Below are 57671 nucleotides of genomic sequence, written 5' to 3'. Positions count from 1 at the left end.
AAGTCTTGTCAAATAGGATATTGCGGTTTTAGATTAGCAGCCTTCTATTTTATCGGAGATAAAATCTTTGCGTCTTATGGCGTAGAGTATGTAAAAACCTTTGCGTCTTTGCGTTTCCAACATTAAATAAATTTTTCATGTTATAATGTGTTGGAAAAACGCAAAGACGCAAAGAAGTTTCATGGTAAACAGTTTTTAAGGCGCAAGAAAATCAAAGATTTTCAGTAAGTCTTATCAAGTAGGATATTGCAGTTTTAGATTAGCAGCATTCCATTTTATCGGAGATAAAATCTTTGCGTCTTATGGCATAAAGTATGAAAAACCCTTTGCGTCTTTGCGTTTTTCCAATCCTTTATGATCTCAAAAAATAATGCTCCAAAAAGCTTATTAAATAACATTTTTTTAACAAAACCAGTAAAAATGGTAGGTGAAAATTTCAAATTTTTATTGCAAATTTGTTTAATCACTTTATATTAAAAATTAAAACTAAGAGTTTATGCAAAAGAAAACCTACACAGGGCAACCTGTAGTAACCTTACATAATGGGATAGATATTCCTGCTTTAGGATTTGGAGTATGGCAGATGGAAGACCTGAAGGAATGTGAAAATGCAGTCATTAAAGCTATTCAGACAGGGTACAGAATGATTGATACAGCTGCCATTTATCAGAATGAAACTGCGGTGGGAGCTGCTGTGAAAAATAGCGGAATCAACAGAGATGAGCTGTTTATCACTTCAAAGGTTTGGGTTCAGGATCATGGGTATGAAAAAACAAAAAGTGCATTTCAGAGAACCTTAAACCGATTACAGATGGATTACCTTGATATGTATCTTGTGCATTGGCCTTACGGGGACTTTTTAGGAACCTGGAAAGCTTTGGAGGAATTGTATCAGGAAGGAAAGATTAAGGCAATAGGAGTTTGTAATTTTACTATCGAGAAACTGGAAGAACTGAAAGCTCATTCAAGTGTTTTACCGGTGATTAATCAGATTGAACTCCACCCTGTTTTCCAGCAGAAAGAATTACAGGTTTACGACAGAGAAAATAACATCATTACACAGCCATGGAGCCCACTTGGAAACGGAAACGCCAATCTTTTGAACAATGCAGAATTAAAGACTATTGCCGAAAAGTATGGTAAAACTGTAGCTCAGGTTATTTTGAGATGGCATTTACAGGAAGGTTTTGTGGTTATCCCGAAATCTGTAACTCCGTCAAGAATTGAAGAAAACTTTAATGTATTCGACTTTGAACTGACAGAAGATGAAATGAATGTTGTCCGTTCTTTGGATACAGGAAAAAGACTGTTTTTTGATCCGAAAGATCCGGAATGGGAACAGAAGATGCTGAATGCTGTAGCAGATATTTAGTAATAAAAAATTGAAATAATCCCGCAGATTTCACAAATTTTTACAGATCAAAAGGTCTGTATCTCCCGTGAAATCTGTGGGATTATTATTAAAAATCATCTTTGTGAGCAATATCATATTCGTTTAATCATGAGTATTGTCTGCTTATCCGTAACTTCTAATAAAAATAATCCTTATGTTTTGGCCGGATACAATCAGTAAAAAATTAGGGGTAAAATATCCTGTAATTCAGGCTCCAATGTTTGGAGTAAGTACATCACAGATGGTTGCAGCAGCAGCAAAAGCAGATTGTCTGGGCTCTCTGGCGCTGGCTGATCTTTCAGCCGATCAGTCTATAGAGCTGATCAGAGAAACCCGAAAGCTTACTGATAAGCCTTTTGCGGCAAATATTTTTGTACACTCTATTCCAGAAATCACAGCGGATCTAAAAACGAAATTTGTCAAAGCCAAACAGTTTATAGAACAGTTGGCTCTAGAGAATCATATTGAAGTCAGTCTTCCGGATCTTGAAGCTATTCAATTACATACTTATCATGAACAAATAGATGCTATAATAGCTGAAAAATGCAGGATTCTAAGCTTTACTTTTGGAAATTTAGATGATATAAGTATTCAGAAATTAAAAGAAAACGGACTAACCCTTATTGGCACCTGTACTTCTGTAGAAGAAGCTTTGACTCTTGAAAGATCAGGAATTGATATGATCTGTGTGCAGGGGATAGAAGCAGGAGGGCATAGAGGAAGTTTTGATGCAGATGATATTCCCAAGATTGGAGGCTTGTCTCTATTGTCACAGGTTTATGATTATGTGAATGTTCCATTGATTTATGCAGGGGGAATTTATAATGCTAAAACAGTACAGGCAATAAAGGATTTGGGAGCACAGGGTTTCCAGGTAGGTAATCTTTTATTGGCATCTAAAGAAAGTGCTTTGCTCCCTTTTGAAAAAGAAAGGCTTAAAAAGGTGAGAGAAGATGAGATTATTTTAACGAAAAGTTTTTCAGGAAGATATGCCAGAGGGGTTAAAAATAAATACATTGAAGTTCTTGAAAATTCAGAATATATTTTACCTTATCCATATCAAAACAAACTGACCAATCAGCTGCGTAAAGTTGCAAAGTCTTTACAGAATTCAGATTTCCTGGGACTTTGGGTAGGGCAGTCCATTCATAAGTACAGTGAGCTTTCTACAGAAGAAATCCTGAGGAATCTCATTATTCAAACAGAGGTGAAGTAGAAATAAAAGCTTTATCTTCGGGCCTTAAATATAATTGTAGGCTTAATAATGAAAAAAATATTTCTATCATTTACTGTATTTTCAGTAATAGGATCATGCAGTACTGATAATGATAATAATAACGAACAGGAGATATCTCCTATCATTGGAACATGGAATCAGTATAAAGGTGAAGAACATACTTCATTCAACAATAAAGTAAAAGTTCATTATCCGGAAGGTTGTGAGTCGGAAAATACTTTTGAGTTTAATCAGACCCATTTGAATACAGTTGGGTATGCATTAAGTAAAGGAGTATGTGTTCCATCAGAAGCTTATAATACCCAGTATACCTATGATAAAACCAGTAAAAAACTCTGGTATAAAGATAATAACAGCAATGCTGTAATTGTGTCTAAACTGACTCCTACTGAAATGGTGACGGAAGACCGTACAGAAGACCGAGATGATGATGGTGTAAAGGATCTTGTGATAAGATACTTTAGAAAAATCAAATAAAAAATAAAAAACCTTTCAGAACAACTGAAAGGTTTTTTGTTTTTTACAGAAATCTGAAATAAGCATTCTATTTTCAAATGGTCAGATAAGCTTATTTTCAAATTAAAATTATTTTGTCAGATCCAGGCCGCCGAAATTTCCGGAGCTCATCATCAAATAAGCACCATTAGTCTTATCTAAAGTATTCCAGTAGGCATGAAGGTCTTCAGCATTGGTGAAAACCTTTAGATTTTCATTTTTAAACTTTTCTTTAATGAATTCAGGAGAGATAGGTTCCATTCTTTTGATTTTCAATGCATCTTCAGAATAAAATACGATAGCTTCTTCCAATCCATCCATTGCATGGTCATATTGCTCTAAAAAGGCAGGATTTAAGCTGGAATAAGTGTGAAGCTCTAGGAATCCGTATTTCTTTTCATTTTTAAATTGCTCTCTGAAGGCTTTTACCGCTGCTTTCACTTTACTTGGTGCATGGGCAAAGTCTTTATAAAGAGTTCCTTTATCTTCTCTTTCTACTTTTTCAAGACGTTTGGAAGCTCCTTTGAAGCTCATAATTGCATCATAGAAATCCTCATCCATAATTCCGAGTTGTCGGCAAATATGTCTGGCTCCTTCCATGTTTAGCAGGTTGTGTGCTCCAAACACAGAAAGAGGAATGTCTCCCATTTCAGTTTTTAGATAAACCTTTCCGTTATTGATCTCATATTCAGGAGTTTTGTAAGGGATTTTTCTGAAATAGTTTTCAGCATTTTCCACTACTTTTACTACTTCCGGGTCTTCTTCGTTGTAAACCAATACCCCTCCGGCAGTAATGCTTGCCACAAATTTTCTGAACTGATCTATATAGTCGTCAAAAGTTTTGAAAACATTGATATGGTCCCAGGCAATACCACTCATTAAAGCGATATTCGGTTGGTATAATAAAAATTTTGAACGCAGATCGATAGGAGAAGATAGATATTCATCACCTTCCAGTACCATAAAATCATTATCCTGAGTCAGTTTTACCATACAGTCAAAACCTTCCAGCTGTGCTCCTACCATGAAATCTACCTCCTTTTGATGGAAATTCAGAACATGGAGAATCATTGAGGTAATGGTTGTTTTACCATGTGAACCGGCAATCACCACTCTGGTTTTATTTTTTGACTGTTCGTATAAAAATTCCGGATAAGAATATATCTTTAGACCCAATTCTTTTGCTCTTGCCAATTCAGGATTATCCTGATGCGCATGCATTCCCAGGATAACAGCATCAATATCCGAAGTTATTTTTTCCGGAAACCAGCCCATTTCCTGTGGCAGGAGTCCCTTTTTTTCCAATCTGGATTTTGAAGGCTCAAAAATAGCATCATCTGAACCTGTAACCTGATATCCTTTATCTTTTAGCGCAATAGCAAGATTATGCATAGCGCTTCCGCCAATGGCAATGAAGTGGGTTTTCAATTGTATTTACTGTTTTTTAACATTATTATTAATGAGCTCCTGGAAAACCTGAAGGATATTGTTCCAATTGGTTTGATAGTTGGGAACAATCAGACTTGCATCTGTTTTACTGCCTTCATTTGGCCCTTTCTTGATATTGATAGAAGTCGTAATGTTATCATAAAGTTTTTTACGACTTTCCTGAATTCTTCTAAAATTGTTCTGAGAGAGGGTTTGGTCCAGTTTTTTTAAATCTTCATTTGAGATTTTAAAATCCTGTTTGTATTTTTTACCCTGCCCCTCGAAAGAATAGTGTGCATTATTACCTTTTATAAGTAGATTTTCATATACCGGTGCATATCCTCCACTTTTGGAATAACTTATATCAAAATCTGAATATACTTTTTGGCTATTACACGAAACTAATACTATGATGGCGAATAAGATTCCTATTATTCTGTTCATAATTCTTTAATTTACTTTAATTATTAGGGTCCTGTTGTTCTAATTTTTTAGCTTTAAGTTCTTCATCATAAGTGTGTAGTAGGTTAAAATCTTCGGTCTGCTCAATGGCAGTCATAATTTTTAATAAAATTTCTGGTGCCTTTTCGTTATCGTAGTCGATATCCAAAGGGGCTTTAAATTCCATGGTTGGCTTTACACCGGTTACTTTTACACGAAGTCCTTTTTTATCAAAAGCTCTTCTAAACCCATTTATTTTGATAGGAATTACGATGGGACGCTGGTTTTTCACCAGTTTGGCCGTACCTCTTCTTCCTTGTGCAAAAGCTGATGTTGTGCCCTGTGGGAACGTGGCTACCCAACCATTGTCTAAAGCCTTCATGATATTGTCAACTTCACTCATATCTACCATTCTGTTGACATTTTTACCTTCTGCTCTCCAGGTTCTTTTTACGGTTACAGCGCCTGCAATTTTAAAAATTTTTGGAAGAATACCTTTATTCATAGTTTCTTCAGCGGCTACATAGTAAAAATCAATCTTTGGATTCAACAGGTAGATCGGGTTCTTGATGGTGTTTAAATAACCATTATTTACGGCACAGAAAGCATGGTACATTGCTGCCACATCCGCAAAATAGGTTTGATGGTTACACACAAAAAGTACATTAGAGTCCGGAAGATCCACAAGGTGCTCTGTGCCGGTTATCTTCAATTTATTAAAGCCATTGAATCGTCTATAGGATACAATTCCTAAAATAAAAATAACTAACCTTTTTAAAAAATAAGGTGTTCCGAATGCATCGGTGAAAATATTTTTCTTCGCCATCTCTCAATTAAACACGGTTGTGCAAAGTTACATATTTTTCAGCAACTGGCTGAATTCACTTAATATCATCGCTGTAGCGCCCCAGATAATATATCCGTTGAAATTAATCACAGGAACCTCATGCCCTCCCGCACTGGGAAGAGCCATCATTTCCGGGGTGTCAGACAGATTTAGAAAAGAGGTGATAGGAAATTCAATTGTTTCCACAGCTTCGCTTTGCTGAAGAACAAAAAGTGGATTCTTTTTAGTGTATGAAATGTAGGGATACACATAAAAGTTACTTGGTGGAATGTAGATAGGGGACATTTCCCTGATCACTCTCAGATAATGTTTATCTATTCCAATTTCTTCAGAGGTTTCTCTAATGGCTGTTTCCGCAAAATCCTGATCCATTTCCTCACGTTTTCCGCCAGGCAGTGAAATCTGGCCACTATGTCTGTCATGCTCATTAATTGTTCTTTGGATCAGAGGAAAATACCATTCATTGTCTTTTAAATACAATACAATATTTACTGCGGCAAATTTGGGATTCTTTGCCAGCACTTCATCGTAGGTGAAAACAGGACGGTAAGGGGGTGAGAATACCCCGTGTGCATGCTCACCAGGCAGCTCTACATTCGTTATTTTCCTTAATAAATCTTTTCCAAAATTTTCCATAGTCCAAATTTAACAATATATCTCGAAGAATTAAAGGGCTTAACAATAATTAACCTATGTTGATTTTTTTAGTGATAGAACCGTCAAGAGTGAATTTTTTACTTCGCAAAGTGAATGGTGATTAGGGTGTGGGGAAGATTCACAAGCAAAGTGGAGTAATCATGACCAGCTGCCCCATATTGCTACCGTATTTTCCCGTAACTGAAACCAGTGATACAGGGAAAACCATAAATGGTGACTTTCAAAACCGGAAACCATGATTTTTGAAATTTACACTTTGATGGTGGTTTTTCACTTTGGGGCACAGGTTACCTTTGTCTTACTATTAACCAATTAATTTTTACCAAAATGAAAAATTTACTTACAGGTGTCTTTACACTATTGGCCATGAGTTTCGGCTTTGCTCAATCTAATATTGATGTGACTGCACAGATTGGAAACTTAAATACTGCTACCGTGGACCAGACAGGTCTTTTGAACATTAATTCTTTAACACAGAATGGAAACCGTAATACAGCAGACATTGATCAGGTAGGAGTTTTGAATGTGAATACAGCACAAAGTATTGGTAACAGAAACTCTATTGATGTTGATCAGATAGGCTTAGGAAACTCTAATGATGTGCTTCAACAGGGAAACAGAAACTCTGCAGTAACCTGGCAACTTGGAATATTAAATTCTACAGATCAAACTCAGATTGGAAGAAGAAATAGTGTTTCTTCAGTACAGCTTGGCGTGGGTAATGCGGTTGTTCAATATCAGGACGGAAGACGAAATGATGCTTCGATGATCCAGATAGGAACAGGTAATATAGCTGCTCAGACTCAATTAGGAAGAAGAAATAATGCTGATGGTCTTCAGGTAGGAAATGCTAACCTTTTGGTACAATATCAGGATGGTAATGATAACAGTGCTACTCATACTCAGGCAGGTAATAATAATATTGCAGGATCTGTTCAGATGGGAGATGATAACACTTCTATGGGATTACAGGTCGGAAACAGTAATCAATTATACCAATTTCAGTTAGGAGATTCCAACACAGCGATAGATGTTCAGTTGGGTAACGGTAACTTTACCTGGGTGGCTCAAAGCGGTGATTCTCACATTCATGTAGGAACTCAGATAGGAAACAGTAATTCAATGGTAATCACTCAATCAAACTAAGGCCTTTAGTAACAATACTGTAAATCTTAGAAATTGTGAAGGAGAGACTGCAGGGTTTCTCCTTTTTTTATTTCAAGACAAATATACCGGTAAACCGTGATTTTATATCAATACCTACCAGGTGTGTTTTTCCCGATTCTCTATTAATGTACCTTTAATAATAAAAACTAATGTCATGCTTAATTTACAATGGGGAGTATTACTTCTTTTTATGATGTTGCCCCTGCATGCGCAAAATACAGACTGGGATAAGATCAATAGTAATACAATCTTTAATATGATAACCATGCAGAATATGGATCAGGATCTGTCTTATGTCATCCAAATCGGTGATTTCAATAATGCTGAACTTTCTCTTAATGCCAGGACTAGTATAGCAGTAAAACAACTGGGAGACTATAATACACTGTACTTTATCAATTCCTTTACAGATAAGGAAACAAAAACCAGCATTACTACCCAGGGAAATAATAACATTATTGATGTTACAGGGAGTAACAGTATTTCGGAAGGAATGCAGATCAATATGAAAGGAGATAATAAAACTGTTTTCATGAGAAATTATTAAAACACAAATGATGAAAATTTTATACTCCATGAGCCTGAACACTTTTTTTATCCTCCTGTCTGTGATGATTTATGGGCAGGATGATAAAAAAGTAATTGCAAGGCTTGAAAATAGTCTCCTTGAAAATCAGATCAAACTGAAAGCTGTTGTCATGAACAATACAGCGGTCTACAAGGAGCTGAATTATCTTCTGGTATCTATCAAAAAGAACAGTGATGGAAACCTTTCCAATAACAAACAAAGCGGTAAATTTTCTGTTAATCCCAATGAAGTAAAAGTTTTATCTGAAATCAGTGTAAATCTTGAACCAAAAGATGCCCTGAAAGCTTTCCTCTATATCAGGGACGAGGAAAACCAAAATCTAATAGCCAAAGACAGCTTGGAAATTAACAATACTTTTTTTAAAAGAAAAGCGGCTAAAATAGAAGAGGATGCGGTTTTCGAACTTAAAGGACTTACGATTGATGAAACCAAAACTAAAGTAGGAAAGGATTTTTATGACCTTTTCTATATGCAGTACAGCCAGCTTCCGGATAAAAGCAGTGGGGCCGTCACTATTTCAGAGCTTCCTCTTCGGGGAACAAGCGGTCAGATCAATATCCAGATTGAAGATAAGATTGTTTACAGCTTTATGACCAATCCAAGTGAAGACTATTTAAAAGAGCAGCTCGCTGCCAGTTTAAAATATATTAAAGAATTTAATGTAAAGAAAAACCTTATTAAAAATGAATTCATCTACTAAAAACATTCGCCATGAAAACGTGTATCATTATTTTGACCTTTATTGCGGGTATTTTTTACGGAAAATCTCAGCAACTTGTCTATAAACCTGTGAATCCGGCTTTCGGAGGAGATACCTTTAATTATCAGTGGCTTCTAAGCTCCGCCAATGCACAAAATCAATTTGATGAAAAAGATGATTATAAAAGCCTTCTTGATAATTTGAATTCACTGGACAGTTTCAGTCAGAGCCTCAACCGCCAGATACTAAGTGAACTTTCCAGAAAACTGTTTGAAGATCAGTTCGGAGATGGAGGAATAAAGCCCGGAGATTATCTTTTCGGATCACTTTACCTTCAGATTACAACGACCAATCAGGGACTTTTGATTAATATTTTGGATACCAGTACAGGCGATCAGTCCGAGATCGTGATTCCAAAATAGCCATAACTAAAAACCAGACTTATCATGAGAACTTACACTTACACCAGAATTTTTTTCTGTACACTCCTGCTATGTATATTGCAGGCTTGCAGCTCGATCTTTGGTTTGCCATCGGATCCCGAGAAATCAACGATGGGAGAGACCACGACTTCTACTACAGAACTGAAAAACCTTCCTTTGCCTAGTGAAAAAATAGTCATAGGAGTCTACAAATTCAGAGACCAGACCGGTCAGTATAAACCTTCTGAAAATGGGAATAACTGGAGTACGGCAGTACCGCAGGGTACTACAACCATCCTTATTAAAGCATTGGAAGACAGCCGCTGGTTTATCCCTATTGAAAGGGAAAATATTGCAAATCTTCTCAATGAAAGACAGATCATCCGTTCCACCAGACAGGAATATATGAAAGATGCCGATAAAAATAACCAGGCATTACCCCCACTTTTATACGCGGGCATTCTTCTGGAAGGGGGTGTGATTTCCTATGACAGTAATATTATGACGGGAGGGCTTGGTGCGAGATATTTCGGAATCGGGGCTTCTACCCAATACCGTCAGGACAGGATTACCATTTACCTGCGTGCTGTTTCTACCCTTAATGGGGAGATTCTTAAAACAGTCTATACTTCCAAAACGATTCTTTCAACAAGTATAAACGGGAGCTTTTTCAGATATATTGATACGGAAAGGCTTCTTGAAGCTGAAGTAGGACTTACCCAGAACGAACCCGTTCAGCTTGCGGTGACTGAAGCCATTGAAAAAGCGGTGAAATCTCTGATTGTTGAAGGGGTGAGAGATAAAATATGGGGAAAAGCAGCAGAAAATACATCTGCTTACCAATCTTTAATCAATGAATATAACAGAGAACAGGATCAGAACAAAGGAAGGGTAGTGGGCAACAGATTTCCTGAAAATTATAGACAGAAAGTCGCTGTATTTGCAAATATTGAAGCACAAAAGGTTAAAGATGATTATGTGAACCCCAAAATGAATATTGGAGGAAAAGTGGGCTTTAAATATTTTCTCAACCCTAATTTTAATATTGAGGTCAATGGTAGTTATTTTACACTGGAGAATGAGAATATTGTGAAAAGAAACTATTTCGGTCCCGAGGTGAATCTCGAATTTCTGCTTTTTCCCAAATATAAATTCAGTCCATATGTTTACGGAGGCGCAGGAGCGATGTATTCAAAATACAAACCTCAGTATAAAGGGCAGTTTGGTGGCGGACTCGAGTATATGATTGACCATAATATCTCCCTGAGAGCTTCCGCGCAGTACGATCTCGGTTTTAAAGATAACTGGGAAGGGCTTGTAAATGGAAAAAGAAAAGACCAGTCTTTGCGCTTTGCATTGGGAATCAACTTCTATTTTGGAAACAAATAAAAATCTAAACTATGAAAACTTTAATAAAAATACTCAGCATATTTATCCTTGCTTTTTGTCTGTTTTCATGCAATGAAGATCTTGTAGAACAAGCTCAGACGGGAGTCTTAAAAGGAAAAGTAGTAAAAAGGGGAAGTAATGTACCTCTTGCTAACGTGAAAATCTTCACAAACCCTACCACACAGACGGTTTTTAGCGGTACAGACGGCTCTTTTGAAATTAATGCAATGCCCATTGGTAATTATTCTGTAAAAGCAGAACTTTCCGGATACCTGACAAGCTTTCAGGCGGTTAATATACAGAACCAGAATCAGGTGGTAACAGTGGTGTTTGAAATGAATGATGATACATCTCTGAATTCACCACCTACAGCACCGCAATTGCTAAGTCCGATAGACAATGCGGTCAATCAGCCTTTGAGTGTGGAGCTGACCTGGAGTGCCACAGATCCCGATACGGCAGATGTTTTAAAATATAGTTTAACAATTAAAAATAATCTTGACACTAATGTGATTCAGGTTAATGATTTGACGGCTAATCATTATTCGCTGTCAAATCTGAAGTTTGGTGTAAGTTACTTCTGGCAGGTGTCTGTTTCGGACGACATTCACCAGCCAGTTTTAAGCTCAATAGGTAAATTTACGACCAATACAGTTCCTGCCAACAGGTATCATTATGTACAGAAACAGAATGGTAATTTTGTAATCATATCAAGTGATGCACAAGGGAATAATTTTCAGTTTACCAGTGCTTCTTATAACAGCTGGCGGCCAAGGAAAAATAATAACGCCGGTCTCATTGCCTTTCTACGTACGGAAGGTGGAAGTACCCATATTTATACGGCAAATCCTGATGGTTCCAATCCGTTTAAGGTAACAACTGTTGCGGCAGCGGGTTTTAATAATTATGAAATGGATTTTGCCTGGAGTACCAATGGTCAGGAAATTATTTATTCAAACTTTAATAAACTCTACCGGATCAATAAGGACGGAAGTGGATTGAATCTGGTGTATACCACTCCGGATGGAAGTATGATCTCCGAGTGCGACTGGAGCTATGACGGAAGCAAAGTTGCCTTGAAAACCAATGATTACAATGGCTACAATACAAAAATCTACATTATTGACATGACCGGAAATACTCTTAAAACCATTGTTTCAGGATCAGCAGGTGCCAGTGGGGGACTGAATTTTTCAGTAGATGGTCAGCTTCTTCTGTTTACCCGGGATATTTCGGGATATCAGGATGGAAGCGGAAACTACCGTCAGCTTGATTCTCATATTTTTATCTACAACCTCGTCAATGACACGGTGTACGATATTTCTGATGCAAGCGAGAAACCTATGGGAACCAATGATCTTGATCCAAGATTCTCACCGAATAATGCACAGGTGATCTTTATGAATACCTCCAATGATAATATCTCGTTGAAAAATGTAATGGTCATAGATCTGAACAGCAGTATGACTGATCTTTCACGAACCTCTCTCTTTACTAATGGTGAAATGCCGGATTATGAGTAACGAATAGTGATAAAGGGGAAAAACAGGTTTTAAAGTGTATGAGCTAAGATTTTTATTTCCCATCACAGGTCTTAGCTCTAAGTTTTCCAACCTTTATTGCTGAATTTTCATAAGCACGAGTCATTAGAAATTCATGATCGTAAATAAAACTTCCAAACCGAAAGGTTTGGAAGTTTTTGGTTAATGATAATTGGTTATGGCTTAGTCGATGATATGATTTTCTAATGCGTATTTTACAATTCCTACAGAGTTTTTTACGTTCAATTTCAAAAGGATTCTTTTCCGGTGGGTCTCTACTGTATTGATGCTAATGAAGAGTTTTTCAGAAATGTCTTTGCTGCTGTAACCGTCACAAATAAGTTTTAGAATTTCCATTTCACGACGGGTAAGGGGATCTTTCATATGAAGATTCCGCTTTTCCTGTTCATTGCTGATAAAGCTGATCATTCTTTCTTTGGCGTGATCACAGATGTAGATCTCGTTTAGCAGAAGAGCGTTGATGGATTTCAGGAATTCATCATATTTACAGTTTTTGTCGAGATAGCTTTTAATCCCTTTATTGAAAAGCTTTCGGATATCAATTACATCATAGCAGTTTCCTATAATAATGATTTTTATACCATTATATTCATGGGTAATATCTTCTATAGATTTATAAAGTTCAGTAAACATAAGGATGTTGGAACTCATTACCAGAATTTCGGGAGGTTGATCTTTTAAGTGCCTGGAAAGGGTTTCTAAAGAATTACAGATGTCAATCGTGTTAAAAATTTTACTCTGCATAAGCAGTTTTGAGAGTCCTTCCGTATACAGCATGGGCTCATCAAAAATGGTTAATCTGGGTTTCATCATGGTTTTGTTTTATTTATATAAAAATATAAATAAAAAATCACATTTTAAGTAAAATTGATAAATATTTACGCTTTTTAATGAATTTATATGTAAAAAATTTTATTTTTTATTGATTATTTGATAAATAAATCTCTTTTTGATGAATTTTAGTTGTATATTTTAGAGTTATTGTTGTTAAAACTCAGTGTTTATAATGGTTTGTTGAGTGTTTTTTTTAATGATAAAATTATTTAATCAACGTTGTGGGGATATGTTTTACAGGGAAATTAACAGAATTGGCAATAAAGCAATATTCATTGGCTTTATGATGGAGCTGTGCTGCCTTTTCAATCATAGATTCTTCAGCTACAATCACTGTAGGATATAGGGTTACTTCGGTGAAATGTCCGCTACCATTGGATGTTTCTGCCATTATTCCCGTAGCTTCGTCCGTGTAGTCTATGACAATAACGCCTGCTTCGGAACAAAAATGAAGATACCAAAGCATATGACATGAGGAAAGCGAAGACAAAAATATTTCTTCCGGGTTATATTTCTTTTTATCTCCCCGGAAAGAAGGATCGGATGAACCTTCAATATCAGGTTTGTTTTCTGCAGAAATCGTATGACTTCTTTCATAATCTCTGTAGCCGCTGGTTCCGGTTCCTTTATTTCCGGTCCATTGGATGATGGTTTTGTAGTGGTGTTCTTTATTCATACTGTAAATTTATTTTGTTTAAGCTTAAAAAACAAAAAAGTATTTACTTAGCCTGTAAGTAAATACTTTTATCAACCTGTAAAATTTTTAAAAGGGAAATTAATCCTTTATAAGTTTTTTTACAGATGTTTTTCCATTTTCAAAGACAATTTTTGCCATATAAACTCCTTTTGGTACCTCAGAAATACGGGTATTGTTACCTTCTATATTTTTTATAAGCTTACCATCTAAAGTATATATTCTTATCGATTGTACTTTTTCTTTTGTATGGTAGATTAAGCTTTCTTTAATTGGATTTTCAAAAGAAATATCAGAATCAATTTTTGCAATGTCTGTTGTCGATAGTGTAGCACTGTTGAGCAGGTATTTTACAATATAATTATTCCCTTTTACGATAATATTATTGTTATTCACAATCATTTCTGCTATTCCTGAGAAAGGGGGAGTAAGATAGGGAGGATCAGCAAAATTGGGTTCTATATAATAGTTGAACGTGGAATTTATAGACCCATTTTGATTAAGTTTTGAAATGAAATAATTAGTACTAAATAATGTGTTTCCAGCATTTCCTCCAACGTAATAAGATCCGTTTTTTTCATTTATACTAAAAATATCCGGCCCTGCACTTAATCCCAGACTGGTATATAAGTCGTAATTAAATGTGTTATCAAGGGTTCCGTTCGGATTTATTCTGAAAATATCATGATTCTCATTTGTTGAGAAAAGAATTCTATTATTAGTGTCCATCATTGCAGCACTAACATTCCCTACAGCGAAGCCATTAATGTTAATTTGTGCCACTCCATTATTTCCAAAACTTGCCATAGGATGTCCGTTGGAGTCAAATTTTTCAATAACGCCGATATTGTCACTGAAACTGATAATATTAGATTGATTATCAATAAGCACAAATGTTCTGCCGGTAATGTTTCCCTGTGTGGATACATAACCGTTGCTACCAAAAGTCTGATCTATACTTCCATTGGAGTTCAGTCTGTAGATTGCATGATGTGGATTTTGATCTCTCCTGATGCCATGCACAATTATTTTTTCATTCTGCAGAATAAATTCATAAGAATTATAGAAATCATCATGATCGGCATATATTTCCGGTGATATACCATTTGTACCAAAGGTAGGATCTAGCTGACCGGTAGGGAGCATTCTTACTATTTGAGCATTGCCCCATAAACCGAAAATTAATAATTTTCCATCTGCCTGTAGCTTGATTTGGTTCATGAATGGTTCGGAAGCTAGCTTAACCGTTCCATTGTTTCCAAAAGATTGATCCAGGAGTCCATTAGGGGTAAGCTTGGATACAAATCCGTGAGTGACTCCCGTAGCAACGTCCACATTATAAGTAAAATAAATTTCTCCATTAGAATTTTGAACCATTTGATACGAGTTACTCATAGAGTAGCTGGGGATTTCAGCGACACCGTTCGAAGCAAAGGTTGGATCTTTAGAGATGATTTGTGCAAAAGCAGTCTGTGCCGCCAGAAGCAGCACGAGAAATAATTTTTTTGTCATTGTAGTTTTTTAGTTTTTAATGAGAAATGAAAAGTGTCTGTTTTAAACAAACATTTTAGAAATATGTATTAGTTTTTGATCAGCTTCTTTGTGGTTGTCTTTCCATTTTCAAAGACAACTTTTGCCATATAAACTCCTTTTGGGACCTCAGAAATACGGGTGTTGTTACTTTCTATATTTTTGATAAGCTTACCATTTAAAGCATATATTTCTATGGACTGTACTCTTTCTTTGGTATGATAAATCAAATTCTGCTGAACAGGATTTTCAAATGAAAATAAAGGAAGATTGGTTTCCGTTACTTTGGCAGAGGTTCCTAATGTTGAATTACTTAATAAAAATTTCAAAATATGAGTTCCTCTTCCTGCAATGATCGAATTGTTATTAATAATCATATCACCAATTCCTTCTGAAGTTGGAGTAGTTTCGGAGTAATAATTAAAAACGGGATCTACAGTTCCTGAAGGTGTCAGTTTGGAAATGAAAAAAGTCTCTCCCATTGCTCCTGTCTGTCCTGCAATATAATAGCTGTTGTTTTTTTCCATTACAGAAGATAAGCTGATGATTGCAAAAGGATAGGCGTTAGCACTGTCAAATACAAAAGAGGTATCATAAGCCCCGTTAGCACTAATTCTGAAAATTTCGTTATTCATATTATAGCAGATAATATTGTTATTGCTATCTATGAGGGCATTTCCTACCATTCCCGGATAAGTGTTGAAAGCCAAAGTTCCGTTATTTCCAAAGCTTGTTAAAGGCTGTCCATCTGGGGTGTATTTTTCCAATCCTCCGTTAGGGTATAGGGTATTTGCATTCGTATGGCTGTGATCACTAATCAGGCTGATGATATTTGATTGACTGTCTAGAAATACAAAATTTCCAGTTGTTTTGATAGAACCGTTATTACCAAATGTGTTGTCAATACTTCCATTGTTGTTCAATCTGTAAATTGTTTTATAAAAATTGGAAGGTCCATCAGTGGATAATCCATATATAATGATCTTATTATTTTGCACATATAAACCATAGCCGTATCCATTGAAATCCGTAAAAACATTGGTGATTTTTGCAACTCCATTTACTCCAAACGTAGTATCAATCTGGCCGTTGGGCAGCAGCCTTGTAATGGCGGATCCGTCGGTATTGAAACCATAGATTAAAAGTTTGCCGTCTGTTTGTTGAGTTAATTGACTGTCTGCAGCCGTAAAATAGTTGCTAATCACAGTTTCTCCATTATTTCCGAAAGTAGAATCAAGGGTTCCATTGGGATGAAGTTTTGATACCACGCATTCCGGACTGTTTAAAATAGCATTGTCTCTGGCGTATGTGAAGTAAATACTTTCGTCGGTATGCTGAAGAATTTTGGTGAGATAATTGGCAGTGGCGCCAGCTGTAATAGTATGTTTTCCGTTTACAGCAAAGGTGTTATCATAAGAAACGATCTGAGAATACACACTCTGAATAATCAGAATGAGTACAAGAAATAAACTTTTTTTCATTGTGTAAATAAATTTGGTGTAAATGTAGTAAAAAAACCTCCAGCATAGCTGAAGGTTTGAATTTTGTTTTGATTTAATTAGAATGTCCTATCAATTCTTCTTTTTTTGAATTGTAAATTCTGTATTCTAAATATTTAAAAGAATCCCTTGGGATAATGGTTACCCATTTTTTGTACTTTATAAACCATTTCATCTGGATGCTTTTGATTCCTTTAGTAAGGTAAGCTTCTACGAATGGATGTACATGGAGGTAAAGTTTACCCTTTTCTTTTTGCATGATGGTTCTGATGGTTTCACCCATTCTTTCCACAATAACAATAGGAGCTACAATTTCTCCGTCTTTATTAGGGTTTTCCTCTTTGGTTTCGATCTGTTTTTCCGGACGGTTTCTCTGTCTGGTAATCTGGATCAGTCCAAATTTACTTGGAGGTAAGATTTTGTGGCGTGCTTTGTCACGCTTCATCTCCTCTTTAAGATGTTCGTAAAGATCTCTTCTGTGGTCGGCATTAGGCATATCGATGAAGTCGATGACAATAATACCTCCCATGTCTCGAAGACGTAGCTGTCTGGCAATCTCTGTGGCTGCCATTTTGTTCACTTTTAGGGCATGTTCCTTATTGACAGCGGCTCCGGTAGTAATGTTGTTTCCGGAATTGACATCCACAACATGGAGTGCTTCTGTGTGTTCAATAACAAGGTATGCTCCTTTTGAGCTTGGAATGTTGACGTGTTTACCGAAGCTTTGTTTAAGCTGTTTTTCAACATTGTAATATTCCAGAAGTGGAATATGAGAGTCATAAAACTGGACAATATTTTTTCTTTCGGGAGCAATTACTTCAACATAATTGGTCATCTCATGGACCATCTGCTCATCATCACAGATAATACTGACGAAATCCTGATTAAAATTGTCTCTTAAAATAGCGGAAGCTTTATCTTCTTCGCTTAAAACTTTTGACGGAACTTTATTTTTCTGGATATTTTTAAAAGTGCTTTCCCATTTTTGAATCAGTTGATTCATATCATTATGGAGGTCAGCTACTTTTTTTCCTTCGGCCACTGTTCTGATAATAACCCCAAATCCTTCAGGTTTGATACTGTCAATGAGGGTTCTCAGTCTTTCTTTTTCCTCAAAACTTCTTATTTTCTTGGAAATGGAAACTTTATTGTCGAAAGGAATCAGAACCAAAAATCTTCCGGTAAGAGAGACCTGGGTAGAAATCCTTGGGCCTTTTGTGGAAATGGGTTCTTTAGTGATCTGCAGAAGAACCAAATCGTCTTTTGCAATTACTTTGTCTACTGTTCCGTTTTTGTCTATTTCGGGTTGTATCTCGAAATTTTTTAAGCTTGAAGTGCTTTGTTTTTTAGAAATAGTATCTTTTAAAAACTTTCTGTATGTAAGATATTGTGGGCCCAGATCCTGATAATGCAGAAAAGCATCCTTGTCATATCCAATATTAACGAATGCGGCATTCAGGTTAGGTGCCAGTTTTTTTACTTTTCCTATAAACAGATCTCCAACTATAAAATCGCTTTTGTCCTCTTGCTCATGAAGTTCACATAGTCTTCCGTCTTCCAGCAGTGCAATCTTTGTAAGATCATCTTCATGCGAAACTATTAGTTCTTTCTTCATTTTGTTATTAGATAAAATTGTTAAGATTATAGGAAATTGGCTGGTGTCTCTGTTAATTCATAAATATAAATATAAGGATTTAGAATGAAAACCATTATATTTTTATTAAAATAATATTTGAAACCGGCTGTCTTCCGCGGAATCTTATAGTTGTAAATAAAAATATAGTCGGTGAGTCTTAAAATTTAAAACCACCAACTATATTATTATATTGTAAATCTCGAGAAGAAGAGATTATTTTTTCTTATGTCTGTTTGCTCTTCTTCTTTTCTTTCTCTTGTGTGTTGCAACCTTGTGTCTTTTTCTTTTCTTTCCGCTTGGCATAATTTTAATTTTTTAGTAACTAGTTAATATTCAGTTAATGTTCTTATTTTACTGCGACTTTAGTTTTTACTTTCTCCACAAAAGATTTTGATGGTTTGAAAGCAGGAATGTTATGAGCAGGAATCTCAATTGCAGTGTTTTTAGAAATATTTCTTCCTGTTTTAGCAGCTCTTGTTTTAATGATGAAAGATCCAAAACCTCTTAGATAAACGTTATCCCCATTATACATAGAAGTTCTGATCTCCTGCATAAAAGCTTCTACAACTTTCTGTGTTTCATTCTTTTCTGTTCCCAACTTATTTGAGATGGTGTTTACCAATTCTGCCTTTGTCATTTCCTTATTTTAATTTTAAATTTTAGGTGTGCAAATTTAGTTAAAAAAATTGAATACTAGCAAATTAGTGGCGAAATATTTTTGTTCTGATCGTTGAGTTTTTATTGTAAACACTATATTAAGGCAGAGTTATGATCATTTAATAAATTTATAATATAGCCGTATAACAATGATTAAAGTGAAAAAGAACCGTGCTCAACCGGTTCAATAATAACTCCTCTTTGACGTCCTGTAATTATTCAAACTTTTTTACATACTGGAATTATAATATCCGTTTTCTACACAAAAACGGATGAGATGAAGCTTGGTTTTCAATCCCAGCTTTTCTGTAAGCCTGTTGATATAAGTGTCAATCGTTCTGGTGCTTAAATTCAGTTTCTCTGCAATTTCCTTATTGCTGTATCCTTCATAGCAGAATCTCATCAGCTGTATTTCTGCCGGAGAAAGTTCTTCCTGGCTTTTTTTCTGCCTGTCCATGTATTCCTGTACGGCAAGGGGCTGCTGTTCCCATTCTTTAGAATAAGTATGATAATCAAACTCATCTGAAGCAATAGTTCCTTTAATGATATCCTTTATCGTATTGCTTTTCTTTTGACAGTAATACGTATTGGGAATCTTTGCAAGAATTTCGGCCATATCTTCCTGAAAGGTCCCGGAATAAGTAACAATAGGGGTTTCCGTATTACTTTTCCTGATGTATTTTATAGCTTCAATTCCGCTTAATACCGGCATAAAGAGCTCTATGATGAACACGTCTTCCTGTCTTCTGTAGATTCTGTTTACCAGCTCATGGCCGTTATTACAGTCGTTCAGAAGCATATAGAAAGGGTTTTCCATAAGCGTTTTGATCATTATTTTTTTAAAATAAAAATCGCTGTCAGCTATAGAAAAACGCACGGTATTAGATAATATTTTACTCATTCTTAATATCGATTTGGCAAATGATATTTGAAATTCAGAGGCCTAATTTAGGAAAAACTTATCAAAGAGAAAATTAATATTAGGTTAATCCGGGTTTTCACGAAATTTGCAGAGGGAAAATACGTATTGTACATAAAATTTTTTTTTTATACTTTCACAGGCCAAACAAATCGCAAATTATGTCTTCAAATCGGGAAAAAAAATTGAACAAATCTGACGTCAGAACGGGCATTTGGAAGTTTATTCTATCTTTTGCTGTTTTGTCTGTGGTTTCTTTTGCGTGTTTATTTCTCTTCTTTAAGAGTTATGACATGCAAAGAGAGGGAATCACTAAGGAAGCTGATGCCTATAAGGAACTGATGCAAAGAAGTGATGTACTGAAAAATCACGTTGATATTATTTACGACCAAATGTCCCAGCTTAATATAAACAAGGTGGAGAATGATGTTTTTCTCAGAACCAGTATTATGGATAATGTAAGGGATGCCAAAAATATCATGAGTAAAGATAGTGCCGGAAGCCTTAAGCATTATGCTGTCTTGATGAAGCAGATTGGATCTATCATGAACTTAAAAAGTAAGATCATTGAGGTAGAATACAAAAAGAAAATAGTCTTCAGGGATCTTGAAGAATGCATGGGCAAAACGGTAAGAGCCAATAATGAGCTCAGAAAAGACCCTACAAGAAATTTCACGGGAAGTAAAAGAAGAAAATAAAAAAGAAAAACAATGCAAGGACAAATTACATTATCTAAAAAGGAAAGGCATTATCAGTTTTTTTATTTAATACTGATGCTTGTGATGTCTATGATTTTTCTGGGAATTATCTTTTTAAAAGGATTTGAATCTCCATTTTCTGATGAAGATGTAAGAGGTATTCAAAACCTTGAACAGAAAGCAGAATTTGAACAGCACCAAAAGATTGTGTTACCGATCATGGACAGCACTTACACGATGATCACCAAACTTACGGACGAAGCCCCACAGCCTTTTGTGGAAAATAATATTCAGGTAGGTATTAACGATTTGAACAGCTACTTTAGCAACTATGATATTTCTGATATCCGAAAAGATGCTTACCCACAAATTGCCAAATTTTACAAAATGTATTTTGAAGATAAAAAAGTGGTTTCAACGACTACAGAAGATATCAAGAGATTTGAAAAACAGGTTGAAGACTGCAGAATTGGCTTTAAAGATAAACAGAATAGACTCTATGAGCGTGAAAGTGCACTGAAAGCACGAACTCAATAGTCTGAAATAAAATATTAGGAACTTAAACAGAACACATCACAATTATTAACTATGAATTATTTTCAAAAGAACAAAAAGAACATTATCATTGGTGTTATCGCAACATTGCTCATAGCAGCACTGGTTGCACTATGGCTGCAGAAAAAGGTGATTCATTCTGCGGATGATATTGTTGGGGTGGTTTATCCGTCCTCATTGTCTGTGGGAGATACACTTCTATTTGAAGATAAAACCCAATTTGCAAAAACCAAAAGATGGAATTTTGGAGACGGTACAACCTCTGACAAAAATAGTGGTATTCACTTCTACAACAGACCGGGGTATTATCAGGTAAGCTTAATCGTTGATAACAAGTACACGAAATCTTTCCCTGTAATGGTAGCCGCAAGAAGCCTGCAGAAGTCCAAAGATACCTCAAAAATCAAATCAACCATTGAGGCTCCTATACAGGCGATGCAAAATGAAAACGTGCAATTTCGTGCCGTTTCTGAAGCTAAAAAGTTTGCGTGGAAATTTGGTGAAACAGGAAATATAGATTCGAAAGATAAGCTGGCAATTTATGCTTATAAAAAGCCGGGTGACTATCTGGTGACTTTATACAACGAAGAAACTCAGGAGCCTATCTATCACAATATCAAAATTATTCCTGCTTATAACTCTCTGGCAGAGGATGAAGTTTCTGTAGAAGATTCATACGCTAAGGTGGATAATGATTTTAAATATCACTTACAGCAGATTGCCAATGGGAACAGTTTCAATATGCACTACAACTACTTGTTGAAAACTTACCTGTGTAACAATGAAAACACAGTGGTAAAAGTAAATGACAGCAAAGTAAATAATTTTTATATGTACTGTGCAGGTCTTCAGTTTGACAAAAATACTGTGATCCAAACCGTAAAGGTGAATTTAGATGATACACAAAACTGTGTAACTAAAGTAGATATAAACCAAAGCAAATAATACCGTCCGGCACTGCCGGATGCGCCAATCATAAAAAGATAAAATAGGATGAGAAATAAATTTCCTCTAGCAGCATATTATATAGGACTTTCAGTATTGTTGACGAGTTGCCAGGTAAAGCTTCCGTCAAAGAAAACTCCCGAACCATCTCAGTATGGAAAGGTAGATAACTCTACTGTTGTCAATGGATACCCCAAGAAATCTGTCCCATGGATTGTGATTTCAGACCGGTCAAGAAATACAGCTTATTTAGATAAAAATGACGAAAAGTCGTATAAAGAAGTTAAATTTTTAGAACCTTTAATGGTTTTAAAACATAGAGACGGAATGGTAAAGGTGGCCGAATACGTTCCGGATGCTTTAATGAAAAAAGTTTCATCAAAGTCTATTAAAACGTATGGCTGGATTCCTGAATCTGACCTTTTATTATGGAATAATTCTTTAAAAAGTGAAAAGACGGGATACCCTGTAAGAGTAGCCGTAGTACCTAATAACAGCGAGGTAATCAGAAGTGCTGAAAGATACTATAAGAATGACTCTATCATTGTATTTAATTCTCCAAGCCTTATTGAAACGGCCAACGTAAAGATTCCTAACGGACAGATGGTATACGTGTACAAGCAGGCTGAGAATAATAAAAGATTTTTGGTAGGTAAAAAACCTTCTCTTGATATAGACAGTATCAGTACAGGACTTTACGGATGGGTGAGTTCTAACGTGATCTCTACATGGGGAGAACGTTCTGCTATAAAGTTGAAAAATACAACCGGAATTAATGATTCCGAACTAGGGATACACGAAGGTTATCCGGGTGGATCAGCATCAGATGCCACTAACAAAACGGCTATTTTTATTTCAGATATCAACAAAAGATCACCTTTGGAAAATATTTATCCGGTGAATCTGCCTTTGGATGAAGCCCCGACTCCGGATATCAAAACAAAATATTTCACCAATATTTTAGATTACAGTAAAAACTTTGTTTACAATGTTTTAGGGGAGCCTATTTATTTTGACCGTTACAGGGAAATTACAGAAAGGGATAAAAATATCAATATTGTTTTTGCATTGGATGTAAGCGCACCGAATGCACCCTACGCACCTATTGTAAAATCATTATTACAGGATTTACAGCTTAGATTTGAAAAACCATCTTATTTCAGTAACGTTAAGTATGGAGTGGTTTTATATAAAAATAACCCTTGTGGAAACAATACTTCAGTTTCAAACTTAAGTGCAGACTACAGTAAAATCACCACATTCATTACTGAAAAAACGAATGAAATGAACTGTAACAGCAACAGTGGCTATCAACCGGTAGGGGAAGCGCTTACGGCTGCAGGAAACCTTCTTTCAAACGTTCCGGATGAAACGAATATTGTTGTGACTGTAGGAACTTCTGCTAACCAAAGCGGAAATATGTACAGTGTAATCAGTTCCCTTACCCAGGCTCAGGCAAGACTGATTATGTTCCAGACGAGCGCAAGATCATCAGATACTTATAATGACTTTGTATTGATGGCCGAAAATATTGTAACCAATACGGCGAAAAATATTGCAGAGCTTAAAAAACAAAAGATCATCAATCAATATGATGTTCTGACTAAGAATAATTTCAGCCTTGTAGAAGGGGATGAAGGATTTTTCTCATTGGCTTATCCTAAGCAGAGTATGTCTCAGGGGTATGTTATTTTCCCTAAAAAAGGAGATGTTGCAACTCCGGGATACCTGAAAAAATCTGTGGATAGCCTGATTTCTCAGGTAACTGCCGATAATTTGGCCATTGATCAATCGCTTAACGAATATTTCCATTCTTCCGTGGGAGCCGGGAAAACAGATGTTGACCTGAAATATAAATATCTGTATCCGGGACTTACCAATCCTGTTTCTGCAGGAATTGCAGCCCAGCTGATCAACTATGGAAGTCCGTTCCTGGTAAAAGGGTATATCCCGAAAGATTTAAAAGAGTTTACACCGGTCATCGAAAAAGGAATCCTTATTTCTGAAGCGGAATATGACAACTTGAAAGCTTTCTATACCGAAGTCTATAGAAATACAGAAGCTGACAAGCCAGGGTTTAACCAGGCAAAAGCCGTTAAAGAATATGTAAAACTTCTGAAGAAATATAACCCAACGATAAAATTCCTTGACAAAGGAGCTCTTTATGAACAGCCTATGTCTTATGCAATTGGAATGAGTACCGGTTTTGATCTTACAGAAGAAGAACTGATGGCTAAATATAAGCTTAAAGGTTGGAGAAAATCTAAAATTGTTCCTAATGAAACGGTGAAGAATTATTTCCATCACTATAAAGATCTTGCAGACAGAATGCTTGCCAACAGGAATAATCCTGCGGTGAAGATTCAGCAGAACGGACAGACATTCTATTGGCTTAATGAGTACTTTACACCTACCAGAATTCCAACAGAACAGCCGGAATACACTAAACATTAATTGTTTATTTTTATACTATTAAAAGCAGGAGTTATACTTCTGCTTTTTTTGTTGGGGGAGGAAGAGAGCCGAGATATGGTATATACTTAAGTTTGAATAGGAGTTTTTGCTTGAACGTTTATAGCAAATGGCAGCACCTATTAGAATGTATGGATACATCGAACTAAGATTTAAATATTGATTCATAATTCTTAATCAAACATAAAAAACAAATTGAGAGGTTCATTTTAGAGCTGCAAAATTTAAATTTTATGTCTTGAAAAGACTTTTATTTCTCTTTTAAGTGGAAAATTGCTTTTTTACTGAAAAAATGTAAATTACTTAAATCCTTTTACTGGAGGGAGTTATCTGTATGTTGATAAATCTAATGTCGTAGAATTACTACACAAAATCGTAGAACTACTACAATTTCTCAGATTTACATTCAAAAGTTTTTTTTAGAAAAAAAGACCCTCTATATTTGCTAAACAATCACCGAATCACAAAATATTATTAACGATTAAAATTTACAAATCATGGCAGAAAGAAATTCGAGAGGAATCTTAAAATTCAATGGAGGAGAAGGACAAAAGCTATTAAAAATGAAATATAGCGTATCCAGATCTACCGATGTATCTGGACGTGTAGCATCAGATCCTTCTAACGCATTAATTAAGGTTACAGTAGAAGCTACTGAAAAGTCTGATATTCTTGAAAGTTTATTGAATGGTAAGTACAAACCTACAGTAGGAGAAATTACATTCAACAAATCTCACGAAGAAGGAACATTGATTACTTTAAACTGGCAAAACGGATATGTTATCCAACACCAGGTAGAATTTGATGCTATTGACAGCAACAGTATGTTAATCAGTTTCGTGATCAGCGCTGAAACAATTGACTACGGTACTTCTCAGTATGCAGGACTTTGGCCAAGCAGCTAAAATTGACACATTATCACACATTCATACGAAAAAAGACTGTCCTTATCAAAGACGGTCTTTTTTTTCTAAGATAAAGCGTTAACGAGGATTCATTTTTATCACTTCCATAGGATATATTGAATGATTATTTCGTTAAATATTACTATCTTTAAACAAACACAAACACAAAATACATATGAGAACTGACTTAAACGGATCTTCCTTCCGTCCGTCACAAAATGCGGATGCCATATCCGAGAACCATCATGCAGGGATCAATCGGTTAGTAAAGTTATCCTTGGTTGTGGAAGGTAAAATGATAAGATACTACAAACATTTCACTCTTAAACAAAGGGCAGATCATCATCATGAATTTACTCTTATCCTTGCCCATGATGCATTGGAAGAACAGCAGAATCATACCCTTGAAGAAGCTAATAAATTTTTGGGAAAACGCCTCACAGCAGTTATTTCCTATAAAGATATAGATAAAAGCCCCGAAAGAAATTTTGTGGGAATTATTACCAAAGTAGGTTTCAGCCAGGATAAAATGAGCCTCGGAAATATTGTATTGTCCGGGTATAGTCCCACTATATTATTGGACGGAGCTCCCCATATCCAAAGTTTTGGTGGAGGCCAGTCCGTTAATATGGGAATCATTGCGGCAGATGTCATCAAACAGGGGATTGATAAAGAGCGTTTTGATATAAGAATTGATACCAACGATTACTCCCAGATTATCTACAGCAGCCAATATGATGAAACCCATTACAACTACCTGGCAAGAATGGCAGAAGCTTACGGCGAACAGTTTTACTATGACGGAGAAGTTTTGCACTTTGGAAAACTTCCACCACAGAATAAACCAATCAAACTGATTTACGGAAGCAATGCCGATAACATTAAAGTAGAATTGAAAGCGGTACATACCAAGCCGCAATACTATGGCTACAACAGCAGTAAAAATGAAAAACTGACTTCTGGTGATACGCCCGTTGCCCATGTGGGAGATCTTGCCAAAACAGCATACAGTCACAACGAAAAAATTTATAAAACTCCTGCTCTTCAGATAGCTCCTATAAAGGCATCTACCCATTTGGATGTAGAAAATTCCCAAAAAAGCACCTCCGGAAGTGAAGCCGTAAGTGTATTTTCAGTCTCAGGATCTACAACTGTCCCTTTTCTACACCCCGGCTGCGTGGTAGATATCCATATGAGAAGACCGGATAGCAATGAAACCTCATATTTTACCAAAGTGATGGTAACAGAAGCAGTACATGAAATTGATACCATTGGACATTACACCGGCAGTTTTGAATCTATAGCTGCTGATACAGGCTTCCTGCCAAAACCGGAGTTTACAGTACCTGCCGCACAACCTCAGATTGCCACAGTCATTTCCAATGCCGACCCTGAAGGTCAGGGAAGGGTTCAGGTAAGATTCGACTGGCAGATGAATGACACGACTCATTTTATAAGAATGATGAGTCCTGATGCGGGAGGAACTGATCAGATTACTCAAAACCGGGGATATGTAGCCATTCCTGAAGTAGGAGACCAAGTAATGGTTAATTTTGTTCACAGCCACCCCGATAGACCATTCGTTATGGGGGGAATGTTCCATGGAGGAATAGGCCTTGGAGGCGGAGCAGATAACCGTGTAAAATCGATCCAAACCAGAAGCGGCCACAGAATAGTCTTTACAGAAGATGAAAGCATCATTATCACGGATAAGAGCGGAAATGAGATTCATCTGGATACTACAGGAAGCAATATCAATATTACCGCACCGGAAACCATGACCCTGAATTGTAAGAACATGAATATCAATGTGATTGAAAGCATGAATACAACGGTAGGGATGAATAAATCAGACAGTATTGGCCTGAATAATACAGAAAGTGTGGGAGCAATGAAGCTGACTTCCGTAATGGGTGATGCAAGTACATTTATTACGGGAAAACTGACTGAAATTATTGAAGGAGATGTGCACAGTGAAACAAAGAAAGGACGGAATGAGATTTCTGAAAAAGAAATGAACATAAGTTCTAATGCTTCAATTAATAAACATGCACAGAAGGAAGTACAAAATAATAGTGGGGAGAAATCTAAAGCACATTAATCATGAGCCGAACAAGAATTGTAAGAGGTACTTATAATAAAATCTCTCATGAAGACCACAATATGTATTCTCAGGAGAATATTATTTCGCGTGCCTTTAAATGGTTTACAGAAAAGGGTGATAAAAAAGGGGTGAGTCATGGTACACCAAATGATCCTCCTCCTCCAGAAATAAAAGCAAAATGTGTTGTACATTTTCGTAGTAAAAATGGATGGAAAGGTGAAGAATATGGCTTTGACTGGATGAGATTAGGTGAAACATCCAATTTTGGTGATGTTAATTATGAAGATATTGTAGCGAAGCAATATACAGATGCCACTTATGCCACATTAGAAAGAGATATTAATGAATATGATGGAAGTTTTAAAAAGGCTCCTACTTTATATTCTAAGCTAAAGCAGGTATATGGTGTATACAGTATTCCGTGGAAGAAAAAAGCGGATGGTACGCTTGAAAATTATTACTGCTCCTGGCTATCATTTTATCCTTCACAAATTAAAGATACTAAAACAAACCAGCTTACCGCTTCCAATTTTAAAAATACCAAAGCTATTTTAAGCCTGAATATTGAAGTTGATGAGGAACCGGATACTTTAAGATTTAAAGAAAATAAACTTTTCAAAATTTCTCCCATGGAGATTACACCTAAAACAAAAGGTAAACATGATCTTAAAGATTTTGTAACTATAGAATGTCTGGAAGAATTTTCAGATGATCAAATTATAGAAGTGGTTGCCGTTAAGAAAGACAGTGCTGGTATTGAAGTTTCTGAAGTAGCGGGAAGATTAAACGTTTGGGCTAATCATGCTGCTAAAAGGAAAAAAGCAAAAATTTTAATTGTTGAACTTAGAACTCCTGAAATTGTTTCAGCTAAAGGCTCTAGAAAAGGAAATGCAGTTGGACAAAAGGAATTATTTGAGAATTACTTGAGGCAGGCTTTAATAGAAGCGGATGTAGAAACCGAAATTGTTGATGTATCTGGTGATGCTCATTTTCAGATTGGAGGTAGATATGTGATTGGAGGGAAAATAGCTGCTTATTATGAGCCTGCTGGCAATGCTCCTTCCGGATTTGTTGCATTACAAAACTATGTTTACAATAAAGTGAAAGAAAACTTAAAAAGTAATAATATTCCTGAAACAAAATATGACAAATACTATGTCGCTATTTATTTAGGTGAAAATGGAGGTTTTGTTGATGCATCAGGAAATGTTAAGGGGCTTAATGGATATAGTTCTGGCAATTTTGTTGTATTATTTCCTTCAAAAAATGATCAAACGGCTGCTCATGAGTTTCTGCATAGTTTTGCATTGCCGCATAGTTTTACCAATTCAGAGGCTGATGCAAAAGCACAATTTACTTATGAATATGCCAAAACAGAAAATATTATGGACTATTCCCATCACATTCCGGAAACACGTTGTAATCTTTGGAAGTGGCAGTGGATAATCGCTAATGACAATGCAAAATAAAATTCTATGAAAAAAATAATGTTTTTTTTAAGTTTACTAATAATCCTTTCTTGCAAATCACAAAATACAAAAAATATGTTGCCTTTAATTGATAATAATTTTGAAAAATTTGACTCTAGTAAGATAAAAAAATCTTCTCAAAACAATTCTGATGTATTAAGAGAGTTTTTACCAAATGGCAATTATATTGAAATTAATATTGCAGGTTCAGGAAAATATTATCTTGAGACTTTTAAGAATTCCTATTATACAATCTCAAAATCATATTATTCTAATGGGAATATAAAATCAAAGGGAATTGGTTTTAATGGAGATGGTTTTCAAATTGGTAAATGGTTCGAATTTGATGAAAATGGAAATTTAAGTAAAGAAGTTGATTATGATAAACCTTACAAATTTTCATTTGAAGATATCTTAAAATTCTGTGAGAAAGAAGGAATTCCTTTAACCAAAGGTCCTGTATTACAAAGTACAGGTTTTCATACCACCATTACCCGAAGAATAGAAAATGAAAAACCTATTTGGGAGATAGAATGGCTTAAAAAGCCAAGTTTAGTTGAAAATATTATTTTAGATGGTATTTCCGGTAAAGAAATTTCGAGAAAAGAATCGAAGTTTATTAACAATTAATGTTTGTTTTTGCAGGAACAGGAATAACCGATAATAATATAAAACAGAATTTTATGAAAAAAATAATGTTTTTTTTAAGTTTAATAATGGCCTTTTCTTGTAAATCACAACATATAAAAAGTATGTTGCCCTTTATAGATAACAAATTTGAAAAATTTGATATAGATAAATTTATTAAATCTACAAAAAAAGATACTGATGTTTTAAGAGAGTTTCTACCCAATGGAAATTATATTGAAATGAGTATTGCAAAGTCTGGTAAATATTACAGCGAATCATATAAAGATTCTTATTTTATGATATCTAAATCATATTATACAAATGGAAAGATAAAATATAAAGGCATTATATTCAATGTCCCCTGGGGAGCCCCTTTCCAAAAAGGAATTTGGTATGATTTTGATGAAAATGGAAAGCTGCTCAAAGAAGTTGATTATGATAAACCTTACAAATTTTCATTTGAAGATATCTTAAGATTCTGTGAAAAAGAGAGGATTCCGGTAACGAAAGGCCCGGTATTGCAAAGCACAGGTTTTCATACCATCATTACCCGAAGAATAGAAAATGAAAAACCTATTTGGGAGATAGAATGGCTTAAAAAGCCAAGTTTAGTTGAAAATATTATTTTAGATGGTATTTCTGGTAAAGAAATTTCGAGAAAAGAATCGAAGTTTATTAACAATTAATCTTATCTCAACAAAGAATTTTTAATTAAGATAAGCGTAGGAGAAGAATCCATATCGACGATTCCAGTGATGAAAAGGAAAATCTCCATACCATTTGATATGAAGACCGGAATCAAAGGGTTACATAGCCAATATTTATTCTATAGCTCTTTGTTTATTTTACACTATATTGCCAAAAACAAAACCATAAAAACCAATTAAACAAAATCTGCCAATGAGTACCATTACTACCCATTTAAAATACTTTTCAAAACTATCTGCCGCATTTATTTTCAGTGTCCTGCAGATTTATGCAATAGGAGTTTTTTCCACCATTATTACCCTTGTACTGGGAATTTATATTTTAGCAGACAGTTTAGGTTCGTCATTAGGACACAGTGGTGGACTCGCATTTTTAGTGACTACCGTTACGGCAAAACCGGTTTCTGCGGGTATTTTCTATCTGCTGATCATCATAGCCCCTTTCTTTACTGTTATGTTTGCCACAAAATATGCGATGTCTGTTGTGATCAGTAAACTATTACAGGATCATTCCAAGACCATTGTAGTTCCTTTTATTGAAAAGGTGATTGGGATATGTAAGGCAAAGCAGCCTACTGTTATCCGGACCGGTTCAGATTTTGCCATTGCAAAAGTCAAACTGTTGAATGAATTTAAAAACAGCTCAGAAAATAAAATAGTAAAACGTGTTGTAAGCTATGCTTTGGATAAAATAAAATTCGACGAACTAAACCTATCTGCGGATAATGCAGATTTTTCCGAGATCATTAAAGTGGCACTTATGGAAAAACTTCAGGAATTGGCAGAGCCTTCCGCTATGTTGTTCTATATCTTTATCGGTCTGCAGTGGGTAAGTTTAATTTTACTTTATTTTCTAAAAATATAGAATATTGTAATCATATATCAAAAAAGGGTAACATGTGACAATATATGCCAGTGCTGAAAATTAAAAAAACACCATGGTTACTTCTCTAATTGAAGAATTAACTATCTTTATCTCGTTTAGAATAAAATATTTAATTTTAGGCAGATAAAAAATCACAGCTTCTGATTCTCCGCCATGAGAACTTAAGTCTTACAAAACAGAGCGCAAATATTAATATAAGAAAAATTATAAATGGGAGTACTAGTAACCAACGAAACAGTAAAACAGCTATTTCATATTGCTCAGTCGATAGCGAAGGAAAATTATAATGCTACTTATGGTGGACCTCATATTCTACAGGCTTTAATGCACAAAGATATCGGACTTAATGAATTTTTGAAAAGCATAGATAAAGATCCGGGCTATTTTTATGAATGGGCAGATGTCCGCATTGAAGAATATCCTAAGACAGCTCATCTTCCTGACGAAGTGGCTCAGGATGATGCCATTGATACCCTTGTGGAAGAAGCAGATGATATCCGTTTAAAATTAGGTTTGGATGAGATTACACCCATTTGTATCCTTACCGCTATCGTAAAACCACAGGTTGTATTTACTCTTCAGCAGCTGAAATCACTTCCGTTGAGAGAACATGAGATCTTCAACCTGTATAGAAAAGATACCCCATTCACTGTATCTGAAAATGGAGATTTTGCTTCCTTATTTTCAAACGGTTCAGACTTTTCAGACTCTTCATTTCCATCTATTAAAAGCTATTGTGTAGACAGAACAGCACAGGCCAGAAACGGAGATCTTGAAAATATAATTGGAAGAGATAAAGAACTTAGAATGCTGGTAGAGATTCTTTGCCGCAGAAGTAAACCGAATGTCATCATTATTGGCGAACCGGGAGTTGGAAAAACAGCTTTAGTAGAGGGTTTTGCTATTGAAATCACTAAAGGAAATGTTCCTGAAATGCTTAAAAATGGTACCCTTTTGGAACTGGACACCGGAGCTCTACTGGCTGGAACTTCTTATAAAGGAGAAATAGAAGACCGCCTGAAAAAAATAATCAATGAATGCAAGAAAATTGAAAAAGCCATCCTTTTCATTGATGAAATTCATACCCTTTTAGATCCAAAAGGCAGCATAGGAAATGTAGCTAACCTTCTGAAACCGGAACTAGCACGCGGTGAAATTACAGTAATAGGAGCTACTACCCAGGAAGAATATAGAAAAATTATAGAACCGGAACAGGCTTTCAACCGTCGTTTTGAAGTGCTAACCGTTAATGAGCCGGATGAGCAGACTTGCGTGAAAATGATCGATGTACTGCTTGATGGCTATAAAAAGCACCATGGGATTGAGGTGGAAAAAACAGCTATTCCTGAATGTGTACGTCTGGCTAAAAGATATGCAAAAGGTAAAAAATTACCGGATGCAGCCATCGATTTATTAGACAGAACTATGGCTGCTATCAAAATGCTTGATGAGCTTTCAGAAAAAGAACTCGAAAGCTGGAAAGCAAGCTATGAAGAGATTTTAAAAGAAGAATATACAGACAATAAAGACCAGGCTGACGAATTGATCTGGACTTACAATCTGTTGCGTGATAAAATAAGCCCTATTTTATGGGGATCACTGAGCGAACAACCGGCTATTGACAATTCAATGCCGGTAGAGCAGATTCATAAAATTATTGATGATACTTACGCAGAGCTTCTTCAGCATGCCGCTAAGAAAAGAGAAAAAGTGGGAAGATTAGAATTGGCTGCTGTTATGGCAGCTAAAACCAATATCCCAATCGGTAAAATTCAGGCTCAGGAAAAAGAAAAACTTCTGAACATGGAATCCCTTCTACTTAACAGAGTGGTAGGGCAGGATCATGCTTTGAAAATCCTTTCCGATGCTATTGTTGAAAACCGAAGCGGATTGAATAAACCGGGGCAGCCCATTGGTTCATTCTTCCTTTTAGGACCTACAGGAACTGGTAAAACAGAGCTTGCAAAATCAATGGCGGAATTGCTTTTCAACGATGAGAAAGCCATGGTACGTTTTGATATGTCAGAGTTTAAAGAAGAACATTCTGCTGCATTATTATATGGAGCGCCTCCGGGATATGTAGGATATGAAGAAGGAGGTATGCTGGTTAACAAAATAAGACAACAGCCGTATACCGTTGTTTTATTTGATGAGATTGAAAAAGCACACCATTCTGTTTTTGATGTATTTCTACAGATTATGGACGAAGGGAAAGTGCATGATAAGCTAGGAAAAGAAGGAGATTTCAGCAATGCACTGATCCTTTTCACTTCCAATATCGGAAGTGAAGAAATTGTAAAACAGTTTGAAGAAGGAAAAATTCCGGAATCATCTTCACTGATGCAGATCATGTCTAATTCAGGAAGATTCAGACCTGAATTTTTAGCAAGAATTACCGAGATCATTCCTTTTGCACCGATCACAGAATCTATTGCAGAAAGAATTTTCAATATTCAGTTGAAATCACTTCATGCTTCATTGACCCGATTAGGAATGGCTTTGAAGATTAGTGATGAAGCTGTGAAAAATCTTGCATTGGGAGGGTTCAGCAGTAAATATGGTGCAAGACAGATCTCAGGGGTTATCCGTGCCCAATTGGCCAGACCTATCTCCAAAATGATTGTAAGAGAAGAAGTAAAATCCGGTCAGACCATCCATGTGGATTGGAATACAGAAGAAGATAAACTGAACTGGAAAGTAGACTAATAATAAAGTAAAAAGGCTAATTGCCCAGTTGGTTCTTTAGCCTTTTTTGTTTTAGCTTTATAAACATATTTAAAATGAAAACTATTGTCAGAAATATCTTTACAGGTGTAATGCTGGTAGGTACCGGTATATTTGTAAACGGACAATTTTTAACTGCCTCTGATACCTCGGAAAGCAGCGTGAAAAAATACAAAGGAATCATAAATTCCAATAAAGATCTTGTGGAATTTATTGAGCAGCTACTCCTTCAGAAAGGGCTTCCCAAACATTTGAGAAACCTGGCCCTGATTGAGTCCCATTTTAACAGAAATATTACATCGGGTGCCGGGGCCGTAGGAATCTGGCAGCTAATGACGGCACATGCCAATCAGTATGGGCTTACAGAGCAGAACCGTACGGATGTATATAAAAGTACAAAAACAGCTGTAATATCATTAGGAAACCTTTATAAAAAGTATAACAACTGGGTAACAGTGGTTGCAGCTTATAATTGTGGGGAAGGAAATATAGCAAAAGCAATGCAGGCTGCAGGCTCTTCGCAATATCACGAATTTTCAAAATACCTTCCCGAAGAAACAATCAACCATGTGAAAAAATACCTGAATGCCTGTTATGCAACAGGAGAACTTCAGAGTGTCCTCACTAATTATAATACTTCGAGAATTAATAAAGTTTTTTTTGAAGAGGGTGGCAGAAATGTAACAAATGAAGCTCTTTCAGAAACAGACATCAATGCCGGTTTTAATTTAAAGGTTGTTGCAGATGAACTGGATGTGGAAGTAGATAAAATCCTTACCTGGAATCCGGGGATAGTGGAAGAACTGCAGAAAAAGGGAGAAAGCACTTTCTATCTTCCCACAGATCTTATGCCCGATTTTCTGCTGAAAAAGAATAAAATACTTTCCAGGTCCATAAAAGAGGGAGCCGCTCAACTGCCATAATATGATACCTATATTTTTTTAGATCATAAAGAGCTCCAAAGGGATTCTTTATGAAACTAATAAACTCAATAAAATACAAAGACAGAACTTCTGTCTTTGTATTTTTTATTGTAAAAGATTCTATAGGAAAATGGTCTGCCTGGAGAGTATTATGAAGAGTTTTATTTTGATATTGTTTTTCAAGTATTGTACTGGAGCTTTACATCTGTTAAAAGTATCTTAATCTATACTAAAAAAGCTTAGTATTTCTCTGTAGAGTGTAAAGTTTTATTTTTCGATGTGATTTTAATATAGTTGTAATATATTGTTTAATAGCGTATTATGTTTTGTTTTTAATTCTATTGTCGTAGAATTACGACATAAAATCGTAGAACTACTACAATTTTTCAAATTTATATTCAAAAGTTTTTTTTAGAAAAAAAGACCCTCTATATTTGCTATACAATCACCGAATCACAAAATATTATTAACGATTAAAATTTACAAATCATGGCAGAAAGAAATTCAAGAGGAATCTTAAAATTCAACGGAGGCGAAGGACAAAAATTATTAAAAATGAACTACAGCGTATCAAGATCTACCGATGTATCTGGACGTGTAGCATCAGATCCTTCTAATGCCTTAATCAAAGTTACAGTAGAGGCTACTGAAAAGTCTGATATCCTTGAAAGTTTATTGAACGGAAAGTACAAGCCAACTAAAGGAGAAATTACATTCAACAAATCTCACGAAGAAGGAACATTGATTACTTTAAACTGGGAAAACGGATATGTAATTCAGCACGAAGTAGACTTCGATGCAGTAGACAGCAACAGTATGTTGATCAGTTTCGTGATCAGCGCTGAAACAATCGACTACGGTACTTCTCAGTACGCAGGACTGTGGCCTTCATCGGGTAAATAAGCCGATTCATCATCTTAGTAAAAATAAAATTGGTACAGGACAGCGCGCTCGTGAGGGTATGCTGTTCTGTTTTTCCATTATAAGCACTAAGAAGGACATCAGGAATCATTTTTTCGAAAAGAGTATTATTTGCTCTGCTACTTTTGATTCCATGTTCTGTACAGCAGTAGTTTATTCAATAATTTTTTAATTAAAACACAAGACACTATGTTTCAGGATGATCAATCAATTAAACTAGAGGGGCAAAATGCGAAAAAAGCAGATGTCGGCAAGTTGAAAAACACAGTAAAGGAAAAAACTACCCAACAGGCAGAAGGAAAATTAAAAAAAGCGGGTGAAAAAGTAAAGAAAGCAGCAAGAGCAGGGCAGCAAAGCTTAAGCGCTGTACAGGGCGCAGATATGTTTATGAATCAGGCTCTGGTTTCTAATAAACCTTCCATCATTGAAAACAAAGTATGGGCAAAGCAGCCCACTTCAAAAATACATAATGCTCTGGCTATTGCTGAAAGCTTTATCTCCGGTATAAACCGTGTGGTAAAGCTGGATGTGGTTGTTGAAGGTCAGATGATCAAACATTTTAAGCATTTCAAGCTGGTTCAAAGTGCCGCTAAACATCATGAATTCAGTTTAACACTGGCTCATGACACCCTTGGAAATGCTGAAAACCACAATTTAGAAGAAGCTCAGAATTTTCTGGGAAAAAGAATTACAGTAGTCTTCAAATATAAGGATATTGAAAAAGGAGCTGAACGTAACTTTGTAGGAGTCATTACAGAGGTAGGCTTCAGCCAGGAAAAAGGAAGTCTGGGAAATATTGTTCTTAAGGGCTATAGTCCTACAGTTCTCTTAGATGCTGCACCTCACATCCAGAGCTTTGGAGGAGGCCAGCCAGTCAGCCTGAACAGTATTGCAGACCAGGTGATCAGAGAAGGGCTGGGACAGAATAAATTCGATTTCCGGGTAGATGCCCAGCATGGAAACGTTTCCTATAGCTCTCAGTATGAAGAGACCCATTATAATTATCTTGCCAGAATGGCTGAAGCTTATGGTGAACAGTTTTATTATGATGGTGAAGTTCTGCATTTTGGAAAACTTCCACCACAGGAAAAACCCGTAAAACTTACTTATGGCAGCAGTGTAAGTGATATCGCTATCAAAATGAAAGCACAGCATGTCAACCCAACATTTTATGGGTACAACAGCAGCAAAAATGAAAAACTGATTACCGGAAATTCAAAAATAAACCATACTTCAGATATTGCACGGCGTGCTTACGAAATATCAGAAAAAACATTTACAACACCTTCTTTGAGAGTAGCTCCTATAAAGGCTACATCTTTTATGGATATTGATGCTTCTCAGAAAGGAACGGCAGGAAGTAAGGCTTCCGAAGTTTTCATTACTTCAGGAACCACAACAGTTCCGTTCTTATATCCGGGATGTCCCGCAGATATTGAAATGCGTAAATCCGGAAGCAATGAAACGTCCTACTTTACCAAATTAATGATCCTTGAAGTTACTCATGAAGTAGATGCAAGGGGGTATTATGACGGTAAATTTGAGGCCATTGCTGCTGATACAGGATTTATTCCCCGTCCGGAATTTGAAGCCCCAAGAGCCGAAGCCCAGTTTGCAAAAGTAACTTCCAATGCAGACCCTTTAAACCAGGGACGGGTTAAGGTACAGTTTGACTGGCAGAATGGTCCTGATACTACAGAATTTATCCGTGTCATGTCTCCAGATGCCGGAAGCAGTGATAAGGTAAATAAAAACCGGGGCTTCATGTCAATTCCTGAAGTGGGAGACCAGGTGATCATCAATTTTGTACATCAGCACCCTGACCGTCCATTCGTTATGGGAGGAATGTTTCATGGAGGTATCGGAGCAGGTGGTGGAGCAGGAAATAATGTAATGAGCTTTAGTGGAAGAAGTGGAGCCGAACTGAAGTACGACAATGGGGCCGGATCAATGAACCTAAAAGATCAGGGCGGAGCCAATATGTTTTTTGACGGAGCCGGTAATGTAGTGCATAATGCTAATAATGATAGTACTAAGACTGTTGGTAATGATAAAACAGATAAAATTGGCAATAATAAAAAGCTGGAAGTAGGTTGTGATCATATCGCAGATGTAGGGAACACCCATAAAGTAGAAGTAGGAAAAGGAAAAAGTGTTTTTACAATGGATAATGCCGGAGTGATCGATCTCACCGGAATTGATAAAATAACCCTCAAAGTAGGAAGCAGTGAGATCGTCATTACAGGAACTAAAATCTCGATTACCAGTAGCGAAGTAGATATTAAAGCAGGAAATGCTACGGCTAATTTTAAAGGAAATACGAAGATTACCGGAGGTCAGGTTGATATTAATTAATAGGATGGAGTTTATAAAATACGATATTAAAAAAGGGGATACCTTAGAATCTATTGCAGATAAGCAAGGTATATCTATTCAAGAACTTATTAATTTCCATAATTTATATTGTGGAACAACAAATTTTATCATTGGAGAAAAACTGCCGATTCATCTGCAGAGTTTGCTTCTGGAAAAAAAAACTAAGGAAGAAATAAGTAAAATTATAGAAGATAAAAACTTCCCTTTAAAAGCTAGGTATAGATGCGAGCAGTTTAATACTACAAAATTAGAAGATAGAATATCATTTCATTGTAATACGAAGAAAGAATATACTGTTGAAAAAAATGCAGCCCACACAAGAGCTAAGGTAAAACTTAAAGAATACCTGTATAAAATAAATCCTGAAAATATGGCTCTGGCTATCGAGGCAGTAAAGGAACTTGAGTTTGATAAAGAAAATGTTGTACTGGATTTAAATAACGATAATACAATCAAGGAAGTAGTTAATTTTTCTGAGATTAAAGAAAAATGGGAAAATTTTAAACCCAAATTGGCCGCTTCAGAATTTTACAGACAGGTGGAAAATATCAATTCAAAAGCAGCAGAAGATATCATTAAAGGAGGCGGATTAGAGTTTGAAAATGAGATCAATCTTAGAAAGACCTATGACAAGTCACTCTTATATCATGTATTGTTTAATGATTATGATGCCCATAAAAAAAGAGAAAAAAATGATATTTTAAAATTTATCTCCCAGATATTTGTTAATATTCCGATTGAACTGGAACTGCAGCACAGTATTATAAAAGAAGATGATTATTTTGTAGAATATAGAACAGTAGGGACCCTTTTAAAAGATAAAATTGATAATTCTGTTTTAGAAAATCAATACGACAAATTCTATAAACCTGTTATAGAATATGGTTTTACAGAATATAATTATGATTACCGCATCAGAAGAATGGTAGATAAAAAAACGGGAACCATTGTAAATGCTTCTGCACTGATGAAAGAAGAAGTGAAAAATAATTATCAATTTATTACACAATTTGATTTAAAGCAAATTGATTATTAGAAATCTTTATTATGATTGAGAACCGAGGTTTTATATTTAAGAATGTTTTGCCATACCATGTAGCAAAGACACTACTTGTGATTATCCCATGTATGATTTTCTACGGAGCTTTATATTATCTGTTATTTAAAGGGATGTTCAGGCTGTCTTTTGTAATGTTTTTTACACTTTTCTATTTTGGAAGTTGCTATTTAATTTTAAAGGCTTTTTCAGTTCAGGTTAAAATTTGGTTTGATGATAACTATCTTTTTATACAAAAAGGAAAGCAACCAACCGAAAAATATTTTAAGTCTGATATTAAAGGATTTTATGCCTATGATTATGAGAGCAAAGCACCTTCGTTACAAAATTCCAAGATATATTTCAAATTTTGTTTGATGAATGATTCTAAAATTTATCTTAATGATGTTGAATATAAAAACAAATATGAAACAGAAAAAGGAGAAAGTTTAAAGAAATTTTTAAAGCATGCACAAAAAGAATTGCATTTTTCAAAAATAAAAAAGGAAAAATTTCAAAATATTTATTGGTATTCCACAAAATAAAAATATAAAATTATGAATGCTTCATATATACCTAAAGACGTTTATGCTGTTTGTACATTTCAAACAGATGCAGAGCCCAGACAATTTATTGATACAAGAAATGCTCCAACTGTATTTTATGGAACGGATACAACAAGGCCATTGCTTACCGTTGCAGATAAAAATATAAGAGATAAGGAATTTCCCTGTAAAAGCCCTAAAAATGCAATGTGGGGGTTTATTTGTTTTGGCGCAGGACTTATTGTAGGTGCTCTTTTAGTCTTATCAGGACCTATTGGGTGGGCAGCATTAGCAGTAGGAGCAGGGGTGCTCTTGTGTGCAGGAGCAGCTATTTATCATGGTACAAAAATAAATCACTTATGTACTGGATCTCTGGAGAAAGGAACTTGGAAAATCGAACATGAAAAAGTAACATTTGACAAGCAAAAAGCCATTACTCAAAATTCTATATTGGTATGTGATGCAGGAGGACTTTTAAGTCCAATTTTTAGTTATGCAATAGCAAAAAAATATGCTGAGCAAATTAAATCCAATAATAATAAAGAAATAGGACTGAATGCTTTTGCTTCCTTCTTTGGAGGAGCCGGAATTGTTATTGCCGGAGCAGAAATGGGAATAGCAAAAACTTTACTATGGATGGGAGGAACGATGGTGGCTATGAATGAAGGTACCTATTGGGAAAGGGAATGGATTAGAGGTGGCTCATTACAAGATAATACCCATTATCAGGATATGAATAATGAAGTTGATGAAAATAGTAGAATACCAGGATACCTAAAAGATGTGCCAGAGAGTTTAGTGGGGATAACACCTTCTGATCTTGCCAGCCCGGATATTTTGGAACTTAATGAAAAAGGAGGACTGGCGAGCAGAGATGGAAAGACACCTATATTTTTTAATGGAAAGTGGTACGTTCAGGATTGGCAGAAGAATCTTATAGAAATAAAACAAGGAACAGCTTTATCCAAGGATTTATCAGCACTGGAAGGGGTAAACTCTCGTGAAGTATGGAAAACACCGGAAGGAAAAGCAATCGTGGAGAACATTCGAAACGGAAAATATTCTGAATCACTTGTACAGACAGCAAAAGATGGATTAGGAAGAGTGCGTCCCCGAAATCTACCCAATTTAGCGAAAGAATTACCGGCTTTAAAACTTCAAAACATTAAGAACATAGGGAAGCTTGGCGTAAAAGGAGGTGGCTTTATTGGGTTCTTCTTCCCATTTATTGCCACAGGCTTTTCAGAAGATTCCAGAAAAGCTTTAGCCAATGCAATGGCTGAAGATGCCGGTAACGGGATTAATATTGTAGCTAATTATGGATAACTATAAAGCATGTAGATTTTCCCCAATACCGATAAAAAATCTATTCACCTCTATAATTCCGTAGACATGTCACTTTTCAGATTTTACAATGGCAACTAGGAAAAGAAAAGATGCGTATTTGAAAATATTTTGTCATTTGATAGGGGCTTTCTCAGATCTTATCTATATCCCAATATGTACAAAAAAGACTTCAATCAGAATGATGTTTAAATCGTAATAATTGAGTCTTTATATTAAAATATTTCCCATAAAAGTGTATTAATGGATATTTTATTGCTGTTTTTTAATTACAGTTAAATTATTTATTAATAAGCGATTGTGATGTCGCTTAACTCTATTGTCGTAGAATTACGACATGAAATCGTAGAACTACTACAAAATTTCAGATTTCTTATCAAAAGCTTTTTTTTCAAAACCAGGGGCTTTATCTTTGTTATATAATTATTGAATAACAATTTATTACTAACGATTAAAATTTACAAATCATGGCAGAAAGAAATTCAAGAGGAATCTTAAAATTCAACGGAGGCGAAGGACAAAAATTATTAAAAATGAACTACAGTGTATCAAGATCTACCGATGTATCTGGACGTGTAGCATCAGATCCTTCTAATGCCCTAATCAAAGTTACAGTAGAGGCTACTGAAAAGTCTGATATCCTTGAAAGTTTATTGAACGGAAAGTACAAGCCAACTAAAGGAGAAATTACATTCAACAAATCTCACGAAGAAGGAACATTGATTACTTTAAACTGGGAAAACGGATATGTAATTCAGCACGAAGTAGACTTCGATGCAGTAGACAGCAACAGTATGTTGATCAGCTTCGTAGTAAGCGCTGAAACAATCGACTACGGTACTTCTCAATATGCAGGATTATGGCCAGGTAAATAAGCCGTATACCAACAAAATAATACAGAACAGTGTACTCATTGAGTACGCTGTTTTTTTATGGTTTTAAAGGAATTTTTTACTTTTGCCATCAAATTGTATTTCAATACTGCAAGTGTTATAAACCTTTTATGACATTGTGCTTTCCATTAATTTTAATTATTAAAAAAAATAAAATGTTCAGAAAACTTCTATTGATGTTAACTTTCACCATGAGCTTTATGACTTTACAGGCTCAGAACAGCTCCACTTTATATAAAGGTACTGTTAATGGGAAAATGCCGGTAACACTGTTTCTGCAATCTGTAGAAAATGGATGTGGCGGTGATCCATATTATAACGGGATGTACCGCTATGAAAAAGTAAGCAACTGGTTAGAACTTAATGTTACCGAAGGAGTGAAACAACAGTTTGCTATGGTTGAGGAAGGCTTTACGGGTCTGATGATCTTAAAAAAAGAAGGCGATCAGATGAATGGTACCTGGATAAGCCCGGATGGTAAAAAACAAATTCCTGTACAGCTGAAAAAAGCGACAGTAAGCAGTAAAGAGCTGGAATCATACCAAAACAAAATGGAGCAGCTGAATTACGAAAACCACGATTGCTAAAATTTTTAAGGGAACGCAAGATGTGAGGTGCGAAATGCAGGTTACGAGTTCAGGAATAGAAGTCAATAATGATAGCTTTTATTTTAAATTAAAAAAAAGAGACCAAAAATTCACACCCCGAAGCTTACAACTCATATCTCGAATTTTGTTCCTATTTTCATATATTTGTTCATTATAGATAATATGGACGCAACACAAGATAAAAGGCTATTTCTCATCGATGCTTATGCGATGATTTTCAGAGGATATTACGCATTGATCAGAAATCCGAGATTGACGAGCAAAGGATTGGATACTTCTGCCATCTTTGGTTTTACAAACTCTTTGATTGAATTGATCAGAAGAGAAAAGCCAAGCCACCTGGCTGTAGTTTTTGATGTAGGAAGGGCAAGCGTAAGAACTGATGATTTTGCAGATTATAAAGCCAACAGAAGTGAGACTCCTGAAGCCATCAAAATTGCTGTTCCATACATTCACAGGATTTTGGAAGCGATGCATATTCCGATCTTGGGAGTAGAGGGTTACGAAGCGGATGATGTAATAGGAACTATCGCCTGTAAAGCAGAAAAAGAAGGCTATACCACTTTTATGGTAACACCGGATAAAGACTTTGCACAGCTGGTGACAGACAAAATTAAAATTTATAAGCCCGGTTTAAAGGGTGGAGATATAGAAATTCTGGGAGTAGATGAGGTAAAGGCAAAATATGAAATTGAAGACCCTAAACAGGTTATCGATTTCCTTGCTATGATGGGTGATGCTGTAGATAATATCCCGGGACTGGAAGGAGTAGGAGAAAAAACAGCGATGAAGTTCCTGAAAGAATTCGGAAATATTGAAACCTTATTGGCCAATACCGATAAACTGAAGGGAAAACTAAAAGAAAAGATAGAAGCCTCTGCAGAGCGGGGAATTTTATCTAAAAAGCTAGCTACTATTATCTGTGATGCTCCAGTAGAGTTCCACCAGGAACAGTATGACCTGGAAACCCCGGATTTTGAAAAAGTAAAAGAAGTTTTTGAAGAAATTGAGTTCAGAAGACTTTATGAAAATCTATACAGAGCTTTTGCGCCTGCCGCTGCAGAAACTGTAGTGGTAAGTGAAGTTGAAGTAAAGCAAACTCCGACAGGTACTGAAATAAAAGGACAGGCAATGCAGCTAGACCTTTTTGCTAATTTTGAAGAACTGGATCAGGCTACTTCTACAAAATCAACTATTGAGCAGAATGACCATCTTTATCAGTTTGTAGATAACCCAAAAGCTCAAAAGGCATTAGTTAATAATTTATTGAAGCAGGAAGCCGTTTGTTTTGATACAGAGACCACTTCATTAAATGAACTGGAGGCAGAGCTGGTAGGAATGAGTTTTTCTTATAAAAAAGGCCTGGCTTATTATATTCCTTTGTCTGAAGATAGAGGAGAAGTATTGCAGACTCTGGAGATTTTCAGACCGTTTTTTGAGAAAGAAGATCTGCTGAAAATTGCTCACAACTTAAAGTTCGATTATAAAATATTAAAACAATACGACATCACCGTTCAAGGTGCTGTGTTTGATACAATGATTGCCCATTACCTGTTGAATCCGGATGGAAGACATGGTATGGACTATCTTTCAGAAGTGTATCTGAACTATAAACCGGTTTCTATTGAAACTATTATCGGAAAAAAAGGTAAAAATCAGGGAACTTTCAGAGATGCTGATCTTAGAACACAGACAGATTATGCGGCAGAAGATGCTGATGTTACCTTTCAGCTGTATGAACTGTTTGCGCCGCAGCTGAAAAAAGAAAATTTAGAAGAACTTTTCTATACCATTGAAATGCCTTTGATGGAAGTGTTGGCAAAAATGGAACTGTCCGGAATTTCTTTGGATGAAAAGTGGCTGGCACAGGAAAGTATTGACCTTGAAAATGACCTGAAGCAGCTTGAAAGGACCATCTTTGAACTTTCAGGAGAAGAATTCAATATGAATTCACCCAAACAGCTGGGGGAAATCCTTTTTGAGAAAATGCAGCTTGATCCTAAAGCCAAAAAAACAAAAACAGGACAGTATGCCACCTCAGAAGATGTACTTCAAAAGCTGGTTTCAAAACACGAAATCATCAAACATATCCTGGAATACAGAACCTATCAGAAATTAAAATCTACCTATGTAGATGCTCTTCCTTCACAGATTGAGAAAGAAGATAACAGGGTACATACCAATTTCTCACAGACTACAGCGGCTACAGGTCGTTTGGCGAGTGTGAATCCTAACCTGCAGAATATTCCGATCCGAACATTAAGAGGACAGCAGATTCGTGGGGCTTTTGTTTCAGGAGAAGGAAAGAAAATAATCTCAGCCGATTATTCACAGATTGAACTTCGTCTTATTGCTGAAATTTCCGGAGAGGATAATATGATCAAAGCTTTCCAGGACGGAGAAGATATTCATGCTTCCACAGCAGCGAAACTATTTAAAATTCCATTGGAAGAAGTTTCCAAAGTACAGAGAAGCCAGGCAAAAACGGTAAACTTTGGAATCATTTACGGACAGGGAGCTTTTGCTTTAGCAGAACAGACCGGATTGTCCCGTACAGAAGCTAAGCAGATGATCGAAGCTTATTTTGAAACCTATCCTAAGCTGAAGAAATACATGGCAGAACAGGTGAATAAAGCCCGTGAAATGGGATATGTAGAAACGATTCTGGGACGAAAACGCCATTTAAAAGATATCAATTCCAACAATTTTGTTGTAAGAGGACATGCTGAAAGAAATGCCGTGAATGCTCCTGTTCAGGGAAGTGCAGCAGATATTGTAAAAATTGCTATGATCAAAATAGACAGAGAGCTTGAAGAACAGCAGCTAAAAACAAAGATGCTGCTTCAGGTACATGATGAATTGGTATTTGAAACCCCTACAGATGAAGTAGAAGCGGCTTCAAAACTGATAAAAAAAGAAATGGAAAATGCTTTAAAAACACAGGTTCCTTTATTGGTGGAAATTGGAGTCGGAGATAACTGGCTGGAAGCGCATTAATAGACGTTCCATTCTAATAAATAATTAAAAAGGTGAGCTGATAGCAGCTCACCTTTTTAATTATAAGAGGTAATAATTTGGCTTTCGTCAAAATAAAAACAAGACGGATCATAATCATACCAACAAGCCTGATAGTTAGGACCATCTCCATAATTTGAAGTATTTATGTTATTCGGTCTGCCTCTTATATATACCAGCATATCGTAATGCATTCCAATCCAAATTTTATGTTCAGAAATTTTAATGCAGTCTTCTTTTGACCATTCAGGATGTTTTTTATGAATTTTCCCGGCTTTGGTTTTTAAGAATTTTTCATTTTCAATTTTTTGTTGTTGATCTATGCTGTCAATTTTTGCTTTATTTTTAATACTGTCCTCTTTAGAGAATTGGCTAACTGTTTCACTTGTAGAATTAGAATGATCTTCTGTTTCAGAACATGTTTTAATTAAAAATATTATAAGCAATATCCCTATAAATAACAAAGCAATACCACATCCGTTATTTTGTTTTTTAGGAGTTTGAGGGGGGAGAATATCTGAGCTTTTTTGTTTGGGATCAGTTTTGATTGAATAGCCACATTGAGGACAAAAAAGAGCACTGGAATTTATGTCTTTTTGACATTGAGGACATTTAGTTAATGACATAATTATAATTTTTTCATGTACAAAAATATTTTGAACATTTGAAAATTATTTACGGTTTGCCGTACTTTGATAATTAAAGTTTATGTTTTTTATAAACTATCCATCTGGCTTTTATTTCTTTATAATGTAATACTAAAATGCAGATACATCCAAGAATAATAACCGGCAAAAAGGAAAGAGATAGTGTATAATGAAGTTCTGATTTAAAGTCATATGTACTCCAGGAAGATTCTCTATCCACAAAAATGCTGTAGTTCCAGAAGGTCCACAGACTTATTAATAATAGAAACTCAATAGCTGCCTTAATGAACGTTTTTTTTACAAAGGAAAATAAAAGGAAAATAGCCGATAAGAATACACTTGTAACAGCAGACATGTAAATATTATCTTCAAAAAGACTGCACTCCAGACAACTACTTGAGGTATGGTCGGAAAACTGTCCCATAGACCAGTAAATCTGCAAATAAGTGCTCGTGAAGATGATAGCTATACTGGTGGAAAACCTCTTTATAAAAGAAAATAATCTTTGGGTTTTAGAATAGGGTGTGTTGTTCAAAATAGATAGGGTTATGAGCCGGATGGCTTTAAGGGTGGGAATTTTTCTCTACATGATCAATCTCTTTCTGCATTCTGTCCTCCCATCCTTTACCATTCCTCCTGTTAAGATGGGGATATACTATTTCTGAATATTTTTCCTGGCCTGTAGTTTCAAAACCATCAATCACACAGCCGGTATTGATATATCTTACTCCATACCTTTTCCGAATACCGTCAATTTTATTGAGCGTTGCACGGTCATGTAACAATAATGGAAACCCTCCGCCAAATTGTATAGTAACCAGATCATTTTTAATATCTTCGGCAGCCTGTTGGGAATACCTATTTTCTATTGCTGAGACTTTTCTTTGTTTTTCTGCCCATCCATTGATTGATAAATAAACGAAAAATGCCAGAACCGGAAAATTGACCATCGGAAGGATTCTTAAGAATTTAGTTTTGAAACTTAAACCTTTAATATCCAGGCTGCTTATCAGGTAAGAAACCAAAGCTGTAACACTTAGTATTACAGCCAGGTATTCTATTCCGCATTCTTTAATACTATTGATGAGGTTAAACATCATCGGATAATTCTCTATATAATATTCAAAAATATACACCGCTATAATGAGCAGAATCAAGATGATATTAATAAATATGAATTTCCTGTTCATAAGAAATGATGTGAAAACCTATGTTGTAATTTAAACGTCAAACTCAATCTCACCAATATAATACAGCTTGTTATCATCCTGCTCTACAGAAACAGGGTTAGGGATCACAAATCTGCTGGCAAAGATAATAGCGTTTACGGGAGTGTCCAGGCTAAGTTCATTAAGCTTGCTTTCCAGTATAGGAAGCCATTGATCTGCATACGAATATTCTGAAAACTTTTCATAGATCCCCAGATTTTCATTCTCAAAACCATATTCTATAAAATCATCATCAAACCATTTTATATTCTGTGATTCTGCAAATTTTGAAACATATTGATCATCAGTTTCCTCTTCTATATAAAAATTTTCATCCTCTTCTACAAAGTCATAAAAGTCTTCTTCATTTTTAAAATATCCCAGCCAGAAGTGAGAAGTTTCCTTATCCATAAATTATTTTTTTTGTATTGTAATTTTATTCTAATCTTTTTAATTGACCACTTTTGTCAATCGCTTTTTCCAATCTTGAAAGCCTTGTCTTTTCCTGTTTTGCACTCATAATCCAATGAATGATTACCTTTTTATAAGAAGGAGGTTGAGCTTCAAAAAAATCCCAAGCGGTTGCATGAGCCATAAACTGATCTTTATAAACAGGAGCCAGTGGTATATTCTCGTTTTCATGGGAATAAATACCGGATTTTTCTTCTTTTCTAAGAGCAAATGCCTGTTGGCCTGATGGGGTCATAAGGCCTGCCTTAGAGAGTTCTTCTACCTTTTTGATATTGATAAGACTCCAGATACTCCCGGATTTTCTTGGGGTAAACCGTATAGAATAACTTTCGTGGTCTATAGACTTTCTTACGCCATCGATCCAGCCAAAACACAAAGCCTGATCTACAGATTCAGACCAGCTCATAGAAGGTTTTCCGCTTCCGGTTTTATAGAATCCTGTTAACAGCTCTTTTTCTTCGGTATGGTGTTTTTCCAACCATTCTCTGAATTCTTCTTTTGTGGCAAAAAAAGTAGGGCTCATACTATAATTGGGCTTTCATATTGAGACTGTAATATTACAAAAGTTTTCCGTTAAAACAGAACTTTTACTAATCTGATAAAGTAGGGAGTCAAAAATAGTTCCGTAAATTTTTTTGTCGTAATTTTATTCTACACTTAATTTTTTTGTAAATGGAATTTCTTCAGGACCATTATACCGTTAAAAACGAACTCGTACTGATTTTTATTTCAGTTATCCTTGGATTGCTGATTGGTGCTGAACGTGAATACCGCAATAAGTCGGCAGGACTTCGTACATTTATTTTAGTCTGTTTCGGATCCTGTTTGTTCACCATTCTTTCCATTAAAATAGGAGTTGCCAATCCGGACCGCCTTGCAGCCAATATTATTACAGGAATTGGGTTTCTGGGAGCCGGGGTTATTTTTAAAGGTGATAACAAGATCGATGGGATCACCACTGCCACAACAATTTGGGCTACGGCCTCAATAGGAATGGCGGTAGGATCAGGATATGTCTATTTTTCACTGTTAGGAACAGTGCTTGTTCTCTTGATTTTGAGTTCTCTTACCTATCTTCAGACCTTTATCGATAATTATCATAAGATCAGAGAGTATAAGATTGCAGTAACGAGTTCCGAAAATATAAAACACTGTGAGACTATTTTCAAAGAACATCATCTGAAATATATGATGATCAAACAACAGTATACACAAGGGAATTTATCCGTTACATGGAGACTTACAGGAAAAAATAACCATCATGAAGAAGTTATCAGGTGCCTGATGGATGATGAGAAAATCATAGCTTATCAGTTTTGATACATAAAAAAAAATAAAGGCCTGAGCCTTTATTTTTTCTTGAAGATATATAAATCTTTATTAGGACCGTCAATTTCTTTTCCGTCCATATCCAGTTGGATAAGTATGTTTTCGCCCACTTTATATTTATAATTGGCTGTTTTACCTTTCAGTGTGATGATGCTTCCTGTGGTATCCCATTCAAAAGATCCTTTATCCTGATTCTTTGAATTTCGGTCAAGATATTCCTCACTGATACTGAATGTTTTGTCATTATTCAACGTTAAAGAAGTCTTGATACCGGGACAGTCTGCACACGGTACAACAGCCTCATAAGTACCATTCCAATCCAATGAGTTTTCAGAAGTATCCCCCGCAGCAGTAGGAGTGGCTTTTGAAATACTGTCTGTAGAAGGTGTCTGAACACTGGCAGAATCTGTTGTAGAACCTATTGTTTCAGCTGTTGTCTCTTTTTTTGAGCAAGAAGCAAGAAATAAAGCTGCACCGAATCCCAGGATAAACATTTTGTTTTTCATCATAATAATTAATCTAAATATTTTTTAATTTTAAACTGACTACTAACGAACAAAAACCGAGCCATATAAAGTGGGAGAGCCGGTGAGAATGAGTTCCAGATTGGGCTTTCGTAGTTTAGTTAGATGATAGGGAATTCCCTGTAAACCTGAACCATTATTCACCATGGACTTGGCGGAGTAAAAAATTCACTATTGACACCGCGATATTCAATACTATAGTTCTATCTCAATCTAAAAACGCTAAAATCTGCCCTCTGAAATCTAATGTCTCCATCTCCTAAAAACAGCCATTCCAACTTTACCCCCGTTTTATGAAGCCTGTTCGTATTTTTCTTCGTAAATTCGGGCAAAATTTTGATTATGACAAAAAAGATACTTTTATCCGTATTTCTTTTGCCGGCTGCAATGGCATTTGCACAACAATATGGAGGAATGTGGATTCCTACAGAACTGAATGAGAAGGAAATGAAGGATTTGGGAATGAAGATTTCTGCCAAAGACATTTTCAACCCTCAGAAGCCGAGTATTAAAGATGCAGTAGTACAGTTTAACGGTGGATGTACCGCAGAAATCATTTCGCCTAAAGGGCTGTTGCTTACTAATCACCACTGTGGTTATGGGCAGATTCAGGCACATTCTACAGTTCAGAATGACCTTCTTTCAAATGGTTTCTGGGCTAAAAATATGACTGGTGAATTACCAAATCCAGGTGTAAAAGTAGACTTCATTGTAGATATAAAAGAAGTGACATACCAGGTGTTGGAAGGTACAGATAACCTTACTGAGCCTGAGCTTACTAAAAAGATCAATAACAATATTGAGGTTTACAAAAACTCTCAGAAAATTGAATCATACCAATCGATCCTGGTAAAGCCAATGTACTATGGAAATAAGTATTATGCATATACCATCGAGACCTATAAGGATATCCGTCTTGTAGGGGCTCCACCACAAAGCATAGGAAAATTTGGTAGTGATACAGATAACTGGGTTTGGCCGAGACATACCGGAGATTTCTCTATGTTCAGAATCTATGCAGACAAAAACAACAAGCCTGCAGAGTTTTCAAAAGATAACGTTCCTTATGTTCCCAAGCATTATTTACCGGTTTCTATAAAAGACAAAAATGAAAATGACTTCACTTTTGTATTCGGATTCCCGGGAAAAACTACAGAATATCTTCCTGCAGTAGCTGTGGAGAAGATCATGAAGGATATTGATCCTGCAAGAATTGCTGTACGTGATGTGGCTTTAAAAACATTGGACGAAAAAATGCGTGTCGATAGTGAAACACGTATTAAATATGCTTCAAAATATGCATCAGTAGCCAATTATTGGAAAAAATGGATCGGTGAAGTAGAAGGATTGAAAAAATCCAATGCCGTAGAAAAGAAAGTGATGTATGAAGGTTCTCTGGTTGCTAAAAACCCTGAGATCAAATCCACTTTAGATCAACTGAACAAATTTTACAATGATCAGGCTCCTTACGCATTAAACAATGCCTATTATACTGAAGTTGTAAAAAATGCTGAGACATTGAAGCTTGCAGGTGACTATTATGACTTTGTAACCGCTGTAGAAGCGGGGAGAATGGATGAAAAGGAACTTGCAAAATTAAAAACAAAATTATCCTCTTTCTATAAAGACTACAGTGCAGAACTTGATTCCAGGGTAACGGCAAAGTTATTGGCTTTATATGCTAACAAAACAGCACCACAGTTTTTACCGGCAGGATTTAATAAATTTAAAGACGAAAACGCAAACATCCCTGTAGTGGAAGAGATGTCTAAAAACTCTATCATCACGGGAAGAACAGCGGTAAACGGAGCAGCACTAACTGCTGATATTGAAAAAGGATTCTCTAATCAGGATAAACTGATCAGAACTTTAAAGAAAGATCCTGTTTATCAATTGTATGTTTCTATGAAAGAGACTTACATGAAAACTGCTGATCCGCAATATACTTCGCTTCAGGCTAAGATTGATGCTTTACAGAAGAAGTTTATGGCACAACAGATGGAAACAGATAAGGAGAGAAAATTCTTTCCGGATGCCAATTCCACTCTTCGTGTAACGTACGGAAAAGTAAAAGGCTCTGCACCAAGAGATGCCGTTTCTTACGGATATCAGACACACTTGGCTGGGGTAATGGAAAAGTATGTTCCGGGAGATTATGAATTTGATGTTCCTAAAAAACTGATCGATCTTTATAACAAGAAAGATTTTGGAATCTATAAAGATAAGACCGGTGATGTTCCTGTTGGATTTACAGCAACAAACCATACCACCGGAGGGAATTCAGGAAGTCCTGCGCTGGATGCTAACGGAAACCTGGTTGGTCTTAACTTTGACAGACAATGGGAAGGCACAATGAGTGATATCAATTATGATCCCCGTTTCAGCAGAAACATTATGGTGGATACAAAATATATACTGTTCATCATCGAAAAATTTGCCGATTCCAAATGGCTTGTTGATGAAATGAAAGTAATCAAATAAACAATAATGATAAGAACCTATTTAATCAAAAATTAAATAGGTTTTTTTATGTATAAAGATGTCGTAACCTTCTAATTAGGAAGAAAAATTTAAGATTTTATATATAGGTTAATTCTATGAATAAAGTGAATTACAATACATTATATCTATGTAATTTTAAATAAAAAAATCTTATGAACGGGAACGATAATAAACTTAAAATGTGTACAGAATGTGGTACACAATATCCGGAAAGTCATACGGATAATACCTGTATTATATGTGAAGATGAAAGACAGGCGGTACCACAAAGTGGACAATCCTGGACGAGCCACGAAAAGCTTTTAGAAAAGCACAGTGTAGAAATAAAGAAAATCAATGATAATCTTTATGAATTTGTGGTAAACCCTCGGTTTTCCATTGGCCAGCGTGCTCTTTTTGTCATTTCAGAAGATGGAAATATACTATGGGATTGTATCCCATTACTGGATGAAGGGGTGATAGAATTTATTAAATCAAAAGGAGGATTAAAAGCGATTGCAATTTCTCACCCTCACTATTACTCGATTATGAAAATGTGGGCAGAAACCTTTACCTGTAAAATCTATATCCACGAAAAAGATAAAGAATGGGTGGTGAATGGCGGAAACTCTGTAGAATACTGGAAGGGAGATCATATGAAGCTTTGGAATCAGATAATACTTCATAATATAGGTGGACATTTTGATGGTAGTTCTGTTATTGAAATTCCCTGGATGAGTGAAAAAGGAACGCTTTTAATTGGAGATACAATGTATTTATCCCCATCCATGAAGCACTTTGCTACCATGAGAAGCTATCCGAACAGAATTCCTCTCCCGCAGAATGAAATTAAAAGAATTGAAAAACGATTTGGAGAAATCAGTTTTGATACAATTTATGGGTTCTATTCCTATCAAAATGTAGAAAAGAATGCCGAAGAGATTGTGAAAAAATCTTTTGCTAAATATCAATAAAAAAAGAACGGAAATATTTCCGTTCTTTTTTATTAAGTATAAAGGAGATATTAATGTCCAAAAATATCTTGTAAACTTACTTCTGTAAAAGTTCCCATTTTACTTACGGCTTCCATATTAAGGTTTTCTTTTTTACCGATAATAGCCGTATTAAAATGTACCGGTTTGATGTCTGTCTGATAAAACTGTTTGATATCCTCAAACTTCAGCACCTGGATCTGTTCATAGATGTCTTTTCTGAAATCATGACTAATATTCAGTTTTTTCAGTCTTAGCGTATTGAAAAATATATTAGTCCTCGTCACCCTCGTTGAAGCGATTTGTTTTAAAGCTGCATTCTTTGCATTTTCAAATTGAGTGGAAACTTCCGGAAGCTCATTCATCAGGTCATTCATCGTATCCACAGCAATCATCAGCTTGTCTGGCTGAGTACCAATATAAGTAGTAACATAATCAGGATGATGCAGTTCCGAATTGGCACTATAAGAAACATATGCAGAATAAGCAAGACTCTTACTTTCACGGATTTCCTGGAAAACAATCGAGGATAATCCCCTTCCAAAATACTCATTGAAGACATTAACTTTCCCAAAATTGGATGGATTGACGGGATTTCCCTTTCCTGCCTTACTCATTTCCATCTGAACCATGTCATAATTGATGAAAAATACACTTCCCCCTGTAGCAGGCTCAGGATAAAGTTTAGGTGCAGGAATCTGAAGACTTTCAGCCTCCGTATACTTTCCAATATATCCTTTGAAATTTTCAAAATCTTTTCCATAGAAAAAAATCTGATATGGATATTTGAACAGATTCTTCATACGGTCAGTAAATACTTCTGCTTTACTGCTTTCAAGCTCCTCTTTAGAGATAACATCTAGAAAGCGGGAAGTATGACCAAGTTTGGTGTAGGTGGTTAAGGCGGTCATAATTCGGTTTTTATCCTTCTTTACAGCCTCACGGTTTTCCAGGATAGTACCTACAAATTGAGTATAAATTTCCTGATCAGGTTTTACTTCATACATCCAGTGCTGTAAAAGACCGATCCCTTTTTCAATATTTTCTTCCAATCCGCTTAACGTAATCAACAGCTGATTATTGGTTGTCTTAAAATCATTACTGACTCCTATTTTAAAAAATTCTTTCTTTAAATCTTCAGGAGAAAACTTATGAGTTCCCACATACTGCAGGAATTGGGTTGAAATTCCCAGATCCCTGTCGTTATCGCTACCGAAAGGGAAAATGAAATGTACCTGGGCAATATCATTATAGTTGTTTTTAACGAAACTCAGCCTTTTACCCTGAACGTGATCAGTAGCGATTTCTTTTTGGTAATCGATGAATTCAGGTTTTATATCTTCAGGCTGATCAGCTAAAATCTCTTGTAGAAATTCAGATTGTGCATCACGGTTGATTTTAACAGGAGTAATTCCCGGATTTTCTACCCGTACCAATTTGTCATTGATCCCTTTTTCTTTATAGACAACAACATAGTTGTTTTTGAAGAATGTAAGGGCAAAATTCATGACATCTTCCTTGGTGAAACTGGAATATTCATCCATTTCATTCAGTTCCTGTTCCCAGGTTCTTCCTTTTATATACGTGTCATAAAGATTCGTGGCCAGGCCTTCCGCAGTTTCAAGCCCCTTCATTCTTTGAAGTTTGAAATCGTTTATAATGGCAGGAAGCATCCAGTCGGGGAAATCTCCCTTTTTGATCAGTTCAATTTCTTCCAGTACCATTTCCTTCGCTTCATCCAGCGTCTGTGTTTCCTTGGGAACAGCTACAATAGAAAAATAGCCATATTGTTTTAATCCTACAGAAAAAGCCTGTGCCCAAAGCATTTTTTGAGTCTGATTAATATGGAGATCCAATAAACCGGCCTCCCCTCTGTTGCTAAGGATGTTAGCTACAATATCAGCAAGCATAGCCTCTCTTGTACCATAGCTATCAGTTCTCCAGGCCATCTGAACCCTTGGGGTAGTGGGGCTTTTTACCGTTTTGGTAACAATCTCAGTGATGGGTTTTTCTATAACCGGAGTTTTTTTAGGAAGCTCTCTATAAGGAATAGTCCCAAAATACTGATCAATTAGCTGGATTGTTTCATCAAAATCAAAATCTCCCACCAATACCATTGCATAATTATTAGGAACATAATATTCATCAAAATATTTATGAATCGCTTCCATAGAAGGATTTTTTAAATGTTCCGGCTTACCTAAAGTAGTTTGTTGCCCGTTAGGGTGGGTAGGAAACAAAGCATCCATCAATTCATAGTTCACCAATCTGGAATCATTATCCTGTGCTCTGTTGAATTCTTCATACACAGATTCCAGCTCTGTATGGAAAAGGCGTAATACGATTTCAGAAAACCTTTCCTTCTCTATTTTTAGCCATTTTTCAAGCTCGTTGTTGGGGATATTATTTTTATAGACCGTTTCATCAAACCAGGTATGGGCGTTGGTTCCGCTTGCACCCAAAGATGAAATAGCTTTATCATACTCATTCGCGATAGCATATTGACTGGCTTCCTGAGAAATTTGGTCTATTTTTTTATAGATCTCCTTCTTTTTTTCAGCATCCTGCTCTGCTTTATGGGCTTCATAAAGTTCTGAAATCTGATCGATAAGTTCTTTTTCCTTTTTCCAGTCCTGAGTTCCGATCTTAGAAGTCCCTTTAAACATCATGTGCTCAAGATAATGAGCCAACCCTGTATTGTCTGCCGGATCATTATTACTTCCCGTTCTTACCGGAATGAAAGTCTGAATTCTTGGTGCATCAAAGTTTTGGGCAAGGAAAACCTTTAAACCATTCTTCAGCATGTAGATTCTTACCTTATTTTCATCGTGGGTTACCGTAGTATATTCGTAGAGGTTGGTATCAGTATGAACTGTTTCCTTATATTTCTTGTCAATCATAGATAAACTCATTTCATTCTTTAAAATTCAGAATGTACTACAAATGTAAGCAATCAAAAAAAATGTTTCCCCTTTTTTATGACTATTACATCTATTATTGTAGTTGAAAAGGTGAATAAGAGTAAAAGTATATAACCTATTATAAATATACAGCAGGGGATAGTAGAGTATACCAATAGCCCACTATATCATAATATACAGCTTCATACCATTCTCTCAACTCCCAACCTCTAGAACCCACCAACTCTCAGACTCTCCAACCCTCCAACTTTCAAACTCATCAGTAGCTTTTTCCCGCTATCCACTCATACTCCTCGCGCCAAGGCTTTCCAGGGCTGTAATCCTTGCGCTTTCCGGCCTGTGCTGTGGGGTATCCGTTTCTATCGGGGCTAGGGGAGTAGATATAGATTATAAATATAGGCTGATGAATAACTGGTAGTCAATAGTCAATATAGCCAGCCATCAGTCGCTAGCAGCCAATAGCCAGCTGCCAATCAATTCTTTTTGGAAATGCATATTCAATAGGATTGGGCTTTAGCCCGCTCAAATAAAATCAGTCTCTCCCTTAGCTTTAGCCCAAACATAATTGAGATAATCTATCCTATAAAAGAATACCCTATTATATATATGTATAACTTCCATCACTCATCACTTATCACTTATCATCTAAGCTCCCTCCCACGCTCCAATGTGTTGCTTCAAACATTTGTTTAAAATTTTTAACCCTGCGATCCAGTATGTTAGATTTAAATATTACATAATTGTAAATTTAAAGTTAAATAAACTTGTTTGGTATAGGTAAGTTGGCTTACCTTTGCCCCACTGAAAAACGAAAGATACTCAGTAAGCGCAGAAGAGCTTTTAGATAAGCAGAAACGATATACTTTATAAGATAATAATTCTAAAAAACGTGATCAAAACTTTTTAAAAATAAAAGTTGCGAAAGTGAAAAAGATTTGTATCTTTGCAGTCCCAATATGGGAGCGCAGGAGTAGATAGATTGAGGGTTTAGAGAAGGAGTTAAGGTTACAAAATAAACTTTAAATTTTCTTCAAAAAACATTTGGTCAATTAGAAATAAAGTTTTACTTTTGCACTCGCAAATATGAAGCGCCACTGACAGAGAAGAGTGCTTCATTATAAAGCGAAAGATATAAAGATCATTGACATACAATATAACAACCAAGTAAGGAAAAACTAAAGCGTCAAAACTTTGAGTGAGTCAGACAAACATACAATGGAGAGTTTGATCCTGGCTCAGGATGAAC

49 protein-coding genes are annotated in these 57671 nt (G+C 35.8%); 32 read left to right on the top strand and 17 right to left on the bottom strand.

Annotation, left to right across the window (positions count from 1 at the left end):
- Positions 1-496: 496 nt before the first annotated feature.
- The 3 genes from JML65_RS22180 to JML65_RS22170 all read left to right on the top strand — a co-directional run bounded on the left by JML65_RS22180 (position 497) and on the right by JML65_RS22170 (position 3107).
- Entirely contained in the window at positions 497-1372 is an 876-nt protein-coding gene (locus tag JML65_RS22180; RefSeq protein WP_084086658.1) for an aldo/keto reductase, read from the top strand.
- A gap of 175 nt (positions 1373-1547) precedes the next feature.
- Entirely contained in the window at positions 1548-2609 is a 1062-nt protein-coding gene (locus JML65_RS22175; protein ID WP_202272258.1) for an NAD(P)H-dependent flavin oxidoreductase, read from the top strand.
- Between the two features lie 48 nt (positions 2610-2657).
- Positions 2658-3107 (top strand): lipocalin family protein, encoded by a 450-nt coding sequence (locus JML65_RS22170; protein WP_115919690.1) that lies wholly within the window; start codon positions 2658-2660, stop codon positions 3105-3107.
- A gap of 108 nt (positions 3108-3215) precedes the next feature.
- Here JML65_RS22170 and JML65_RS22165 read toward each other — a convergent pair whose 3' ends face one another.
- From JML65_RS22165 to JML65_RS22150, 4 genes are read right to left on the bottom strand one after another with little or no spacing between them, the layout of a single operon-like run.
- The gene (locus JML65_RS22165) at positions 3216-4553 is read right to left on the bottom strand and encodes a UDP-N-acetylmuramate--L-alanine ligase (protein WP_047494671.1); all 1338 of its coding nucleotides are present in this window, start codon (positions 4551-4553) and stop codon (positions 3216-3218) included.
- Between the two features lie 6 nt (positions 4554-4559).
- Positions 4560-4997: a hypothetical protein gene (locus JML65_RS22160; protein ID WP_047494668.1), complete on the bottom strand. Its 438-nt coding sequence runs from the start codon at positions 4995-4997 to the stop codon at positions 4560-4562.
- Between the two features lie 16 nt (positions 4998-5013).
- A complete protein-coding gene (locus JML65_RS22155) occupies positions 5014-5820 on the bottom strand; it encodes a lysophospholipid acyltransferase family protein (RefSeq protein ID WP_047494666.1) in 807 nt (268 codons plus the stop codon).
- Between the two features lie 27 nt (positions 5821-5847).
- A complete protein-coding gene (locus tag JML65_RS22150; RefSeq protein ID WP_047494663.1) occupies positions 5848-6477 on the bottom strand; it encodes an NUDIX hydrolase in 630 nt (209 codons plus the stop codon).
- A gap of 348 nt (positions 6478-6825) precedes the next feature.
- On the opposite strand from JML65_RS22150, the gene JML65_RS22145 reads away from it, so the two are divergent.
- From JML65_RS22145 to JML65_RS22120, 6 genes are all read left to right on the top strand, one after another.
- The gene (locus JML65_RS22145) at positions 6826-7644 is read left to right on the top strand and encodes a hypothetical protein (protein ID WP_047494660.1); all 819 of its coding nucleotides are present in this window, start codon (positions 6826-6828) and stop codon (positions 7642-7644) included.
- Between the two features lie 175 nt (positions 7645-7819).
- Positions 7820-8212, top strand: coding sequence for a hypothetical protein (locus JML65_RS22140; RefSeq protein ID WP_237390967.1), 393 nt, complete (start codon positions 7820-7822; stop codon positions 8210-8212).
- A gap of 7 nt (positions 8213-8219) precedes the next feature.
- The gene (locus JML65_RS22135; RefSeq protein WP_237390966.1) at positions 8220-8954 is read left to right on the top strand and encodes a curli production assembly/transport protein CsgE; all 735 of its coding nucleotides are present in this window, start codon (positions 8220-8222) and stop codon (positions 8952-8954) included.
- Between the two features lie 11 nt (positions 8955-8965).
- Positions 8966-9376, top strand: coding sequence for a curli production assembly/transport component CsgF (locus tag JML65_RS22130; protein WP_047494654.1), 411 nt, complete (start codon positions 8966-8968; stop codon positions 9374-9376).
- A gap of 24 nt (positions 9377-9400) precedes the next feature.
- On the top strand, positions 9401-10765 hold the full coding sequence (locus JML65_RS22125) for a CsgG/HfaB family protein (RefSeq protein ID WP_202272256.1): 1365 nt from the start codon (positions 9401-9403) through the stop codon (positions 10763-10765).
- A gap of 11 nt (positions 10766-10776) precedes the next feature.
- On the top strand, positions 10777-12288 hold the full coding sequence (locus JML65_RS22120) for a carboxypeptidase-like regulatory domain-containing protein (protein ID WP_202272254.1): 1512 nt from the start codon (positions 10777-10779) through the stop codon (positions 12286-12288).
- Between the two features lie 201 nt (positions 12289-12489).
- Here JML65_RS22120 and JML65_RS24040 read toward each other — a convergent pair whose 3' ends face one another.
- The 7 genes from JML65_RS24040 to JML65_RS22085 form a co-directional block, all read right to left on the bottom strand.
- Complete coding sequence (locus JML65_RS24040; protein ID WP_262484697.1) at positions 12490-13140, bottom strand: response regulator transcription factor; 651 nt, start codon at positions 13138-13140, stop codon at positions 12490-12492.
- A gap of 226 nt (positions 13141-13366) precedes the next feature.
- The gene (locus JML65_RS22110; protein WP_047494646.1) at positions 13367-13837 is read right to left on the bottom strand and encodes an OsmC family protein; all 471 of its coding nucleotides are present in this window, start codon (positions 13835-13837) and stop codon (positions 13367-13369) included.
- Between the two features lie 99 nt (positions 13838-13936).
- Positions 13937-15367: a T9SS type A sorting domain-containing protein gene (locus JML65_RS22105; RefSeq protein ID WP_202272252.1), complete on the bottom strand. Its 1431-nt coding sequence runs from the start codon at positions 15365-15367 to the stop codon at positions 13937-13939.
- 68 nt (positions 15368-15435) lie between these two features.
- Positions 15436-16866 (bottom strand): T9SS type A sorting domain-containing protein, encoded by a 1431-nt coding sequence (locus tag JML65_RS22100; protein ID WP_202272250.1) that lies wholly within the window; start codon positions 16864-16866, stop codon positions 15436-15438.
- A gap of 73 nt (positions 16867-16939) precedes the next feature.
- Positions 16940-18499 (bottom strand): ribonuclease E/G, encoded by a 1560-nt coding sequence (locus tag JML65_RS22095; RefSeq protein ID WP_047494638.1) that lies wholly within the window; start codon positions 18497-18499, stop codon positions 16940-16942.
- A gap of 367 nt (positions 18500-18866) precedes the next feature.
- Entirely contained in the window at positions 18867-19157 is a 291-nt protein-coding gene (locus JML65_RS22090; RefSeq protein ID WP_002984212.1) for an HU family DNA-binding protein, read from the bottom strand.
- A 249-nt stretch (positions 19158-19406) separates the two neighbouring features.
- The gene (locus JML65_RS22085) at positions 19407-20078 is read right to left on the bottom strand and encodes a response regulator transcription factor (protein WP_047494635.1); all 672 of its coding nucleotides are present in this window, start codon (positions 20076-20078) and stop codon (positions 19407-19409) included.
- A gap of 203 nt (positions 20079-20281) precedes the next feature.
- On the opposite strand from JML65_RS22085, the gene tssO reads away from it, so the two are divergent.
- The 20 genes from tssO to polA all read left to right on the top strand — a co-directional run bounded on the left by tssO (position 20282) and on the right by polA (position 45834).
- On the top strand, positions 20282-20794 hold the full coding sequence (gene tssO / locus JML65_RS22080) for a type VI secretion system TssO (protein WP_237390965.1): 513 nt from the start codon (positions 20282-20284) through the stop codon (positions 20792-20794).
- A 12-nt stretch (positions 20795-20806) separates the two neighbouring features.
- The gene (locus tag JML65_RS22075) at positions 20807-21331 is read left to right on the top strand and encodes a type VI secretion system transmembrane protein TssO (RefSeq protein ID WP_047494630.1); all 525 of its coding nucleotides are present in this window, start codon (positions 20807-20809) and stop codon (positions 21329-21331) included.
- A gap of 51 nt (positions 21332-21382) precedes the next feature.
- Positions 21383-22294, top strand: coding sequence for a PKD domain-containing protein (locus tag JML65_RS22070; protein ID WP_202272248.1), 912 nt, complete (start codon positions 21383-21385; stop codon positions 22292-22294).
- A gap of 48 nt (positions 22295-22342) precedes the next feature.
- Positions 22343-24748, top strand: a complete 2406-nt coding sequence (gene tssR / locus JML65_RS22065) for a type VI secretion system protein TssR domain-containing protein (protein ID WP_202272246.1) — start codon at positions 22343-22345, stop codon at positions 24746-24748.
- Between the two features lie 515 nt (positions 24749-25263).
- Complete coding sequence (gene tssD, locus JML65_RS22060; protein ID WP_202272244.1) at positions 25264-25671, top strand: type VI secretion system tube protein TssD; 408 nt, start codon at positions 25264-25266, stop codon at positions 25669-25671.
- 175 nt (positions 25672-25846) lie between these two features.
- On the top strand, positions 25847-27772 hold the full coding sequence (locus JML65_RS22055; RefSeq protein ID WP_202272242.1) for a type VI secretion system Vgr family protein: 1926 nt from the start codon (positions 25847-25849) through the stop codon (positions 27770-27772).
- A gap of 2 nt (positions 27773-27774) precedes the next feature.
- Positions 27775-29244 (top strand): hypothetical protein, encoded by a 1470-nt coding sequence (locus tag JML65_RS22050; RefSeq protein ID WP_202272240.1) that lies wholly within the window; start codon positions 27775-27777, stop codon positions 29242-29244.
- A gap of 6 nt (positions 29245-29250) precedes the next feature.
- Positions 29251-29874, top strand: coding sequence for a hypothetical protein (locus JML65_RS22045; protein ID WP_202272238.1), 624 nt, complete (start codon positions 29251-29253; stop codon positions 29872-29874).
- Between the two features lie 53 nt (positions 29875-29927).
- Entirely contained in the window at positions 29928-30560 is a 633-nt protein-coding gene (locus JML65_RS22040) for a hypothetical protein (protein ID WP_202272236.1), read from the top strand.
- 214 nt (positions 30561-30774) lie between these two features.
- On the top strand, positions 30775-31446 hold the full coding sequence (locus JML65_RS22035) for a hypothetical protein (RefSeq protein WP_202272234.1): 672 nt from the start codon (positions 30775-30777) through the stop codon (positions 31444-31446).
- A gap of 231 nt (positions 31447-31677) precedes the next feature.
- The gene (locus JML65_RS22030; protein WP_047494598.1) at positions 31678-34173 is read left to right on the top strand and encodes an ATP-dependent Clp protease ATP-binding subunit; all 2496 of its coding nucleotides are present in this window, start codon (positions 31678-31680) and stop codon (positions 34171-34173) included.
- A gap of 74 nt (positions 34174-34247) precedes the next feature.
- Complete coding sequence (locus JML65_RS22025; RefSeq protein WP_202272232.1) at positions 34248-35114, top strand: lytic transglycosylase domain-containing protein; 867 nt, start codon at positions 34248-34250, stop codon at positions 35112-35114.
- Positions 35115-35603: 489 nt separating this feature from the next.
- Positions 35604-36017: a type VI secretion system tube protein TssD gene (tssD, locus tag JML65_RS22020; RefSeq protein ID WP_084086641.1), complete on the top strand. Its 414-nt coding sequence runs from the start codon at positions 35604-35606 to the stop codon at positions 36015-36017.
- Between the two features lie 207 nt (positions 36018-36224).
- The gene (locus JML65_RS22015) at positions 36225-38390 is read left to right on the top strand and encodes a type VI secretion system Vgr family protein (protein ID WP_202272230.1); all 2166 of its coding nucleotides are present in this window, start codon (positions 36225-36227) and stop codon (positions 38388-38390) included.
- A gap of 4 nt (positions 38391-38394) precedes the next feature.
- Positions 38395-39447 (top strand): LysM peptidoglycan-binding domain-containing protein, encoded by a 1053-nt coding sequence (locus JML65_RS22010; protein WP_202272228.1) that lies wholly within the window; start codon positions 38395-38397, stop codon positions 39445-39447.
- 155 nt (positions 39448-39602) lie between these two features.
- Positions 39603-39992: a hypothetical protein gene (locus tag JML65_RS22005; protein WP_202272226.1), complete on the top strand. Its 390-nt coding sequence runs from the start codon at positions 39603-39605 to the stop codon at positions 39990-39992.
- Between the two features lie 12 nt (positions 39993-40004).
- Positions 40005-41318, top strand: coding sequence for a hypothetical protein (locus JML65_RS22000; protein ID WP_202272224.1), 1314 nt, complete (start codon positions 40005-40007; stop codon positions 41316-41318).
- A gap of 485 nt (positions 41319-41803) precedes the next feature.
- Positions 41804-42211: a type VI secretion system tube protein TssD gene (gene tssD / locus JML65_RS21995; RefSeq protein WP_047382792.1), complete on the top strand. Its 408-nt coding sequence runs from the start codon at positions 41804-41806 to the stop codon at positions 42209-42211.
- 173 nt (positions 42212-42384) lie between these two features.
- Positions 42385-42816, top strand: coding sequence for a hypothetical protein (locus tag JML65_RS21990; protein WP_202272222.1), 432 nt, complete (start codon positions 42385-42387; stop codon positions 42814-42816).
- Positions 42817-42999: 183 nt separating this feature from the next.
- Positions 43000-45834, top strand: a complete 2835-nt coding sequence (gene polA, locus JML65_RS21985) for a DNA polymerase I (protein WP_202272220.1) — start codon at positions 43000-43002, stop codon at positions 45832-45834.
- A 56-nt stretch (positions 45835-45890) separates the two neighbouring features.
- On the opposite strand, the gene JML65_RS21980 is transcribed toward polA, so the two are convergent.
- From JML65_RS21980 to JML65_RS21965, 4 genes are all read right to left on the bottom strand, one after another.
- On the bottom strand, positions 45891-46478 hold the full coding sequence (locus JML65_RS21980) for a zinc ribbon domain-containing protein (RefSeq protein ID WP_202272218.1): 588 nt from the start codon (positions 46476-46478) through the stop codon (positions 45891-45893).
- Positions 46479-47062: 584 nt separating this feature from the next.
- Entirely contained in the window at positions 47063-47689 is a 627-nt protein-coding gene (locus JML65_RS21975; RefSeq protein WP_202272216.1) for a hypothetical protein, read from the bottom strand.
- A gap of 30 nt (positions 47690-47719) precedes the next feature.
- The gene (locus tag JML65_RS21970) at positions 47720-48118 is read right to left on the bottom strand and encodes an immunity 22 family protein (RefSeq protein ID WP_047495114.1); all 399 of its coding nucleotides are present in this window, start codon (positions 48116-48118) and stop codon (positions 47720-47722) included.
- Positions 48119-48143: 25 nt separating this feature from the next.
- Positions 48144-48701, bottom strand: a complete 558-nt coding sequence (locus JML65_RS21965; protein WP_047495112.1) for a YdeI/OmpD-associated family protein — start codon at positions 48699-48701, stop codon at positions 48144-48146.
- A gap of 149 nt (positions 48702-48850) precedes the next feature.
- Between JML65_RS21965 and JML65_RS21960 the strand changes: the two genes are divergently transcribed.
- Positions 48851-49498 (top strand): MgtC/SapB family protein, encoded by a 648-nt coding sequence (locus JML65_RS21960; protein WP_202272214.1) that lies wholly within the window; start codon positions 48851-48853, stop codon positions 49496-49498.
- Between the two features lie 29 nt (positions 49499-49527).
- On the opposite strand, the gene JML65_RS21955 is transcribed toward JML65_RS21960, so the two are convergent.
- Entirely contained in the window at positions 49528-50016 is a 489-nt protein-coding gene (locus JML65_RS21955; protein ID WP_228450440.1) for a copper resistance protein NlpE, read from the bottom strand.
- A 357-nt stretch (positions 50017-50373) separates the two neighbouring features.
- Between JML65_RS21955 and JML65_RS21950 the strand changes: the two genes are divergently transcribed.
- Positions 50374-52512: a S46 family peptidase gene (locus JML65_RS21950; protein ID WP_115921051.1), complete on the top strand. Its 2139-nt coding sequence runs from the start codon at positions 50374-50376 to the stop codon at positions 52510-52512.
- Between the two features lie 173 nt (positions 52513-52685).
- Positions 52686-53486, top strand: coding sequence for a hypothetical protein (locus tag JML65_RS21945; RefSeq protein ID WP_202272212.1), 801 nt, complete (start codon positions 52686-52688; stop codon positions 53484-53486).
- Positions 53487-53536: 50 nt separating this feature from the next.
- Here JML65_RS21945 and JML65_RS21940 read toward each other — a convergent pair whose 3' ends face one another.
- Positions 53537-56404 carry a M16 family metallopeptidase gene (locus JML65_RS21940; RefSeq protein WP_202272210.1) on the bottom strand — a complete coding sequence of 956 codons (2868 nt, stop codon included), beginning with the start codon at positions 56402-56404 and terminating at the stop codon, positions 53537-53539.
- Positions 56405-57671 lie beyond the last annotated feature (1267 nt).

Origin of the sequence: Chryseobacterium sp. KMC2 (assembly GCF_016756935.1) — a bacterium.
Classification (GTDB): Bacteria; Bacteroidota; Bacteroidia; order Flavobacteriales; family Weeksellaceae; genus Chryseobacterium; species Chryseobacterium rhizosphaerae.
The sequence above is the reverse complement of the archived record's forward strand: the minus strand, read 5'-3'. Positions and strand labels throughout refer to the sequence as shown.

Bases quoted from the DNA above. Each gene is read 5' to 3' on its own strand.
- JML65_RS21955 (WP_228450440.1), bottom strand. From the start codon at position 50,016: ATGATGAAAAACAAAATGTTTATCCTGGGATTCGGTGCAGCTTTATTT.
- JML65_RS22005 (WP_202272226.1), top strand. From the start codon at position 39,603: ATGTTTTTTACACTTTTCTATTTTGGAAGTTGCTATTTAATTTTAAAG.
- JML65_RS21940 (WP_202272210.1), bottom strand. From the start codon at position 56,404: ATGATTGACAAGAAATATAAGGAAACAGTTCATACTGATACCAACCTC.
- JML65_RS22050 (WP_202272240.1), top strand. From the start codon at position 27,775: ATGAGCCGAACAAGAATTGTAAGAGGTACTTATAATAAAATCTCTCAT.
- JML65_RS24040 (WP_262484697.1), bottom strand. From the start codon at position 13,140: ATGATGAAACCCAGATTAACCATTTTTGATGAGCCCATGCTGTATACG.
- JML65_RS21950 (WP_115921051.1), top strand. From the start codon at position 50,374: ATGACAAAAAAGATACTTTTATCCGTATTTCTTTTGCCGGCTGCAATG.
- JML65_RS22035 (WP_202272234.1), top strand. From the start codon at position 30,775: ATGAGTACCATTACTACCCATTTAAAATACTTTTCAAAACTATCTGCC.
- JML65_RS21975 (WP_202272216.1), bottom strand. From the start codon at position 47,689: ATGAACAGGAAATTCATATTTATTAATATCATCTTGATTCTGCTCATT.
- JML65_RS21945 (WP_202272212.1), top strand. From the start codon at position 52,686: ATGAACGGGAACGATAATAAACTTAAAATGTGTACAGAATGTGGTACA.
- JML65_RS22095 (WP_047494638.1), bottom strand. From the start codon at position 18,499: ATGAAGAAAGAACTAATAGTTTCGCATGAAGATGATCTTACAAAGATT.
- JML65_RS22010 (WP_202272228.1), top strand. From the start codon at position 38,395: ATGGAGTTTATAAAATACGATATTAAAAAAGGGGATACCTTAGAATCT.
- JML65_RS21980 (WP_202272218.1), bottom strand. From the start codon at position 46,478: ATGTCATTAACTAAATGTCCTCAATGTCAAAAAGACATAAATTCCAGT.
- JML65_RS22140 (WP_237390967.1), top strand. From the start codon at position 7,820: ATGCTTAATTTACAATGGGGAGTATTACTTCTTTTTATGATGTTGCCC.
- JML65_RS22160 (WP_047494668.1), bottom strand. From the start codon at position 4,997: ATGAACAGAATAATAGGAATCTTATTCGCCATCATAGTATTAGTTTCG.
- JML65_RS22070 (WP_202272248.1), top strand. From the start codon at position 21,383: ATGAATTATTTTCAAAAGAACAAAAAGAACATTATCATTGGTGTTATC.
- JML65_RS22040 (WP_202272236.1), top strand. From the start codon at position 29,928: ATGAAAAAAATAATGTTTTTTTTAAGTTTAATAATGGCCTTTTCTTGT.
- JML65_RS22090 (WP_002984212.1), bottom strand. From the start codon at position 19,157: ATGACAAAGGCAGAATTGGTAAACACCATCTCAAATAAGTTGGGAACA.
- JML65_RS22135 (WP_237390966.1), top strand. From the start codon at position 8,220: ATGATGAAAATTTTATACTCCATGAGCCTGAACACTTTTTTTATCCTC.
- JML65_RS22055 (WP_202272242.1), top strand. From the start codon at position 25,847: ATGAGAACTGACTTAAACGGATCTTCCTTCCGTCCGTCACAAAATGCG.
- JML65_RS22025 (WP_202272232.1), top strand. From the start codon at position 34,248: ATGAAAACTATTGTCAGAAATATCTTTACAGGTGTAATGCTGGTAGGT.
- JML65_RS22125 (WP_202272256.1), top strand. From the start codon at position 9,401: ATGAGAACTTACACTTACACCAGAATTTTTTTCTGTACACTCCTGCTA.
- JML65_RS22100 (WP_202272250.1), bottom strand. From the start codon at position 16,866: ATGAAAAAAAGTTTATTTCTTGTACTCATTCTGATTATTCAGAGTGTG.
- JML65_RS22145 (WP_047494660.1), top strand. From the start codon at position 6,826: ATGAAAAATTTACTTACAGGTGTCTTTACACTATTGGCCATGAGTTTC.
- JML65_RS22075 (WP_047494630.1), top strand. From the start codon at position 20,807: ATGCAAGGACAAATTACATTATCTAAAAAGGAAAGGCATTATCAGTTT.
- JML65_RS21990 (WP_202272222.1), top strand. From the start codon at position 42,385: ATGTTCAGAAAACTTCTATTGATGTTAACTTTCACCATGAGCTTTATG.
- JML65_RS22105 (WP_202272252.1), bottom strand. From the start codon at position 15,367: ATGACAAAAAAATTATTTCTCGTGCTGCTTCTGGCGGCACAGACTGCT.
- tssD (WP_084086641.1), top strand. From the start codon at position 35,604: ATGGCAGAAAGAAATTCAAGAGGAATCTTAAAATTCAACGGAGGCGAA.
- JML65_RS22130 (WP_047494654.1), top strand. From the start codon at position 8,966: ATGAAAACGTGTATCATTATTTTGACCTTTATTGCGGGTATTTTTTAC.
- JML65_RS22015 (WP_202272230.1), top strand. From the start codon at position 36,225: ATGTTTCAGGATGATCAATCAATTAAACTAGAGGGGCAAAATGCGAAA.
- tssR (WP_202272246.1), top strand. From the start codon at position 22,343: ATGAGAAATAAATTTCCTCTAGCAGCATATTATATAGGACTTTCAGTA.
- JML65_RS22085 (WP_047494635.1), bottom strand. From the start codon at position 20,078: ATGAGTAAAATATTATCTAATACCGTGCGTTTTTCTATAGCTGACAGC.
- tssD (WP_047382792.1), top strand. From the start codon at position 41,804: ATGGCAGAAAGAAATTCAAGAGGAATCTTAAAATTCAACGGAGGCGAA.
- JML65_RS22180 (WP_084086658.1), top strand. From the start codon at position 497: ATGCAAAAGAAAACCTACACAGGGCAACCTGTAGTAACCTTACATAAT.
- JML65_RS22155 (WP_047494666.1), bottom strand. From the start codon at position 5,820: ATGGCGAAGAAAAATATTTTCACCGATGCATTCGGAACACCTTATTTT.
- JML65_RS22045 (WP_202272238.1), top strand. From the start codon at position 29,251: ATGAAAAAAATAATGTTTTTTTTAAGTTTACTAATAATCCTTTCTTGC.
- polA (WP_202272220.1), top strand. From the start codon at position 43,000: ATGGACGCAACACAAGATAAAAGGCTATTTCTCATCGATGCTTATGCG.
- JML65_RS21960 (WP_202272214.1), top strand. From the start codon at position 48,851: ATGGAATTTCTTCAGGACCATTATACCGTTAAAAACGAACTCGTACTG.
- JML65_RS22000 (WP_202272224.1), top strand. From the start codon at position 40,005: ATGAATGCTTCATATATACCTAAAGACGTTTATGCTGTTTGTACATTT.
- JML65_RS22170 (WP_115919690.1), top strand. From the start codon at position 2,658: ATGAAAAAAATATTTCTATCATTTACTGTATTTTCAGTAATAGGATCA.
- JML65_RS21965 (WP_047495112.1), bottom strand. From the start codon at position 48,701: ATGAGCCCTACTTTTTTTGCCACAAAAGAAGAATTCAGAGAATGGTTG.
- tssD (WP_202272244.1), top strand. From the start codon at position 25,264: ATGGCAGAAAGAAATTCGAGAGGAATCTTAAAATTCAATGGAGGAGAA.
- JML65_RS22150 (WP_047494663.1), bottom strand. From the start codon at position 6,477: ATGGAAAATTTTGGAAAAGATTTATTAAGGAAAATAACGAATGTAGAG.
- JML65_RS22175 (WP_202272258.1), top strand. From the start codon at position 1,548: ATGTTTTGGCCGGATACAATCAGTAAAAAATTAGGGGTAAAATATCCT.
- JML65_RS22030 (WP_047494598.1), top strand. From the start codon at position 31,678: ATGGGAGTACTAGTAACCAACGAAACAGTAAAACAGCTATTTCATATT.
- JML65_RS22110 (WP_047494646.1), bottom strand. From the start codon at position 13,837: ATGAATAAAGAACACCACTACAAAACCATCATCCAATGGACCGGAAAT.
- JML65_RS22120 (WP_202272254.1), top strand. From the start codon at position 10,777: ATGAAAACTTTAATAAAAATACTCAGCATATTTATCCTTGCTTTTTGT.
- JML65_RS21970 (WP_047495114.1), bottom strand. From the start codon at position 48,118: ATGGATAAGGAAACTTCTCACTTCTGGCTGGGATATTTTAAAAATGAA.